53 protein-coding genes and 2 pseudogenes (1 of these 55 running past the window's edge) are annotated in these 57,305 nt (G+C 64.6%); 17 read left to right on the top strand and 38 right to left on the bottom strand.

Annotation, left to right across the window (positions count from 1 at the left end; translation table 11 throughout):
• The 3 genes in view from L8F96_RS16475 to L8F96_RS16465 are tightly spaced (at most 10 nt apart) and all read left to right on the top strand, a layout consistent with a single transcriptional unit that may run on beyond the window.
• Window positions 1–2,095, top strand: partial view of a TonB-dependent receptor domain-containing protein gene (locus L8F96_RS16475; protein ID WP_015449259.1) — the 3' portion only. It extends 608 nt beyond the left edge of the window; 2,095 of the gene's 2,703 nt are visible here — the last part of the coding sequence; the start codon falls outside the window, past its left edge; its stop codon occupies window positions 2,093–2,095.
• A 10-nt stretch (window positions 2,096–2,105) separates the two neighbouring features.
• Window positions 2,106–2,810: a PepSY domain-containing protein gene (locus L8F96_RS16470; protein ID WP_015449260.1), complete on the top strand. Its 705-nt coding sequence runs from the start codon at window positions 2,106–2,108 to the stop codon at window positions 2,808–2,810.
• Complete coding sequence (locus L8F96_RS16465) at window positions 2,807–3,541, top strand: PepSY domain-containing protein (protein WP_004213137.1); 735 nt, start codon at window positions 2,807–2,809, stop codon at window positions 3,539–3,541. The genes L8F96_RS16470 and L8F96_RS16465 overlap by 4 nt, the downstream gene beginning before the upstream one ends.
• Window positions 3,542–3,544: 3 nt before the next feature.
• Here the strand turns inward: L8F96_RS16465 and hutC are convergent, their stop codons facing one another.
• From hutC to L8F96_RS16365, 20 genes are all read right to left on the bottom strand, one after another.
• Entirely contained in the window at window positions 3,545–4,234 is a 690-nt protein-coding gene (gene hutC / locus L8F96_RS16460) for a histidine utilization repressor (RefSeq protein ID WP_230588639.1), read from the bottom strand.
• 191 nt (window positions 4,235–4,425) lie between these two features.
• The gene (locus L8F96_RS16455; RefSeq protein WP_004213035.1) at window positions 4,426–4,863 is read right to left on the bottom strand and encodes a DUF411 domain-containing protein; all 438 of its coding nucleotides are present in this window, start codon (window positions 4,861–4,863) and stop codon (window positions 4,426–4,428) included.
• 68 nt (window positions 4,864–4,931) lie between these two features.
• Window positions 4,932–6,173: an MFS transporter gene (locus L8F96_RS16450; RefSeq protein WP_015449261.1), complete on the bottom strand. Its 1,242-nt coding sequence runs from the start codon at window positions 6,171–6,173 to the stop codon at window positions 4,932–4,934.
• The gene (locus L8F96_RS16445; RefSeq protein ID WP_015449262.1) at window positions 6,167–7,153 is read right to left on the bottom strand and encodes a copper resistance protein B; all 987 of its coding nucleotides are present in this window, start codon (window positions 7,151–7,153) and stop codon (window positions 6,167–6,169) included. The genes L8F96_RS16450 and L8F96_RS16445 overlap by 7 nt, the downstream gene beginning before the upstream one ends.
• Window positions 7,150–8,856, bottom strand: coding sequence for a copper resistance system multicopper oxidase (locus L8F96_RS16440; RefSeq protein WP_015449263.1), 1,707 nt, complete (start codon window positions 8,854–8,856; stop codon window positions 7,150–7,152). Before L8F96_RS16440 ends, L8F96_RS16445 begins: the two co-directional genes overlap by 4 nt.
• A 25-nt stretch (window positions 8,857–8,881) precedes the next feature.
• Complete coding sequence (gene adhP / locus L8F96_RS16435; RefSeq protein ID WP_334656695.1) at window positions 8,882–9,907, bottom strand: alcohol dehydrogenase AdhP; 1,026 nt, start codon at window positions 9,905–9,907, stop codon at window positions 8,882–8,884.
• Between the two features lie 26 nt (window positions 9,908–9,933).
• Window positions 9,934–11,454 (bottom strand): aldehyde dehydrogenase family protein, encoded by a 1,521-nt coding sequence (locus L8F96_RS16430; protein WP_015449264.1) that lies wholly within the window; start codon window positions 11,452–11,454, stop codon window positions 9,934–9,936.
• Between the two features lie 252 nt (window positions 11,455–11,706).
• Window positions 11,707–12,036 (bottom strand): hypothetical protein, encoded by a 330-nt coding sequence (locus tag L8F96_RS16425; RefSeq protein WP_004212674.1) that lies wholly within the window; start codon window positions 12,034–12,036, stop codon window positions 11,707–11,709.
• Window positions 12,037–12,183: 147 nt separating this feature from the next.
• Window positions 12,184–12,585 carry a hypothetical protein gene (locus tag L8F96_RS16420; RefSeq protein WP_015449265.1) on the bottom strand — a complete coding sequence of 134 codons (402 nt, stop codon included), beginning with the start codon at window positions 12,583–12,585 and terminating at the stop codon, window positions 12,184–12,186.
• 318 nt (window positions 12,586–12,903) lie between these two features.
• Entirely contained in the window at window positions 12,904–13,194 is a 291-nt protein-coding gene (locus L8F96_RS16415; protein ID WP_007406388.1) for a hypothetical protein, read from the bottom strand.
• A gap of 228 nt (window positions 13,195–13,422) precedes the next feature.
• A complete protein-coding gene (locus L8F96_RS16410; RefSeq protein ID WP_438830636.1) occupies window positions 13,423–14,724 on the bottom strand; it encodes a glycoside hydrolase family 130 protein in 1,302 nt (433 codons plus the stop codon).
• A 254-nt stretch (window positions 14,725–14,978) separates the two neighbouring features.
• Window positions 14,979–15,419: a four-helix bundle copper-binding protein gene (locus tag L8F96_RS16405; RefSeq protein ID WP_015449267.1), complete on the bottom strand. Its 441-nt coding sequence runs from the start codon at window positions 15,417–15,419 to the stop codon at window positions 14,979–14,981.
• Between the two features lie 14 nt (window positions 15,420–15,433).
• Entirely contained in the window at window positions 15,434–15,877 is a 444-nt protein-coding gene (locus tag L8F96_RS16400) for a DUF1622 domain-containing protein (protein WP_007406411.1), read from the bottom strand.
• Complete coding sequence (locus tag L8F96_RS16395) at window positions 15,864–16,586, bottom strand: hypothetical protein (RefSeq protein WP_007406380.1); 723 nt, start codon at window positions 16,584–16,586, stop codon at window positions 15,864–15,866. Before L8F96_RS16395 ends, L8F96_RS16400 begins: the two co-directional genes overlap by 14 nt.
• On the bottom strand, window positions 16,583–17,311 hold the full coding sequence (locus L8F96_RS16390; RefSeq protein WP_007406424.1) for a hypothetical protein: 729 nt from the start codon (window positions 17,309–17,311) through the stop codon (window positions 16,583–16,585). Before L8F96_RS16390 ends, L8F96_RS16395 begins: the two co-directional genes overlap by 4 nt.
• The gene (locus L8F96_RS16385; RefSeq protein WP_030089529.1) at window positions 17,311–19,221 is read right to left on the bottom strand and encodes a 2Fe-2S iron-sulfur cluster-binding protein; all 1,911 of its coding nucleotides are present in this window, start codon (window positions 19,219–19,221) and stop codon (window positions 17,311–17,313) included. The genes L8F96_RS16390 and L8F96_RS16385 overlap by 1 nt, the downstream gene beginning before the upstream one ends.
• 23 nt (window positions 19,222–19,244) lie before the next feature.
• A complete protein-coding gene (locus L8F96_RS16380) occupies window positions 19,245–19,565 on the bottom strand; it encodes a hypothetical protein (RefSeq protein WP_007406382.1) in 321 nt (106 codons plus the stop codon).
• Between the two features lie 59 nt (window positions 19,566–19,624).
• Window positions 19,625–19,846, bottom strand: a complete 222-nt coding sequence (locus tag L8F96_RS16375; protein ID WP_007406426.1) for a hypothetical protein — start codon at window positions 19,844–19,846, stop codon at window positions 19,625–19,627.
• Complete coding sequence (locus L8F96_RS16370) at window positions 19,843–20,322, bottom strand: heavy metal-responsive transcriptional regulator (RefSeq protein ID WP_007406417.1); 480 nt, start codon at window positions 20,320–20,322, stop codon at window positions 19,843–19,845. The genes L8F96_RS16375 and L8F96_RS16370 overlap by 4 nt, the downstream gene beginning before the upstream one ends.
• 140 nt (window positions 20,323–20,462) lie before the next feature.
• Window positions 20,463–20,801: a hypothetical protein gene (locus tag L8F96_RS16365; RefSeq protein ID WP_007406371.1), complete on the bottom strand. Its 339-nt coding sequence runs from the start codon at window positions 20,799–20,801 to the stop codon at window positions 20,463–20,465.
• A 261-nt stretch (window positions 20,802–21,062) separates the two neighbouring features.
• On the opposite strand from L8F96_RS16365, the gene L8F96_RS16360 reads away from it, so the two are divergent.
• From L8F96_RS16360 to L8F96_RS16330, 7 genes are all read left to right on the top strand, one after another.
• Window positions 21,063–21,425 carry a hypothetical protein gene (locus L8F96_RS16360; RefSeq protein WP_007406428.1) on the top strand — a complete coding sequence of 121 codons (363 nt, stop codon included), beginning with the start codon at window positions 21,063–21,065 and terminating at the stop codon, window positions 21,423–21,425.
• A gap of 77 nt (window positions 21,426–21,502) precedes the next feature.
• Window positions 21,503–21,760, top strand: coding sequence for a hypothetical protein (locus tag L8F96_RS16355; RefSeq protein WP_007683334.1), 258 nt, complete (start codon window positions 21,503–21,505; stop codon window positions 21,758–21,760).
• Between the two features lie 63 nt (window positions 21,761–21,823).
• Window positions 21,824–23,086 (top strand): TolC family protein, encoded by a 1,263-nt coding sequence (locus L8F96_RS16350; RefSeq protein WP_029548875.1) that lies wholly within the window; start codon window positions 21,824–21,826, stop codon window positions 23,084–23,086.
• On the top strand, window positions 23,083–24,573 hold the full coding sequence (locus L8F96_RS16345; RefSeq protein WP_007406384.1) for an efflux RND transporter periplasmic adaptor subunit: 1,491 nt from the start codon (window positions 23,083–23,085) through the stop codon (window positions 24,571–24,573). Before L8F96_RS16350 ends, L8F96_RS16345 begins: the two co-directional genes overlap by 4 nt.
• Window positions 24,570–27,713: an efflux RND transporter permease subunit gene (locus L8F96_RS16340; RefSeq protein WP_016746446.1), complete on the top strand. Its 3,144-nt coding sequence runs from the start codon at window positions 24,570–24,572 to the stop codon at window positions 27,711–27,713. Before L8F96_RS16345 ends, L8F96_RS16340 begins: the two co-directional genes overlap by 4 nt.
• Entirely contained in the window at window positions 27,710–28,114 is a 405-nt protein-coding gene (locus L8F96_RS16335) for a copper-binding protein (protein WP_007406376.1), read from the top strand. The genes L8F96_RS16340 and L8F96_RS16335 overlap by 4 nt, the downstream gene beginning before the upstream one ends.
• Window positions 28,115–28,395: 281 nt before the next feature.
• Window positions 28,396–29,658 carry a hypothetical protein gene (locus tag L8F96_RS16330; RefSeq protein WP_007683327.1) on the top strand — a complete coding sequence of 421 codons (1,263 nt, stop codon included), beginning with the start codon at window positions 28,396–28,398 and terminating at the stop codon, window positions 29,656–29,658.
• Window positions 29,659–29,724: 66 nt separating this feature from the next.
• On the opposite strand, the gene L8F96_RS16325 is transcribed toward L8F96_RS16330, so the two are convergent.
• Window positions 29,725–30,255 carry a GNAT family N-acetyltransferase gene (locus tag L8F96_RS16325; protein WP_007686150.1) on the bottom strand — a complete coding sequence of 177 codons (531 nt, stop codon included), beginning with the start codon at window positions 30,253–30,255 and terminating at the stop codon, window positions 29,725–29,727.
• On the bottom strand, window positions 30,252–30,872 hold the full coding sequence (locus L8F96_RS16320) for a recombinase family protein (RefSeq protein WP_008832583.1): 621 nt from the start codon (window positions 30,870–30,872) through the stop codon (window positions 30,252–30,254). Before L8F96_RS16320 ends, L8F96_RS16325 begins: the two co-directional genes overlap by 4 nt.
• Before the next feature lie 125 nt (window positions 30,873–30,997).
• Here L8F96_RS16320 and L8F96_RS16315 point away from each other — a divergent pair.
• Window positions 30,998–33,499, top strand: a pseudogene (locus L8F96_RS16315) (Tn3 family transposase); the annotation flags it as partial.
• Between the two features lie 62 nt (window positions 33,500–33,561).
• Here L8F96_RS16315 and L8F96_RS16310 read toward each other — a convergent pair.
• Together L8F96_RS16310 and L8F96_RS16305 are read right to left on the bottom strand one after the other, a co-directional pair.
• A complete protein-coding gene (locus L8F96_RS16310; RefSeq protein ID WP_004213255.1) occupies window positions 33,562–34,122 on the bottom strand; it encodes a recombinase family protein in 561 nt (186 codons plus the stop codon).
• Between the two features lie 170 nt (window positions 34,123–34,292).
• A complete protein-coding gene (locus L8F96_RS16305) occupies window positions 34,293–34,715 on the bottom strand; it encodes a MerR family transcriptional regulator (protein WP_014072603.1) in 423 nt (140 codons plus the stop codon).
• A 76-nt stretch (window positions 34,716–34,791) separates the two neighbouring features.
• Between L8F96_RS16305 and L8F96_RS16300 the strand changes: the two genes are divergently transcribed.
• The 5 genes and pseudogenes from L8F96_RS16300 to L8F96_RS16280 all read left to right on the top strand — a co-directional run.
• On the top strand, window positions 34,792–35,187 hold the full coding sequence (locus L8F96_RS16300) for a mercuric transporter MerT family protein (protein WP_014072602.1): 396 nt from the start codon (window positions 34,792–34,794) through the stop codon (window positions 35,185–35,187).
• A gap of 12 nt (window positions 35,188–35,199) precedes the next feature.
• The gene (locus L8F96_RS16295; RefSeq protein WP_004213249.1) at window positions 35,200–35,529 is read left to right on the top strand and encodes a heavy-metal-associated domain-containing protein; all 330 of its coding nucleotides are present in this window, start codon (window positions 35,200–35,202) and stop codon (window positions 35,527–35,529) included.
• Window positions 35,530–35,608: 79 nt separating this feature from the next.
• Entirely contained in the window at window positions 35,609–36,985 is a 1,377-nt protein-coding gene (gene merA, locus L8F96_RS16290; protein ID WP_021222959.1) for a mercury(II) reductase, read from the top strand.
• Between the two features lie 91 nt (window positions 36,986–37,076).
• The gene (locus L8F96_RS16285) at window positions 37,077–40,046 is read left to right on the top strand and encodes a Tn3 family transposase (protein WP_014072601.1); all 2,970 of its coding nucleotides are present in this window, start codon (window positions 37,077–37,079) and stop codon (window positions 40,044–40,046) included.
• A 56-nt stretch (window positions 40,047–40,102) separates the two neighbouring features.
• A pseudogene (locus L8F96_RS16280) lies at window positions 40,103–40,501 on the top strand (Tn3 family transposase); the annotation flags it as partial.
• Between the two features lie 196 nt (window positions 40,502–40,697).
• On the opposite strand, the gene L8F96_RS16275 reads toward L8F96_RS16280, so the two are convergent.
• The 13 genes from L8F96_RS16275 to L8F96_RS16215 form a co-directional block, all read right to left on the bottom strand.
• Window positions 40,698–41,447, bottom strand: a complete 750-nt coding sequence (locus L8F96_RS16275) for an HAD-IIB family hydrolase (protein WP_004212890.1) — start codon at window positions 41,445–41,447, stop codon at window positions 40,698–40,700.
• Window positions 41,444–43,945 carry a heavy metal translocating P-type ATPase gene (locus tag L8F96_RS16270; protein ID WP_004212886.1) on the bottom strand — a complete coding sequence of 834 codons (2,502 nt, stop codon included), beginning with the start codon at window positions 43,943–43,945 and terminating at the stop codon, window positions 41,444–41,446. The genes L8F96_RS16275 and L8F96_RS16270 overlap by 4 nt, the downstream gene beginning before the upstream one ends.
• On the bottom strand, window positions 43,942–44,550 hold the full coding sequence (locus L8F96_RS16265; RefSeq protein ID WP_004212885.1) for a cation efflux transmembrane domain-containing protein: 609 nt from the start codon (window positions 44,548–44,550) through the stop codon (window positions 43,942–43,944). The genes L8F96_RS16270 and L8F96_RS16265 overlap by 4 nt, the downstream gene beginning before the upstream one ends.
• Window positions 44,547–45,233 (bottom strand): ZIP family metal transporter, encoded by a 687-nt coding sequence (locus L8F96_RS16260; RefSeq protein WP_004212882.1) that lies wholly within the window; start codon window positions 45,231–45,233, stop codon window positions 44,547–44,549. The genes L8F96_RS16265 and L8F96_RS16260 overlap by 4 nt, the downstream gene beginning before the upstream one ends.
• A gap of 3 nt (window positions 45,234–45,236) precedes the next feature.
• Window positions 45,237–45,650, bottom strand: a complete 414-nt coding sequence (locus tag L8F96_RS16255; protein WP_334656694.1) for a hypothetical protein — start codon at window positions 45,648–45,650, stop codon at window positions 45,237–45,239.
• A 47-nt stretch (window positions 45,651–45,697) separates the two neighbouring features.
• Window positions 45,698–46,075 carry a hypothetical protein gene (locus tag L8F96_RS16250; protein WP_009824022.1) on the bottom strand — a complete coding sequence of 126 codons (378 nt, stop codon included), beginning with the start codon at window positions 46,073–46,075 and terminating at the stop codon, window positions 45,698–45,700.
• The gene (locus L8F96_RS16245; RefSeq protein ID WP_004212879.1) at window positions 46,072–46,560 is read right to left on the bottom strand and encodes an SRPBCC domain-containing protein; all 489 of its coding nucleotides are present in this window, start codon (window positions 46,558–46,560) and stop codon (window positions 46,072–46,074) included. The genes L8F96_RS16250 and L8F96_RS16245 overlap by 4 nt, the downstream gene beginning before the upstream one ends.
• A 53-nt stretch (window positions 46,561–46,613) precedes the next feature.
• Window positions 46,614–49,859, bottom strand: a complete 3,246-nt coding sequence (locus tag L8F96_RS16240) for an efflux RND transporter permease subunit (RefSeq protein ID WP_334656693.1) — start codon at window positions 49,857–49,859, stop codon at window positions 46,614–46,616.
• Between the two features lie 3 nt (window positions 49,860–49,862).
• A complete protein-coding gene (locus L8F96_RS16235; RefSeq protein ID WP_004212877.1) occupies window positions 49,863–51,041 on the bottom strand; it encodes an efflux RND transporter periplasmic adaptor subunit in 1,179 nt (392 codons plus the stop codon).
• Window positions 51,041–52,318: a TolC family protein gene (locus tag L8F96_RS16230; protein ID WP_334656692.1), complete on the bottom strand. Its 1,278-nt coding sequence runs from the start codon at window positions 52,316–52,318 to the stop codon at window positions 51,041–51,043. Before L8F96_RS16230 ends, L8F96_RS16235 begins: the two co-directional genes overlap by 1 nt.
• 60 nt (window positions 52,319–52,378) lie before the next feature.
• Window positions 52,379–52,675 (bottom strand): hypothetical protein, encoded by a 297-nt coding sequence (locus tag L8F96_RS16225; RefSeq protein ID WP_007406840.1) that lies wholly within the window; start codon window positions 52,673–52,675, stop codon window positions 52,379–52,381.
• A gap of 73 nt (window positions 52,676–52,748) precedes the next feature.
• Complete coding sequence (locus tag L8F96_RS16220; RefSeq protein ID WP_004212871.1) at window positions 52,749–54,716, bottom strand: cytochrome c/FTR1 family iron permease; 1,968 nt, start codon at window positions 54,714–54,716, stop codon at window positions 52,749–52,751.
• Window positions 54,716–55,342 carry a cation efflux transmembrane domain-containing protein gene (locus tag L8F96_RS16215; protein WP_004212870.1) on the bottom strand — a complete coding sequence of 209 codons (627 nt, stop codon included), beginning with the start codon at window positions 55,340–55,342 and terminating at the stop codon, window positions 54,716–54,718. Before L8F96_RS16215 ends, L8F96_RS16220 begins: the two co-directional genes overlap by 1 nt.
• 78 nt (window positions 55,343–55,420) lie before the next feature.
• On the opposite strand from L8F96_RS16215, the gene L8F96_RS16210 reads away from it, so the two are divergent.
• On the top strand, window positions 55,421–55,837 hold the full coding sequence (locus L8F96_RS16210; RefSeq protein WP_004212867.1) for a MerR family transcriptional regulator: 417 nt from the start codon (window positions 55,421–55,423) through the stop codon (window positions 55,835–55,837).
• Here the strand turns inward: L8F96_RS16210 and L8F96_RS16205 are convergent.
• Window positions 55,831–57,033: an aspartyl protease family protein gene (locus L8F96_RS16205; protein WP_013039112.1), complete on the bottom strand. Its 1,203-nt coding sequence runs from the start codon at window positions 57,031–57,033 to the stop codon at window positions 55,831–55,833. The two genes, L8F96_RS16210 and L8F96_RS16205, sit on opposite strands and share 7 nt — an antisense overlap.
• Window positions 57,034–57,305 lie beyond the last annotated feature (272 nt).

Below are 57,305 nucleotides of genomic sequence, written 5' to 3'. Positions count from 1 at the left end.
ACTTTGGGGCATTCGCAACGATCGTGGCGGGTTCATGGCAGCAGTCACCTACCAGAAGACCAGCGCCGTCAACATGGCCTCGCGTGCGCCCTGCTCGCTCGCTGAAACGACGCCGGGCTCGCTGAGCTGCGTCAACAGCGCCTCGACGATCGGCGGACGCGCGGTGCTGCCCAACGGCCAACAGATCAACTTCAACCAGGTACCCGGAGGGAACGGGAACTTCTACGAGCCTTACAGTCCCGCCAAGCACAACTTCAACTCGAACCCGTTTCTCAATGCGGTCAGCCCAGTCGAGCGCGTCAGCACGGCCTTCTTCGCGGACTATGCGCTGACCGACGGTATCCAGGCGTTCGGCGAGTTCCTCTATACGTTCCGCAAGTCGAATCAGATCGCGACACCCGGCACGCTGCGCAATCTCTCGATACCAGCCAGCAATCCGACCAATCCGACCGGCCAGAACCTGGTCCTGGCCCAGCGCCGCCTCGCCGAACCCGGCGCGCGCCACTTCTTCCAGGAGACCGATACCTGGCAAGGCACCTTCGGGCTGCGCGGCAAGCTGGCGAACGACTGGGCCTGGGAAGTCGCGGGCAGCTTCGGGCGTAACACGGCCGTCGACGGCTCGACCAACATCGCCAATCTCGAGCGCGTCGCGAACACGCTCGACAGGAGCAAATGCTCCAGCACGGCGGGCGCGGCCATCCCCTGCGGTGACTATCTTGGGTTCGGAGACCTGACACCTCAGGTTCTGGATTATATTCTGTTCACCTCGCGCGATCGCGGAGGCAACGAACTCGGCACGGTCACGGCTGACCTCAACGGCGATCTCTTCTCCCTTCCAGCCGGCGCGGTGTCCTTCGCCACCGGCGTGGTCTATCGGCGCGAAAAAGGCTGGCGCGATCCCGACCCGTTGACGGTGCTCGGCGTGGCGAACGTCAATCAGCAGGATCCTATTTCGGGCTCGAGCACCGCCAAGGAAGCCTATCTCGAGCTATCGGTGCCGGTGCTTGCCAACACAGCTTTCGCCAAGGCGCTCACGCTCGATGGCGCAGTCCGCTACTCAGACTATAATCTCTTCGGGAGCGACTGGAATTACAAGCTCAGTGCCGACTGGGTAGTCAATGACAGCATCCGTCTGCGCGGCACTTATGGGACGGGCTTTCGCATTCCCAACGTGCCGGAGCTTTTCGGCGGCGTCTCGGAAGGCAATCTGACCACGACCGATCCCTGCTCGCGCTACACCTCCAGCGGCAACGTGACCTTGATCGCCAATTGTCAGGCGTCCGGTGTGCCGGCCAACTATACGCAGCTCGGCACCACGATCCTCACCACAGTGGGCGGTAACCAGAGCCTTCGGCCCGAAAGCTCCACGACCTGGACCGTTGGTACGGTGATATCGCCGCGCGGCATCATCCCAGGGTTGTCGCTGACGGCAGACTGGTTCGACATCAAGATCAAGGACGCGATCCGGGCCATTCCCGGCTCGACCAAGCTCGCAGTCTGCTATGCGAGCCAGAACCTGTCGCACCCGTTCTGCAGCGACTTTACGCGCAGCGCGCTGACCGGCGAGGTCACTTACCTCTCCGCCCAGCCCATCAACACCGGCCGCGAGGAGATGAATGGTCTCGATCTGGGTCTGGTGTACAGTGGTGCGGTGGGCGAGGTGAAGATCTCCTTGGATCTCAACATGACCTATCTCAACAAATATGTCGTAAACCCCTTCCCCGGCGGCGCGCCGATCTATTTCGACGGGTTTATCGGGGGCGGCAATGGCGGCTATCCGAAATGGCGTGGTTATGGCGTGCTGACGGCGGAAAAGGACGGCATCAGCGCGACCTGGTCGACACAATGGATCGGCAAGGCGACCGACTTCAACGCATCGGCCGGCGACATCGGCTACCGCACGCCGAACGTCTTCTACCACAATCTTCAGCTTGCCTTCGCGATCGACGAGAAGACACGTTTCCAGATCGGGGCCGATAATCTGTTCGACCGCAAGGCGCCCTATATCCAGAGCTTCACCGATGCCAACACCGACACGATGACCTATGATCTGCTCGGACGGCGCTTCTACGCCGGCTTCCGAACCGCGTTCTGAAGGGCAGCACATGGCAATTCGCTGGCCTTTGGTCATCCGCCGGACGCACAAGTGGCTGGCCCTGATCGTCGGCGTCCAGGTTCTGCTCTGGACGCTGACCGGCTTCTATATGGTGGCCGTCCATATCGACATCATCCATGGCGACGATCTGGTCCGCCCACCGGTCGTCGCCCCCATCGACCTTGCGAGCTTCGTCCCGCCGGCGCGGATTGTTCAATCGGCTCCCGACGCGTCCGAGATCCGCCTGCAACGGTTCATGGATCAGCCCGTCTGGCGCGCGCAAACCTCGGGTGGTCCAAGACTCTTCGATGCAGGTTCGGGACAGCCCATCCCCGATTTGAGCGAGGCACAAATCCGCGCCGCCGCTCGGCGCATCTACAGCGGCACCGGGGACATCGTCGCAGCCCGGCTGCTGACGACGGCGCCACTGGAAATGCAGGCGCGCAAGCCTCCCTATTGGCAGGTCGAATTCGATGCCTGGAACCGGCCAACCCTGTATCTCTCTCCGCAGACCGGTGAGCTGATCTCGCGCCGCCATGCGCTGTGGCGCGTGTTCGATTTCGCGTGGATGCTGCACATCATGGACTATGACGATCGCTCCGACGTCAACAATCCGCTGCTGCGCGTGGCGACCTGGAGTGCCCTTGCCATGGCGCTGGCCGGGGCTTGGCTGCTGCTTTGGTCGTTCCCGCGGCGCAGGAAGAAGAAGGCATGAAGAAAATCCGGTTCACCCCGCTCTTTTTTCGGCGCATCCACAAATGGGTCGGCCTGATCCTGGGCGTGCAGTTTCTCCTTTGGGCTCTGAGCGGCTCGATGATGGCCTTGCTCGATCAGGAGAAGGTCGGCGGACACAGTGCGCAGGCCAGCCATCAGCACGCCCTACCTGCCGGTGACTATATTGCGCCGGCAAAGCTCGCTCTTGATGGTCCCGTGCTCGGCATCGCCTTGCGGTCCCTTGCCACACGCCCCGTCTACGAGCTTCGATCCACCACGGGCACGCGGCTAATCGACGCGACGAGCGGCGCCCCGGTTCGGGTCGACGAGCAGGTCGCGCGCGACGTCGCGACGATGGTGAATGAAGCACCGATCCGCAAGGCAACGTTGCTCGCCGAACCGAATGTGGAAGCGCGCGAGCACGAAGGCACCATGTGGCGACTGGATTTCGCGGACGCAGAGAACAGCAGCGCCTACATCTCCGCCGACACCGGCCGATTCCTGGTCATGCGCGGCGACACATGGCGCACCTGGGATTTCTTCTGGATGCTCCACAATATGGACTATGTGAACCGCACCAGCTTCAATCACCCGCTGATCGTCTTCGTTGCGTTCGGTACTTTGTGGCTGTCGGGGACGGGCTTCTACCTGCTGTTTAAGAGCTTCAGTCGCGCCGACGTGCGATGGTTGCGGCGCAGGCGCAAATCGGCCGTCAAGTTGGGCGCGGGCTGATCGCTAGGTCCCAACAGAAAAAGCCGCCGATAGCTCGAACCGATTGCCCGGGTGCGTGAGCCAAGCGTGCGATACGAGACGTCCGCGACTCCAGGTTCTGCGCGTCATCATTAGCACTGGTTCTCCTTCAGCGAGGCCCAGCATTGTTCGCATGGCTGTATCCGGCATCGCCGCGCACACCCGGTGCTCTACTCGCTCGAGCGGGGCAACACGTGTCAGATATTCATTCGGCGTCGAGGCGCTGAAATCCCTCTCTCCGTAGCGTGGCGCAGCAGATGCCAGCACAAAGCGCTCCTCGACCTGAATTGGGAATTCGGTCTCGTGATGGACGATAAGCGAATGGAAGAGGCGCGTGCCCAAGCCGACTTCCAGCAGAGCTGCCCTTTCCGCATCAGCCCGTATCTCGATATTATAAATGACGCGCGCGCGATAGGCGTGGCCCCTGCCGCGCACCTCCTCCGCGATGTTGCGGATCTCGATCAGCTGCCCGATCGGCCGGGGCTCGGCGACAAAGCTGCCCCGCCCCGCCCGCCGTACCACGACACCGGCCGATTGCAGTTCCCGCAACGCCCGGTTTGCGGTCATGCGCGAGACTTTGAACGTCTCGACGAGCTCGGCCTCTGACGGCGTCTGGTCGCCGGGCTTCAGGCGACCTTCCCGGATGTCCTCGAAAATGCTGTCTTTGATCGCCACATAGCGAGGTTGCTTCTCCGCACCGGCAGCGTCGACCGCGGGTTCGCCCACAGAAGCAGCTTTCGTCCGGGGAGCGGATGCGCGGCTATGGGGGCGAGCGGGAGCATGCATCAAATGACTATACAGGTGGGGGCGAGCAAGTCCCAGTCATTCAAACAGGAAATCACCAGCGAGAGCCGAGGCGTGCGTGATCAATGCCGCGCGAAGACCTTCTGGCCCGAACTGCCGAACGACACCACCGCATAGGGTTGGCGGGCGGCGCCTGCCACTTCCATGCCCTCCGAGCCGATCGGCATCCCCGCCACCGCAATGCCTCTGACGCCTACGGGACGGGTTGCCAGCAGGCGCTTGATATCGGCGACCGGGACATGGCCCTCGATCAGATAGCCATCAACCATCGCGCTGTGGCAGGATGCCAGCGTGCCCGGCATGCCGGCCCTCCGCTGAAGCGCCCCGCGCGACGCATCGTCGCGCATGACGACCGTGCGGCCCAGCTTCGCGCGAAGCGCCTGGGCCCACTTCTCACAGCATCCACAACCCGGGTCCCGGTGGACGACGACATCATTCGCCGCAAGCGCTGCGCCGGGCAGGGCGAGGAACAGCAAGGCGGCAGAAAGACGGGTCTTCATGAACGGCTCCCGGAAGCATGCGATAGGGTTCCTAATGATCTATACGCATTGATGCCCCCTACCCCTCATCACGCTGAAGATTTCACGATGGCGCGCGGCCTCCAGGCGAGCGGCAAGGACACAAGCAGCGCCAGCGACAGACCACCAATCCCCCACAAGACTAAGTGCTGCGCCCCGGGAGCGACGACGGCGATCGCCAGCGGCGCGAGCGCCTGCCCGATGCTGGCGGCGGAATGCTGGAGACCGAGCTTCAGACCCGAAGGGGCTGCCGCACCGCTGATCCAGAAGCTGGTGACCAATCGAAGGGTTGCCGAGCTCCAGCCGGCAGCAACGATGATCCCACTGAGTTCGGCCATGCTCGCGGCGACAGGGAACAGGAAGAGCGCCGCAGCCAGCAGGCCGAGCGTCAGCCCCGCAAGCCGCCTCGGCATGGTCACCAGCCAATCGAGCCTCGCATGGAAGATCTGTGCTGCCAGCATGCCCAATCCGCAGAGACTGAGCATCCAGGCGATCTCTTCGCGGCTCAGCGAAATGACGCTCCGCGTCACCAGGAGATTGACATGCATCGCCGCCAGCCCGCCGCCCGCGACGATCGTGACGAAAAGCAGGATCAGCGTCGCGCCGAGCGTCGGCGCGGGCAGGTCTCCGCCATCGATGCAAGGTGCACACCAGCGCGGCAGACGCACGGCGCAAAGCGCCGCCCCGACGGCACCGATGCCGAAAGCGAGGATCATGAGGGGAGCGCGGGGCAGGATCGCGGCCGAGACCTCCGCCACCAGCGGACCGGCGAGATCGCCCAGAAACAAGAAGGCGGTCAGCCAGGTGAAGCGCCGCGCCTGGTCCGCGCGCTCGTTTGCGGCAAAGCTCGCGCAGAGCAAGCCCAACGGTATGATGGCGGCCGACGCCATCCCCGCCACCAGGCGCAATGCATAAAGCTCAGGCAGCCCGACGAGGCCGATCGGCGCGGTCACCAGGGCGAGGATGACCAGCGCTGCGCGCAACATCGCCCGATAGTCGACCCGGTCCGCGATCCAGCCCCAGAGCGGCGCCGCCAGCAAGGCTGCCAGGGGATGGACCGCGGTCAGGCTCGCGACATGAAAATCATGAGCGCTTGACGATAGCGCGCCACGAGCCGGGTCGACCAGTGCCGGAAGGAAGGCGAGAATGGCCGTCTGTCCCGCCGACGCCGCAGCCGCCGCGAGCAACAAGACGAAAAAGGAGGCCGGCCAGCGACCGTTGGCTTGCGATCCAGCCTTGTCACGCGGCGCGTTCGCGGTCGACCCCTCGAGTGGCCATCCGCGGATCACCACCAGGCGCGCAAGCCGATCACCAGCCTGTGTTCGGAAGGCCCTTCCCCGCGCAGGCGACGGAAATCGGCCGTGCCGTCAAATGCGCGCTCCCAGACGAAGCCGATATAGGGCGCGAACTTGCGCGACACCTCGTAGCGCAACCGTCCGCTCAGCTCGACATTGCTGAAGCCGCTGCCGAGCTGCCGATCGCTCGACCGCTTCGAATAGATATTGGTCTCCACCTGCGGCGTAAGGATCAACCGATTGGTGAACAAGACCTCATAGGACGCCTTGGCGCGCGCCGCGAGACGCCCATCGGTTCCTACATAGCCGGTGAGCTGGACGTCGAACCAATAGGGCGCCAGTCCCTCGACGCCGGCGGCCAGCCAGGTGGTCGCACCCTTGCCGAGATCCTGCCTGACCCCGAGCAGCGTGCCCCAGAACGGGTTCTTGCTGTGCCACCACAGCGCCTCGACGCTGCTCTCCGGATCGAGACGTTGGTCGCGGGAGTTCTTGAGCCCCTGGCTGCGCAGCCAGAGCTTGTCATTGTCCTGACCCTTGGTGACGAGCACGGTCCAGCCCACGCCCTGACCCTCGTTGCCGCTGGTGAACTCAAGCTCATCGACAAGTATCTTGGGGATTGAGAGCTTGTCGGCCATCTCATAGCCCGGCAGCGTCGAGTTGCGGTAGCCGTCGGCATAATCGTCCGAGTTGCGCGCGTCCGGCGGGGCCTGGCCGCCCTGCATCGAGCCCATGTCCATCGTGGCGCCGTTACCGGACGCCTTCGTGTCGGTCATATCCATGCCCGGCATGTCCATGCCCGCATGGTCCTGAGAGCCTTGCGCGGAAGGGGTGTGCTGAGCGGGAGTGGCCGTTTGGGCAGGGGTGGCGGCGGGCGACGGGGGCGAGGCATCCTGCGCGAGGGCGGGAGCCGTGATCGCCGGCGCCAGGAAGAGGGCAGCGCCAAGAGCGATGCCGCGCGAGGGGAAAATCCGGATCATGCGACCACCACCTCCCGGAACATGCCGGCCGCCATGTGATAGAGCAGATGGCAGTGGAAGGCCCATCGGCCCATGGCGTCGGCGGTGACGCGGAAGCTCACCCGCTGGGCGGGCTGGACCACGACCGTATGCTTGCGGACCTGGAAGGCGCCGTCCGGGCCTTCGACATCGCTCCACATGCCGTGCAGATGCATCGGATGCGCCATCATCGTGTCGTTGACGAAGGTGACGCGCAGCCGCTCGTTTGGCTTGAAATGAAGCGGCCTGGAATCGTTGAGCTTGATGCCGTCGAGCGACCAGATGAACCGTTCCATATTGCCCGTCAGATGCAGCTCGATGTCGCGCTCGGGCTCGCGCGGGTCGGGATCGCCGCCCGGCGTGCGCAGATCGGCCAGCGTCAGCACGCGCCAGCCGCGCCCGCGCAGCCCGGCGCCGGGATCGTCGAGATTGGTGCGCGGATAGTCGACGCGCATGTCGGTATTGGCGCCATATTCGGTGCGGGCGTGCCGTGCCCTGGCCGGCATCTCGGTCATGCCGTGCCCGGCATGCGCGTCGCCTCCCATTGCGCCCATCGTCGCCATCGCGCCCATCATGTCGACCGGCTCGAGCCAGGTCCGGGCATCGAGCGGCGGCACGGCTGCCGCCATGCCCGGGGCCGGTGCGATCGTGCCACGCGCATAGCCGCTCCGATCGATCGCCTGCGCGAAGATGGTGCGGGCGCCGCCCTCGGGCATGGTGAACTCGACGTCGTAGGTCTCGCCCGGGCCGATCCGGAATTCCTCGACCGTGACCGGCTCGACCGGCTGCCCGTCGGTCGATACGACCGTCAGCTCGACCCCGGGGATCCGCACGTCGAAGAACGTCGCCGTCCCCGCGCCGACGAAGCGCAGGCGCACGCGCTCGCCGGGCGCGGCGATACCGGTCCAGTTGCCGGCGGGCGGCGCGCCGTTCATCAGATAGGTGTAGGTCGCGGCAGAGACATCGCTGTAGTCGGTCGGGTTCATCCGCGAGCTGTTCCACATCCGCCGCCGCTCGAGCGCCTTGCCCAAGCCCATGGTGCCGACATCCTTGAGGAAATCGCCGGCGGTCGGCTGCGCAAAATTATAGTAGCTGCTCTGCTTCTTGAGATTGAGGAAGATCTGCAGCGGCGGCTCGTCCGACCAGTCGCTGAGCACGATGCAATAGTCGCGATCGGGCGCCCGCGCCGTCGGCACCTGTTTTGGCTCCACGATGATCGCTCCATAGAGTCCCGTCTGCTCGGCGAGCGTGTGAGCGTGATACCAGTAGGTTCCGCTCTGGCGGACCTCGAAGCGATAGGTGAAGGTCTCGCCCGGCGCGATGCCGGCAAAGCTGATGCCGGGCACGCCGTCCATCTCCGCCGGCACGATGATGCCGTGCCAATGGATGCTCGACATCTCCTTGAGGCCGTTGCGTACGCGCAGCGTGACCGTGTCGCCTTCGCGCAGGCGCAGGACCGGCGCGGGCACGCTGCCGTTCACGGCGGTCGCGATACGGCGTTTGCCGGTGAAGTTGACCGGCAGCTCGGCGATCTCGAGGTCGAACTCGGTCCCGCTCAGCTCAGCGGGCAAGGTTGGTGCGGATCGCGCGAGAAGCGCCGGGGCGAAACCGGCGACCGCGCCGCCGATCGCCAGCCCCTGGACGAAACGGCGCCGCGCGATCGGCCGGATATGTAAGGGAGACATGAACTGTACTTTCGCGAAGTCGGCTTCAGGCGAGGTCGAGGACGATCCGGCCCTCGATGTCGCCATGATGCATGCGGGAGAAGACGTCGTTGATGTTCTCCAGCTTGTCTGCATGGACCGTGGCCTTGACCTTGCCCTCGCCGGCGAACGCCAGTGCCTCGAGCAGATCGAGCCGCGTGCCGACGATCGAGCCGCGCACGGTAATGCCGTTCAGCACGGTGTCGAAGATCGACAACGGGAAGTCGCCCGGCGGCAGGCCGTTGAGCGCGACCGTGCCGCCGCGCCGGACCATGCCGAGCGCCTGCTGGAACGCCTTGGGCGAAACGGCGGTCACCAGCGCCCCGTGCGCGCCGCCAATGGCTTTCTTGAGCGCTGCCGAAGGGTCCTCGTTGCGCGCGTTGACCGTCAGTGTGGCGCCAAGGCGTGTAGCGAGGTCGAGCTTGCTATCGTCGATGTCGACCGCGGCCACATTGAGACCCATGGCTCGGGCATATTGCACCGCCATGTGGCCGAGCCCGCCAATGCCGGAGACGACCACCCACTCGCCGGGTCGGGCCTCGGTGGCCTTCAATCCCTTGTAGACGGTGACGCCCGCGCAGAGGATCGGCGCAATGTCGAGGAAGTCGACATTGTCGGGAAGGTGACCAACATAGTTGGGATCGGCGAGGACATATTCGGCAAAGCTGCCATTGACCGAATAGCCGGTGTTCTGCTGTTCGTGGCAAAGCGTCTCCCAGCCACCCAGGCAATGCACGCAGTGCCCGCAGGCGGTGTAGAGCCAGGGCACACCGACCCGGTCGCCTTCCTTCACATGGGTGACGCCGGCACCAACGGCGGCGACATGCCCGACGCCCTCATGGCCAGGAATGAAGGGCGGGTTGGGCTTGACCGGCCAGTCCCCTTCTGCCGCGTGCAGGTCGGTATGGCACACGCCGGTTGCCGCAATCTTGACCAGGACCTGCCCGGAGCCGACCGTCGGGATCGGCGCGTCCTCGATGACCAGGGGCTTGCCAAATTCGCGGACGACCGCCGCCTTCATGGTTTTCGCCATGTCCGTTTCTCCTTTTAAGCGGGGGGTCAGAATAGGCCGAGCGCGTGCTCGTCATAGGAGACGAGCAGATTCTTGGTCTGCTGATAATGATCGAGCATCATCCGGTGGTTTTCACGCCCGAAGCCCGATGCCTTGTATCCGCCGAAGGCGGCATGGGCGGGGTACTGATGATAGCAGTTGGTCCAGACCCGCCCGGCCTCGATCGCGCGGCCGAGCCGGTAGGCGGTGTTGCCGCTCCGGGTCCAGACGCCCGCGCCAAGACCGTAGGCGGTGTCATTGGCAAGTGCGATCGCCTCCTCGACCGTCTTGAACGTGGTGACCGACAGGACGGGACCGAAGATCTCCTCCTGGAAGATGCGCATGTGGTTCTGACCCACGAACACGGTCGGCTGCACGAAATAGCCCTGGTCGAGCGCACCGCCCGGCAGCGCCCTGGCGCCACCGACCAGACACTGCGCGCCCTCGGCCTTGCCGATATCGATATAGCCCAGGATCTTGTGGAGCTGGTCCTCCGACGCCTGCGCGCCGACCTGGACCGACGGGTCGAGCGGATCGCCCTGGCGGATCGCGGCGACGCGCGCCACGGCGCGCTCGATGAAGCGGTCGAAGATCGACTCATGGATCAGGGCGCGCGACGGGCAGGTACAGACCTCGCCCTTGTTGAAGGCGAACAAAGTAAAGCCTTCGAGCGCCTTGTCGAAGAAGGCATCGTCCTCGTCGAGCACGTCCGCCATGAAGATGTTGGGCGACTTGCCGCCAAGCTCCATCGTCTGGGGGATCAGATGGTCCGCCGCGGCGTGCATGATCTGCTTGCCGGTGACGGTCTCGCCGGTGAACGAGACCTTGGCGATGCGCGGATTGGCGGCGATCGCCTGGCCAACGGTCCGTCCCGGGCCGGTAACGACATTGAGCACGCCGGGCGGCAGGATGTCGGCGGTGAGCTCGGCGAACATCAGCAAGGTGAGCGGCGTCTGGGATGCGGGTTTGATGACGGTGCAGTTGCCCGCCGCCAGCGCCGGGGCGATCTTCCACGCCGCCATCAGCAGCGGGAAGTTCCACGGGATGATCTGGCCGACGACGCCGAGCGGCTCGCGGAAATGATAGGCGATGGTGTCCGCATCGATCGTCGAGATGCCGCCTTCCTCCGCCCGGATGCAGCCGGCGAAGTAGCGGAAATGGTCGATCGCGAGCGGCACGTCGGCAGCGCGCGTCTCGCGGATCGGCTTGCCATTGTCGATCGTCTCGGCAAGTGCCAGCAACTCCAGATTGTCTTCGAGCCGGTCGGCGACGCGATTGAGAATCCTGGCGCGTTCGGCGGGCGCGATCCTTGCCCATTGATCCTTGGCGGCGTGCGCCGCATCGAGCGCGCGCTCGACATCTTCCGGCGTCGACAGCGCGAACTCTGCGATCTGGGCGCCATTGATCGGGCTCGTGTCGGCGAAATACTCGCCGCCCGCAGGAGCGCTCCAGCGGCCTCCGATGAAATTATCATAGCGGTGTCGGAAGGAGGCCGCCGCGTTAATGGTCCCGATCGCCTTCTCGAACATAACCTGACTCCATCTCTATCGATGGCCTGACGGAGTAATCTCTTTGCCCGGGTGGCCTATAAGTAAGTTCCGCAGAAGGTAGTCTGGTATCGGGGTCGCGGGCTTGAGGGTCAGACACGCCAACAGAGCCGATGACTATTCATCGACTCCTGAACGTATTCGCGCACGCCTGATCGGAATTATGCCGAGACAGGCGTTACTCGGCCGAGTCTTCTTTTGGCGAGGGCGGCGCTTGGCATTCCAATTCTGGCGTTACGCCCGGACGCGCTTTAGGCTCACCCAATCGCCTTTCTGAAGCGTCCCGTCCCTCACGCGGAAATGAGCATAATGGTCGTCGAAAATCTGGTCGACTTCGACATGACCGACAAGACGGCGGTGGCGCGGCGTTGCGTGATAGACTTCGAGTATCTGCCCGATGTGCGCGCCATCGGCCTTACCCAGGCAGGCCACTGTGCCGCCCGCATCCATACGGACGATCTTGCCGCGCATGAACAAGCTATGGCCGATACCCTGTGCGAGGAGCGGCGTGCTGCCAAAGAGCAGAAAGCCAACAGCAGCACCGACGCCAAGATGTTTTCGCATCGCTGTTTCCTCTGTCAAGTCAGACGCTCGGACCCGGTTTTGAAAGCTGGGAGCACGGGGCGACGCTGGGCATCGTCAAAGAACTGGCCCGCCGCGGGGGAACGGCGGGCCCTCAGCCCCTGGGGTCTGTTCTCGGGGCTGGAAACCTCACATGTCGCTCATCGGCTTGTCGGCCATGGGCTTGGCGGTCTTCTTCTTCGCCGCCGGCTTGGCCTTCTTCATCGGCATCTTGCAGCAGCCACTCTTCGCCTTACCGGCCATGCCCGAGCCGTTCGATGCAGGCGAGCCGCCGGACATGCCGGCCATCCCCGACATGCCCTGTTGATCCTGCTGGGCCGGTTGCCCCTGCTGCTTCTGCGCGCCGGCCTGATGATCCTTCATCATCTGATCGTGCATCTGCTGCCCGCCATGATCCATGCCCTGCTGGTGGGCATGGGCCGGCGCAGCCTGCGCGGGCGCGGGCGTCGACTGGGCGAGAGCGGTGCCGGCGGCGAAGGTTAGCGTCGCGAAGAGGCTGACGGGCGCCGCGAGAAATGTCGTCTGTCGCATTGAGGGTCTCCGAGTGTTCTTCCTGTTGCCCGATCGACGTTCCGATCCCGGCAATTCCGAAGCTTCAATGCTGCTAGCGAGACGCTGTCTGTATACGTAAGTTACGAATCGAAATCCGATCGGCCGTGTGCCTGCTGGAGCAGGCGCGTAAAATGATGATCCGGGATCGATCAAAAATGTGACCCGGCCTGGTTTTCTCGTCCTGAGACCGGCCAGAAAAGCGATTGGCCCGCCGTGGGAACGGCGGACCAAGGCTTCGGTTGAAAGCGGCCATGATCTTGTCCGTCAACCTTGTCGTCTGATGGAATGATGGCAGGGTCAGCAACCACCGTCCGACCTGTGTGACATGCCGGAGGCGCCGTCCTGGTCCTGCGAATCCCGCATCGCCATTCGATGGCCCTGCATCATCTGGCCGTGCATCTGCTCCTTACCGTGAGCCATGCCCTGCATGTGGGCAGGATCGGGCTGGGCAGGCGCCGGCCTGGCCTTGAGGGTCTCCTCAAGATCGGGCATGCCCGGCGGCATCCCGTCCGCCAGCACCGGTCCGGCACTGACGGCGAGGAAGCCGAGAGCTGCGAGCGAAGCGATCATTGCCGTCTTCTTGCGCAAGTATCCATTCCTTCAAGTCTGGGTTTCCCGTTCGATCGAGCATATGCCCGGTCGATTGTCGCCCCTTCCGGAGCTTGCCCGTGAAATGGTGTCACCTTCCGCCTTGCTGTATACGTAATGTGCGAAGTCCGTCTCTGAGATGGCCATAAATTATCGCACTGGCATCGTTGTTGTGCCGATGTGTAACTATGGTTCGGACTCGAGAGCAGGACAGGTCGGCAACAGTGACTAATCCATGGCGGCCAGCAGACGCTCGAGAGGAATAGTGGCAAAAGTGGTGAAGCTGTCAGCAATGGCATAAGGCAGTACCAGCACCCGATTATGTACCATCGCGCCGCAGCTGTAGGCTACGTTTGGCACATAACCTTCGCGCTCATCCATGTCCGACCGCAAAAGCGGTAGCTTCGTCCGCGCCAGCAGCTTCGAGGGATCGTCACGGTCCAGCAGGCACGCCCCGATGCAATAGTTCCGAACGGCGCCGACTCCATGAGTTACGACCAGCCAGCCTTCGTCGATCTCGATCGGCGATCCGCAATTACCGATCTGGACAAACTCCCAAGGCCAGCGAGGTTCGATGGCTTTCGCTCCGCCACTCCAGTCGTGAATGTCCGCGGACGTCAGGAACCAGATATTTTCGTTATCCTCGCGCCCAAGCATGGCAAAGTGCCCGGCAATGCGTCGGGGGAAAAGCGCCATGCCCTTGCTACCGGTGGCATCCCCACGCAGCGGTCTGAGTTCGAATGTCCGGAAGTCCGGCGTGGACAACAACTCCTGCCGGACGGACTGGCCGCTAAATGCCGTATATGTACCGAAATAGGTGGCTCGGCCATCGTCGTCCAGGAAGCGGACCAAGCGAAGGTCTTCGATGCCACCACGCTGGCTGGGGGTTGTCGGAAAGATCACGATCTCCGAGAGATCGTGGCTGCCATCGCACTTGATCCGAATGCCCGCGTCCGGCCCGTCCTCGCCGGAGATGTTTTCAGTCTCCAGCACGAGCGGCATGGGGCTCGGAGGATTGATTGCTATGGTTCCGTCCGCGGCGCAAAACCCGGTGCGAAAGGTGACGGAGGAGATATGCCCCTCGCCCACGCCTCGCAGGGAAAGAATGAATCGGAGAGAGTTTTCAGGTACAGCAGACTGATCAGGATGCAGGACGATGCTCGGATTGAAAAGCGCTGCTGCCTCATAGGAATATTCGTTGCAAAAATGGGCACCGATCAAGAGCGCCTGTTCATGGGTGACCTCGCAATCACAGACGATGATGCCATCAACCTCGTGGAACCGCCGCAAAAACAGGGACGGAACCTCACGATGCCTTCCCGAGAAATCATCAAGAATGCGTTGCAACTCATCGTGGAGCGATGCTGGGTCGAGCGCCAGGACGCGGTCGGCGATGCGCTGCGCACGTGGCTGATCCGGTACCGCATATTTATAGGTTTCCGTCGACGGCATATAGGGTCTGATCACTACCCTTGCTGGATTGGGGCGGAGCAATTCGGGTAGCCGGTTGACAAATTCGGCGGTTGACACTGACTTCTCCAATACAGATCGACCGTGGAGCGTTCACGCAATCGTAAAGATGGTGCTCGGCATTACCCGACTATCGGGTGGCGGCACGGAAGGCTCCGGCGATGGCGGGTGCGATGATTTCCGCCGTTGCCGGATACTCGGACTTTGTGCCACGTGCCATGATCGCTGTCCTGGCGTAGTTGTCGGACACACAAGCTGTGACCGGGGGCTCTGGCCTGAACGTGACTATGTGGGGCACGTGCGAAGCGCGCCGCTCAGCTCGACATGTCCGCCATCGTTCGGCAGCTCGCCGCGCATTTCTTGCAGGTGGCCGAGCAACGCGCGATCCGCTGGTCCGCGCTATGGCGTCCGCATTCCTCGGCGCAGCGCTCGCAAGCGTCGGCGCAGGCGCGGCAGACGATGCGGTGCAGGGCAGATTCCCGCAGCATCGAGTTGGCGGTCGCCTGGCACAGTTCCGCACAGTCGTTCAGCATGGCGATCAGCGACGCCGTAGCTGACGCGCCGCCTTGCTTCGTCAGCCAAGCGGCGGTTTCCAGGCACATGCGGTGCGAAGCCACGCAATCGTCGATGCAGTCCGTCATCGACATCGCCATCCCTTCCATTCGATGCTGCTGCGCCGCCGCCGGCACAGCCAGCGTTCCGGCGGCGGCAAGGCCGGCGCCGGCCATCAGCAATTCGCGTCTCTCGATCATCATGCACCTCCCATCTGCTATCCCTTGAGCGCTGTGCCGCATCCGGCGGCCTCAGCCGTCGCAGGCGACCCATCCGACGCCGCACGCGCCTTCTCCCGCGCCATCCGGGTTTCCTCCCAGGGCCAGTGGCCGTTGATCTCGACCCCGAGCGAGATGCTCAGGAAGGTCCGCACCAGCACCAGCCCGGCCAGAACGATGAGATCGTCGAGCGTTGGGTTGATCACCAGCGACTTGACGATGTCGCCGGCGACCAGAAATTCCAGGCCGAGCAGGATGCTGCGGCCGAGCGCCGAGCGGAACGCGCTATAGGCCTCGGTTCGGTCGCCCGCCCTCGCCCGCCGCGCAAACAGAAAGGTTGCGAGCCCCGCGCCGACCAGGATGGTCAGCGTGCCCGCCAGTTCCAGGCCGATCACCGCGAGCCGGAAGAAGGCGCTCAGCCAGTCGGCCTCAATGGTGATCATACCAGCCTCGCTTGCGGATATTGTTGAAGCTGTCGGTGGCGTGACAGGCATAGCATTGGTCGACGCGCGCCTTCGATCCGGCTGCGCGCTGCGAGACCATGCTGAAATGCTCCATGAAGTGACTCGGCGGCGCCTTGTGGCACTCGGCGCACTGCGTCGAATTGACCGATGGATGGCGGTAATTGGCGATCTTCCAGCTGTCGGTCTTGTGGCAGCTCGCGCAGTCGGTGCCGAACAGGCCCTGGTGCGGATCGCGGAACGCATGGCAGCTCGCGCAATTGAGCGCGGTCTCGGGGGTCAGGCTTCGAGTGTTTGTCGACATGCCCGCCAAAGGCTGCCGCCACTTCGCCATGTCGAGCAACGCGGCGTGATCCATGCGGATGATGCCGCGCTCTCCCTCATGTTCGACGTGGCAGGAGGTGCACTGCGTCGCTTTCGCGTGGAACTGCGTCGACTGCTTCGTCCCGAAATCGGTGCCCGCATGGCAGGTGAGACAGGTCCGGGTTTCGACGCCCTTGCCCGGCGTGTGGCAGGCCGTGCATTGGCCGGCAAAGGACTGGTGCGCGCTCGAGAGCGGGCCGGGCGAGACGAGCTGCGCCACCAGGCCGGCATCCCTCGGCGCGTCCGATCGCATCCGGATCGCGACCGCGGCGACCATCACCAGCAGGGCTGCGATGAAGACGGCGTAGGAAAGACGCTGCCAGCTCATAGCCAGCGCAGCCCGTAATAGATCGCCGCGCCGACGTGGAGCGCGAGCAGCGCGAAGATGAGACAGCCCAGCAGGATGTGCAGGAACCGCCACCGCGCGAACAGGGTGTTGGTTGCCTCTTCGGCACGGATCGCGAATTCGGTATCGGCCAGCGCTGCGGCGATCCCCGCCTTGTCCTGGGGGCGCTGGCCCGCGGACGCATCCCCGGCGACGAACAGATAGCGCTTCCAGCCCGACAGCGGCGGGGCTGCGGTATCGGCCTGCGTCGGCGCCGCCGGCTCCTCGAGGAAGGCGGCGCGAAGCGAGGCCAGTTCTGACCTGCGTCCGCGCAGCGCCCGACCAAGCTGGGCAAGCAGGTAGCGGCCGATGAAGCCGGTGATGACCGTCATCAGCAGGAGGACGGTCAGAAGCAGGCCGACCGGGCTTTCGAGCTTGTGCGCGGCGTGGACCAGACCCAGGATCGGCGCCAGCACGCCGGCATAGATGTGGATGGCGAGCAGGGTTGGCTTGCTGACGACCCGGGAGAGCGCCTTGTCGACCCAGGCGATGTGCTTGGCCGCGACATAAGGAAGCGTCAGCAGCATCAGCACGAGCGCTGCGATCCCGATGATCCCGCCGGCCAGGCTACCCGGAAAGCGGGGCGACACATGCACGAGATAGCCGAACGGGAACAGCAGCAGGAACGCGACCAGCAGGCCCACGGCAATGTCGCTGCGTTCGCGCATCAGGCTTCGACCACGAGCGGCGTGCCCGTCCCCTTCGCCTGGCACGCGAGCACATAGCCTTGCGCCTTGTCGGCGGGCGCAAGGCCGGATTCGACCTCCATCGTCACTTCGCCCTGCAGCAGCTTGACCACGCAGGCGCCGCATGTGCCCGCACGGCATGCATAGGGGATCTCGACGCCCGCGCCCTCGGCCGCCTCCAGCACGGTCTCGTCCGCGGGCAAGGCCGCCGACACCCCCGACACGGAGAAGGTCACCGTGCTCGGCGCCACCTCGGCGCTCGGGGCCGGCTTATCCGCTGGCGGGGGCGCGGGCTTGACCTCGAGATCCTCGTGGTCGGCCGGCAGCGAGGCCGGACCGAACGCCTCGGTGTGCAGCTGCGCTTCGGGGACGCCGAGTTCCGCCAGCACGCCGCGCATCGCGCCCATCATCGCCGGCGGGCCGCACATATGGATGCGCCGGCTCGCGATCTCCGGCACCGCGGCCAGGATCATCTCGCGCGTGATCGGCCCTTCGGGGCCCATCCAGACGGTGCCGGGCGCGCGCTGCATCGCGGCGACGACATGGAGGTTGGGAAAACGGCGTTCGAGCCGCTCGAGCTCGTCGCGGAACACGAATTCCTCGGTCGACCGTGCGCCGTAGAAGAAGAAGATATCACCCTTCCACGCGGTGTCGGTGAGATAGCGCAGCACCGACATCATCGGGGTGATGCCGACCCCGCCCGCGATCAGCACGATGCTCTGGGCATCCGTTCCCGTGAAGGTGAAGGCGCCGAACGGTCCGCTGACCTTCAGCAGATCGTCGGCGACGACCTTGTCGTGCAGGTATCGCGAGACCACGCCCTGCTCCTCGCGCTTGACCGTCAGTTCGACATAGGCCCGCTGGGTCGGCGAAGAGGCGATCGTGTAGGAACGGCGCGCGGTCTTGCCCGCTTCGGGCTCTACCTCGACCTGCAGGAACTGGCCCGGCAGGAAGTCGAACGGCAGCCGGTCGGCGGTCGGGTCCGCGAGCCGGAAGGTCAGCACGCTCGGCGTCTCTCGCACGATCTGGACCACGCGCAGCTGCCCCGCCCAGCTTTTGGGCTTGCGCAGCGACGCCCCAGCGGGTGCGGCCGCATTGCTCGGCGCGAGCCCGGCGCTGTCGGCAACGGGTGCAGGCGCGGGCGCAACCCTGGTAGCGGGAGGGGCAGCCTTCGGCTCCGGCTTTGCTGGAACCTTGGCGGTGGCGACACCGCCGGCGATCGCCCCGATCCGCCGCAGGCGGAAGATCTGCAGCGCGATAAGCGTGGCGCTCACCAGCCCCAGGAACAGCATGAGAAGGAGGTGCGAGGGCGAGATGCCGAACCAGTGATCGGCATGGCCGGGCGCGGCCTGGTCGATGTCGAGCTGATCGCGCAGCCAGGCAAGCCCGACCTCCCGGGGCGGCTGCAAGCCCCCGATCGCGCCCTGCGCGGCGGTGCCGGAGCGGAACAGGTCGGTTCCCTCGCGCAGGCGCCGCGCCGCATCGAGCCGGGCCGAGACCGTGGTCGCACGCGCGCCGTCGGCCGAGGCGGCGTTGATCATCGCCAGACCCGTGCTTACCCGTTCGCCGGCCTGCGCAGCGACCCGCTGCCTTGCCGCTTCGTCAAGCGCGGGAAAGGCGAGCAGCTGCGAGATGAAGCCGGTCCGGCGCGATTCGTGGCCGTGCTCATTCTCCCCTTCCCCATTGATCATGCGATCCATCATGGGGTTCATCATCTTCGCCATGTCCGACGACCCCGGCTCTGCCGGTGCGGACATGCCCCCGCCGGCCGGCATGCCTGCGCCATGATGCGCGGCATGATCCTCGCCCTCCTGCGCGCCCGCGCTCGCGGACAGGCTGAGAGCGATTGCGCAGCCGAGGCTCAAGCGTCGAAGGCTGATCCGCCTGGACATCCTCATCCCCTTAGTGTGCGAGCCTACATATCCTTCATCGGCATCGCCGCATTGCCCGGCGCGGGATCGGGTGCCGGCGCGGTCTGGTTGCCGGCCCCGGCGCGCATCGCGTCATGGTCCATCGCCTGACGGTGATGCCGCTCCATCTCGGCCTGGTTGCTCATCGCGTCCATCGGCGCCGCGTCTGCAGCGTTGCCGCTGTCGGTCAGGACCGGGGTGGCGGCGACGCTGTTCGCCGCGGGCGGCACCGTCTGGTCGGCTTGGCGGTCGCAGCCCGAAAGCGCGAGCGCCAGCAACAGGCTTCCGCCGACAAGTGGAAGGGCTTTCTTCGCATGGTCGATCATGGCTTTGCTCCTTGGCTTGAAAACTGTGTCCGGGCGCCATCCCTGGCGTCCGGACCGGCTCATTGCGCGCTGCGCAGAATCCGGAGACACCGGTCGTGCGAGAGGTTCATCGGGTTGCGCCCCTGCCCCTTCATCTCGCCATGATCATGCGGCGTCTGGAGACCCATATTGCCCTCCATCGCCCGGCAACTCTCGACCTGCGCCGAGGTCGGCCGCGTGGTCACACAGGCGCCTAGAAGCAGCGCCGGCGTGAGGACGGCGATCAAACGCATTTTCTTCATGACAAAACCCCTTTCGCTCGTGGTGATCGTTCGTCCTGCGCTGCCTGATGTTTCTTGTTATGCTGCTGGTCTTTCCGCCGCGCCGTCAGGAAGGCGAGGATCGGGCAATCGGAGACCGGCACTTCGCCCGGGCATTCGTCGGCGAGCATCCGCAGCATGTCGCGGATATCCGACAGGCGCTCGAGCCGGGCTTCGGCGTCCGCGATCTTGGCAAGCGTGATATCGAGCACGGCCTGGGCATGCGCGGTGTCCGACGCCCTGAGCGCCAGCAGCTGCCGGGCCTGTTCGAGTGTGAAACCAAGCTCCTGCGCCGAGCGGATGAAATTGACGCGCTCGAGGTCGGTCGCGTCGTAGAGCCTGTAGCCCGCTGCCGTGCGCGCGGGCTCGCGCAGCAGGCCCATCCGCTCATAATAGCGGATCGTATCCCGCCCCACGCCTGCGGCCGCGGCCAGTTCGCCGATCTTGAAATTGCCCATGTCATCCGCTCGATCATGCCGGTTGGACCATGGTCCAGGGTCAAGCGGTTTCGCTTTGACCCCGAACGGTCTCCTCGTCGCCGGCGGCCCGCTGCCCCGACGCGTCGCAGGGCAGCCCGTGCCGCCGGGCCACCGGCTTGTCAGTTCTTGCGAAGCTCGACGATGTCGTGCCTGGCAGGCGTGCCGTCGGCGACGGACACGTGCGCGAAGTGATCGTCAAAGATATGGTCGATCGTCACATGGCCGACGAGCTGGCGGTGATAGGTCGGCGCCACGCCCTTGGACGGACCCGGATGGGTCACGACGCGATAGACCTCGAGCTTCTGGCCGACCTCGGCGCCATCGGCCTTGCCGATGCAGACGACCGTGCCGTTGCTGCCCGTGTCGACGATCGAGCCGCGCATGAACAGGCTGTGCCCGATGCCCTGGGCCATAGCGGGGACGGCAGCAAGCATCGAAATGCCGGCAAGCGCGACCATGAGAGTTTTTCTGACCATATTCACCTCCTTGGATGGTAAGCCACCGCCCGGACTTTGCCGAGGGGAAGAGCGTCTCTTCAGGCTTGGGACTACGGTCCCGGGTCCAGCCTCGATATACGTAGAGGCCGCAGCCGATCTTCTTCCCCGGGCCGGATCTTTATTGACGCGGAGTTGACGGAATCAGCCGTCAGCACTTCAAAATCCGCGCGGCGCGAGACTTTGGTTGGCTGCGCCCGCGAAACCCGCTAGGTATCGAGGCCCGTGAAACGCCTGCTCGCCCTCCTGCTCGTCATCGGAGCGCTGTCCGGTCTCTTCGGAGCCCAGATGGCGGCCGCGCACAGCGTGCCGCAGGCGGCAGGCGCGCCGCTGGCCAAGGGCATGGATGCGGACTGCATGGCGATGATGGCCAAGCAGCAGCCTGCGCCCAGCGAAAAGCCCTGCAAGGGCCTGACGCTCGATTGCATCGCCGCGATGGGGTGCGTGATCCCGCTGGTCGCAGCGGACCTGGCAGGCGGCGTTGCGCCTGCGCGTCTCTACGACGCGCCCAGCTTCTGGACGACCGACACGATATTGACCGGCAAGGCGGTTGCGCCCGAGCCGGATCCTCCCACCAGCCTTGCCTGATTGAACGAGCACGGGCTGCGCGCATCGATCGATGCGTGCGCGCCCGGTTTCCTTCTTTTCAGTCAAAGGTTTTCGTGATGATCAAACTGCTTCCGGCCGCCCTTGTGGCGGCCCTCAGTCTCGCCGCGCCTGCGCTTGCAACCGACGCGAGCCGCACGCCGCAAGGCCATTGGGAATGGCGGTCGGCGCCGCAATATGGTCCGCGGGCGACTGGCCCTGCGCGTGTCCGCATATGGGTGCCCGACAGCCGGGACATGGCCAGCTGCGATTGCGCGATGATGCAGGCAAGCGCCGCCGACTGCATGCGCGGCGCAGTCAGGTCGGACAAGGGCTAAACCCGCTCCGGAGCGGCGCGTCACATCTTGGCGCGCCGCCTCTGTCATGAGGGGATGATATCCATGATCATGATGCCGAGGCGCGCTGTGCGACGCCTGTTGCTCTCTATCGGTGCGACGCTTGCGAGCGCCTGGGCCGTGCCGGTGTCGGCCGGCCCGCTCACCTACGAGCAGGCAGTGAGGCTCGCTGCCGCCAACGCGCCAAGCCTCAAGGCGCGCGCGGCGGCGACAGCCGGCGCCCGCTCTTCGGCGGTCGCGGCCGATCGCCTGCCCGATCCGACGCTCGACCTGGGCCTGCAGAACTTCCCGGTGAGCGGCCCCAATGCCGGCAGCTTCACGCGCGACGATTTCACTATGGCGACGATCGGGTTCAGCCAGACCTTCCCCAATCTCGCCAAGCGCCATGCACGCGCCGCGCGCGCCGCGGCCGATATCGGTATCGCCGAGGCGGGCGAGCTGGTCGAAGGCCGCAACGTGCGGCTCGAGACCGCCCTCGCCTGGGTCGATCTCTATTATGGAGAACGCCGGCTCCGGCAGCTCGACCTGCTCGATGCCAGCCTCGACGACCTGCAGAAGACCGTGACCGCACGCCTGGCGTCGGGCAGCGCGCGCCCGAGCCAGGCGCTCGAGCCCGACCAGCTCCGCGCCGCCATCGCCGATCGCCGCGCCGAGATGGCTGCGGTGGTGGCGCAGGCGCGGGCCCGGCTCGCGCGCTATACCGGCGACCCCGACCCGCAGGCGACGGGCGACCCGCCGATGCTCGATGTCGATCCGATCCGGCTGCGGGCCGAAATCGATGCGCTTCCCGCCCTGCGCGCGCAGGACGCGCGGATCGCAGTCGCCGAAGCGGACGTGCGTCTCGCGCGCGCCGACAAGCGCCCCGACTGGAAGGTCGGCGTCACCTATGGCCGGCGCGATCCCATGTACGGCGACATGGCCTCGGTCGGCGTGTCGATCGACCTGCCGCTGTTCGCCGGCAAGCGCCAGAACCCCAGGATCGCTGCAAGCGAGAGCCTTGCGCAAGGGGGTCGGTTCGACCGCGAGGCGATCCGCCGCGAGCTGGTGGCGCAGCTCGACGCCGATCTCGCAGACCATGCCATGCATCTCTCCCGGTTGCGCAATGCCCGCGAGACGCTGGTGCCACTCGCCAGGCACCGCGCCGAGCTCGACCGCGACAGCTATGGCGCCGGCAAGCTCGACCTTGGCGCCGCGCTGCTCACGACGCTCGGGCTCGCGGAGGCCGAGGTCGAGGCGCTCAACCGCGAAGCCGACGTCGCGCGCGACGCGGTCCGCATCACTATCACCTATGGGGAGGAGCGGCCATGACGCTCGATAAATCCGCGCTGCGCTGGGGCGCATCGATCCTGGCTGTCGCGCTGCTGGCCGGCGGCACAGGCTATTGGGCTGGCCATCGCCAGGCACCGCAATCGGAGGCGACCACGCCCGCCGGGGCAGGCAAAGTCCTTTACTGGTACGATCCGATGTTCCCCAACCAGAAGTTCGACAAGCCCGGCAAGTCGCCCTTCATGGATATGCAGCTCGTGCCGCGATACGCGGACGGAGGAAGCGCCGGCGCGGCCCCCACGGTCGCCGTCGATCCCGCCGCGCGGCAGAGCCTGGGATTGCGGGTCGTCGCGGCGAAGATGGGCAGCCTTGCCTCGGCCCTCGAGGTCACCGGCACGATCGACTTCAACCAGCGCGACGTCGCCGTCATCCAGGCGCGTTCGGGCGGGTTCGTGAGCCGCGTCTATGCGCGAGCGCCCGGGGACGTGGTCCGCGCCGGCGCGCCGATCGCGGACCTGCTCCTGCCCGAATGGGGCGGCGCGCAGACCGAATATCTGAGCGTCAGGCGGCTCGGCAAGCCCGACCTCACCGCGGCCGCGCGCCAGCGACTGCGGCTGATGGGCATGTCCGACGGCCTCATCGCCAGCGTCGAGCGGAGCGGACGCCCGAACGGCGTGGTGACGATCACGACGCCGATCTCGGGCACGATCCAGACGCTCGACGCCCGTGCCGGCGTGACGCTCGCCATGGGCCAGACGCTCGCCCAGGTAAGCGGGCTCGGCACCGTCTGGCTCAATGCCGCGGTGCCCGAAGCGCGCGCGGGCGATGTCCGGGTCGGCCAGAATGCCAGCACCACGCTGGCGGGCTTCCCCGGCGAGCGCTTCGCCGGCCGGGTGATCGCGATCCTGCCGACCACGCAGGCCGACAGCCGCACGCTCACCGTGCGGATCGAGCTGCCCAACCGGGACGGCCGGTTGCGGCCGGGCATGTTCGCCAGCGTCGCGCTTGGCGGCGATGCCAAGCCGGCGCTGCTGGTGCCGAGCGAAGCGGTGATCCGCACGGGCAGGCGCACGCTCGTCATGCTGGCCGCAGGCGACGGGCGCTATCATCCCGCCGAGGTCCGCATCGGCCGCGAGGCAGGCGGCGAGACCGAGATCCTTGCCGGCCTGTCGCCCGGCGAGAACGTCGTCGTCTCGGGGCAGTTCCTGATCGATTCCGAGGCGAGCCTGTCGGGAATCGAGGCGCGGCCGATCGGCGGCGGTGCGGCATCGGCGACCATCGCCGCGCCGGCGTCGAAAGCCACGCTGTACGAGACGACGGGCAAGATCGAGCGGATCACGGCCAATTCGGTGACGCTCAGCCACGAGCCCGTTCCCGCGCTCGACTGGCCGGCGATGACGATGACCTTCGCGCTCGCCAATCCGGGCATCGCGCGCGGCTTCAAGGCGGGTGACCGGGTCCGGTTCGGGTTCGACCGGCCCCCGGCGGGACCGACGCTGCGGCATATGGCGAAGGTGGCGGGCCAGTGATCGCCCATCTCATCCGCTGGTCGGTGAGGAACCGCTTCTTCGTCGTGCTCGGCATGCTCGCGCTGGTCGGCGCGGGCCTGTGGGCGGTGCGCTCGACCCCGATCGACGCGCTGCCCGATCTTTCCGACGTGCAGGTCGTGATCCGCACTTCCTATCCGGGTCAGGCGCCGCAGATCGTCGAGAACCAGATCACCTATCCGCTCACCACCACCATGCTGTCGGTGCCCGGCGCCAAGACGGTGCGCGGCTATAGCTTCTTCGGCGACAGCTTCGTCTATGTGATCTTCGAGGACGGCACCGATCTCTACTGGGCGCGCAGCCGCGTGCTCGAATATCTCAACCAGGTCCAGGGTCGGTTGCCGGCCAGCGCCCGCAGCGCGCTCGGGCCGGACGCGACCGGGGTCGGCTGGGTCTATGAATATGCGCTGGTCGACCGCACCGGCCGGCACGATCTCTCGCAGCTTCGCGGGTTGCAGGACTGGTTCCTGCGCTACGAGCTGAAGACCGTGACCGGCGTGGCCGAAGTCGCCAGCATCGGCGGCATGGTCAAGCAGTACCAGGTGCTGCTCGATCCGGTGAAGCTCGCGGCCTACGGCGTAACCCACGCCCAGGCAGTGCAGGCGATCAGCCAAGCCAATCAGGAAGCCGGCGGCTCGGTGCTGGAAATGGCCGAGGCCGAATATATGGTCCGCGCCTCGGGCTATCTGAAAACGCTCGACGATTTCCGGGCAATCCCGCTCAAGACTGCGGCGGGCGGCGTGCCCGTCCGGCTCGGCGATGTCGCCACGATCCAGGTCGGCCCCGAGATGCGGCGCGGCATCGCCGAACTGAACGGCGAAGGCGAGGTCGCCGGCGGCGTCGTTATTCTTCGGTCAGGCAAGAACGCCCGTGAGACCATCGCGGCGGTCAAGGACAAGCTCGCCGATCTCAGGAAAAGTCTGCCGCCGGGCGTCGAGGTGGTCACGGTCTATGACCGCTCGCAGCTGATCGATCGCGCGGTCGAGAACCTCACCCGCAAGCTGGTCGAGGAGTTCATCGTCGTCGCATTGGTCTGCGCCCTGTTCCTCTGGCACGTCCGCTCGGCGCTGGTCGCGATCCTGACCTTGCCGCTCGGTGTGCTGGCCGCGTTCGTCGTAATGCGGTTCCAGGGGGTGAACGCCAACATCATGTCGCTGGGCGGCATCGCCATCGCCATCGGCGCGATGGTGGATGCGGCGGTCGTCATGATCGAGAACGCCCACAAGAGGATCGAACGCTGGGAGCAGGATCACCCGGACAGACATCTCGATGGCGAGATGCGCTGGATCGTCGTCACCGAGGCGGCGGCCGAGGTCGGGCCGGCGCTGTTCTTCAGCCTGCTGATCATCACGCTGTCGTTCATTCCGGTCTTCACCCTGGAGGCGCAGGAAGGCCGGCTGTTCGCGCCGCTCGCCTTCACCAAGACCTATGCGATGGGCGCGGCCGCGATCCTGTCGGTGACCCTGGTGCCGATCCTGATGGGCTGGCTGATCCGGGGCCGCATTCCGGCCGAGCAGGCCAATCCGGTCAATCGCTGGCTCACCAATATCTACCGGCCCGCGATCGACTGGACGATGAAGCGGCCCAAGGCAGTGCTGCTGATCGCGGCTCTGGTGTTCGCCACCACGGCCTGGCCGCTCAGCCGGCTCGGCGGCGAGTTCATGCCCAATCTCGACGAGGGCGACCTGCTCTACATGCCCTCGGCGCTGCCGGGCCTCTCGGCCGCCAAGGCGAGTGAGCTGCTCCAGCAGACCGACCGCCTGATCAAGACCGTGCCCGAAGTCGAAAGCGTGTTCGGCAAGGCCGGCCGCGCCGAGACCGCGACCGATCCCGCGCCGCTCGAAATGTTCGAGACGACGATCCAATTCAAGCCCCGCGACCAGTGGCGGTCGGGCATGACGCCCGAACGCCTTGTCGACGAGCTCGATCGCCGGGTGAAGCTTCCGGGTCTCGCCAATATCTGGGTGCCGCCGATCCGCAACCGCATCGACATGCTCGCGACGGGCATCAAGAGCCCGATCGGGGTCAAGGTGTCGGGCAGTGACCTCGCCGAGCTCGACCGCATCGCGCATGATGTCGAGACCGTGGCCAGGAGCGTGCCCGGCGTCAGCTCGGCGCTCGCCGAGCGGCTGACCGGCGGACGCTATGTCGATGTCGACATAGACCGCGCCGCCGCCGCGCGGTTCGGGCTCAACATCGCCGACGTCCAGGCCATCGTCTCCGGCGCGATCGGCGGCGAGACGATCGGCGAGACGGTCGAGGGCCTCGCCCGCTACCCGATCAGCGTGCGCTATCCGCGCGAATTGCGCGACAGCCTCGACGGGCTGCGGGGGCTACCGATCCTGACGCCCGCGGGCCAGCAGATCACCCTCGGCACGGTCGCCAATGTCACGATCGCCGAAGGGCCGCCGATGCTCAAGACCGAGAATGCCCGGCCCTCGACCTGGGTCTATGTCGATGTGCGCGGGCGCGATCTCGCCTCGGTGGTTGGCGATCTGCAACGCGCGGTGGCGAGACAGGTTCGGCTCTCGCCGGGGGTCAGCATCGCCTATTCGGGCCAGTTCGAATATCTCGAGCGCGCAGTCGACCGGTTGAAGCTGGTCGTGCCCGCGACGCTGCTGATCATCTTCGTGCTGCTCTACCTGATCTTCGGCCGCTTCGACGAGGCTGCGCTGATCATGGGCACGCTGCCGTTCGCGCTGACCGGCGGCATCTGGACGCTCTATCTGCTGGGGTTCAACCAGTCGGTTGCCACCGGGGTCGGGTTCATCGCGCTCGCCGGCATCTCCGCCGAGTTCGGGGTGGTGATGCTGATCTATCTCAAGAACGCGCTGGCGGAGCACACCGCAAATCCGGACGCCGCCGAAGTCGAGGCCGCCGTGCGCGAAGGCGCGCTGCTGCGCGTCCGTCCCAAGGCGATGACGGTGGCGGTGATCCTGGCCGGCCTGCTGCCGATCCTGCTGGGATCAGGCGCGGGTTCGGAGGTCATGAGCCGGATTGCCGCGCCGATGATCGGCGGCATGCTGACCGCGCCCTTGCTCTCAATGTTCGTCCTGCCCGCCGCCTACCTGCTGTTGCGCCGGCCCAAGACCGATCCCATCCCTCAACCCGTTTCATCATGAAGGAGAAGACGATGAACCATGCACGACTGACCATTGCCCTCGGCCTCGCCGCCCTGACTGCCGCGTGCGGCAAGAAGGCGGAGGCCCCCGTTGCGACTGAGACCAACGAGGCGGCGCCCGCCGCGACCATGAGCGGCGACATGGGCAACATGTCGATGGCGCCTGACGCGAACGCCGCGATCAAGGCCAAGGGCCATGGCACCGTCACCGCGATCGACAAGGCGGCAGGCACGATCACGCTCGATCATGGTCCGATCCCGGAGGCCAAGTGGCCCGCGATGACGATGGCGTTCAAGGCCGCGCCGTCGATCACCGATGCGGTCAAGGTCGGCGACAAGGTCGATTTCGACCTCTCGCTCAAGGGCAGCGATGGCGAGGTCACCGCGATCGCAAAGCAGTGATCCGCTAAGTTCGACCGGAAAAAGCTGGTTGCGTCGCCGCTCCCGGGCGGCGACGCCCGTGCCGGCCGTCTGCCTGGCTGTGCGCCCGGTCGACGGTTGCGACCGGCAACGCCCAATGCCAGCGGCGTTTCCCTGCGCGATCACCGACAATTTGAGCACGCTTCGCGGATCGCACATTGAACGTGCAAGCCGCCCTTGCTCGCGATAGCCTGAACGGCAAGGAGCCCAGTTTAGATGACCCAGCCAGTATGACCTTGTTACCCGCGACACATCATGATCTCGTGAGCGAGCTTGTCCGTCGTTGGCGAGACGATCCCGGCGCCACCTATCGCTCCTGGTTTCTGTGGGACGAACGGCTGAAAAACTTCCGCTCCATCCGTCGCGGGCTGCAGCAGGTGGTCGCAGAAATCGAAAGTGGGCGGTTCGGCGTCGCCTATCGCGGCTCGTCACTGGAAACGGTTGTCCACTCGATCGCCGAACAGCGGCAGATCTTCAAGGGCGCCGACCATGCCTGGCTGTGGAAGCCCAAGCTGCGCATTCCAGACATCTACGAAAGCCCGGACAACCAGCGGGCGTTCGGTCGCCTGCTCGACAATTGCTCGTGCTGCGATACCGCCGAGGAGATCATCAGCCACATCCGCAGCATAGACGCGCTCAAGATCAAGGGGCTGGGGCCGGCGGCGGCCAACCTGCTCTATTTCCTTCACCCGACGCTGGTGCCGCCCTTCAATACCGCGATCGTCAAGGGCTACAATGCCGTCACCGGCGCCAAGGTGAAGCTCGGGTCATGGGATCATTTTCTCGCCATGCGCGCCGGCATCCTCGACCTCAACGACCGTTACCGCGAGTTGCTCTCCAACGATCTCGGCGCGATCGGCGGACTGTTGTTCGACATTGGCTCGGGCCGCTATCCCGCGCCACCGCTGGAGGATGACGCAACGGCGGCCGACGACTGGCTCGGCAGATTGGAACATGCCAGAGCGGAGGCAAGCCGGCTCGACAAGACAGCCGCCGCGCAGGGCGAAACCGATCGCACGCACGCCGAAATCCAGGCCTGGCTGCGCGACCTCGGCCATGCCCTCGGTTACGATGTGTGGATCGCCGCCAATGACCGCGGTCGACTTCACGCTGGCTGCCCGCTTGGACAGGGATGCCTCGAGCGCCTTCCAGACGCCATTGCGACCTCTCCCGGAGCGGACTCGATCCGCCTCATCGACGTGTTGTGGCTGGCGAAGGGTGGCGACGGCGTCGCCGCCGCGTTCGAGGTTGAACATTCGACCTCGATCTACTCGGGGATCGTGCGCATGCTCGATCTGGCGCTGTCGGGGAGCGATCTGCACGCTGCCGCCGGGCTATTCCTGGTCGCACCGAATGCGCGCGAGCAGGACGTTCGCGCGCAACTCCGTCGCCCGGCTTTCAGCCGTATTGCCGATCTCGACTTCGCCTATCTGCCCTATGGCGAGCTGGAGAGAAACAGGGACGCGATCGCTCGTTTTGGAACGGGATTGAAGGCCATCAAGGCGATCTCAAGCCCCCTTCCCTGAAAGGGGGCGTTTGCGGGAGGGGGCGGAATCCTACGCCAAGCTCGCCCAGATAGCCGGCGCGAGATCTTACTTGTTGCTGCCTTCTACGGTCGCGCCAGAAAGGCGACGGCTCAGTTCTATCCGGCGATGGCTACGCATTTTGAAGGTGTCTGGCCCAACGCGCCGATACTCAATGAAGCCGAGAGAACGCCAAAATCGCTCTGCCGCTTCATTCGCTTCCAGCACGGCCAACCGAATCTCTGTGGCACCTCTCGCAGCGGCCCAGCTTTCGACCGTCGAGTAAATTGAGCGTCCGACGCCACGACCACGCTGTGCGGCATCTACGATCATGAAGCCGAGATACCATGTGCCATCACGCGGATAATCGCGGAGGATGGCCGCGATTGCATATAGGCCGCCAGGCCCCTTCCATCCCAGGACAGCTTGATTGTGGGCGCTCTTTTCGGGCGGCACATCGGAGAAAAGCTCGCGAGCATCGTCCAGCGTGGGCGCGGCCCCGTCCTGCAACAGGAAATAGTCGCTGCAACGGTTGTACAGGTCTGCAACGTCTGCGGCGTCCGCTTGGGTAAGTTTGATCGGGGCTCCCGTCATCATCATCGCGTTTTGGCAGCAAGCACGCGCTGACCGTAATCCCGGAGTTCCCCGTTGGGACCGACATAGCGGTAGAGAGTGACGCGCTCGATCCCGAGTTCCTTGCAGAGGTCGGAAACGGACGTGTCGCGTTGGGCCATAGCAGCCTGAGCGAGCCGCACCTGGGCCTTGGAGAGGGCGAACTTGCGGCCACCCTTGCGTCCCCGCGCGCGGGCAGCGGCCAGGCCAGCCATGGTGCGCTCGCGGATCATATCCCGCTCAAACTCCGCCAGTGTGGCAAAAATGCCGAACACCATCCGGCCCGATGGCGTCGTGGTGTCGATCTGCGCGCCCTTGCCGGTGAGCACCCGCAGACCGATACCGCGATCCGACAGATTCTGCACCGTGCTGACCAGGTGGGTGAGCGTTCGGCCGAGCCGGTCGAGCTTCCAAACGATGAGGACATCGCCGTCGCGCAACGATTTCAGGCAGGCGGCAAGACCGGGGCGATCATCACGGCTACCGGATGCACGATCATCATAGATATTGCCTGGCTCGACACCGGCAGCGCGAAGGGCATCGTGCTGCAGGTCGAGCGACTGCGAGCCGTCGGCTTTGGACACGCGGGCGTAGCCGATCAGCATGGATCACAAACGAAGGTTTGAGGCGGTGACGAACATGAGCACATAAGATTGGGCTATTGTGTATCTTAACCAGCATCTCAATCAAGCTATCTCAAACCGTAGCTCGGAAAGAATAAGGAGCATGTATGCCGCGTCGCGTGACCCTGACCGATCGACAGCGCGAGGCGCTGCTTCACTTGCCGGTCGATCAAGGTGAGCTGCTGCGGCACTATACCCTCAGCGATGAGGATCTCGGGCATATCCGCCAGCGCCGGCGCGCCCACAATCGTTTTGGCTTCGCGCTGCAACTGTGCGTCCTGCGCTACCCGGGCCGGGTGCTCGCTCCTGGCGAGTTGATCCCGGCGCAGGTATCGGATTTCATCGCGGCCCAGCTCGGCCTGACCAGCGACGATCTACTCCTCTATGCCGCGCGCGAGGAGACCCGGCACGAGCATCTGGCGGACCTTCGCCGAATCTACGGCTATCGCTCCTTTTCGGGGCGGGGCGCACGGGATTTGCGCGAATGGATCGCTCGGGAAGCCGAGGCGGCGACATCGAATGAGGATCTTGCCCGTCGCTTCGTTGCGGAGTGTCGCCGCACCCGCACGATCCTTCCCGGCTCCTCGACGATCGAGCGCCTTTGCGCCGATGCGCTGGTTGAGGCCGAGCGCCGGATCGAGGATCTTATCGCCCATCGCATCACGCCAACCCTGAGCGAGAATTTGGCTCACCTGTTGGAGGATACGGTGGATGGTCGCGTCACGCGCTTCGTATGGCTGCGACAGTTCGAGGTTGGCGCAAATTCAGCAGCCGCTAACCGGCTGATGGATCGACTGGAATATCTTCAAAGGTTCGATCTTCCGGCGGATTTGCTGGACGGCGTGCCGGCGCATCGTGTGACCCGGCTTCGCCGGCAGGGCGAGCGCTATTACGCCGACGGCATGCGTGATCTGCCCGAAGACAGGCGGCTTGCGATCCTCGCTGTCTGCACCCTGGAATGGCGGTCATCGCTGGCCGATGTCATCGTGGAGACCCACGATCGCATCGTAGGCCGTCTCTATCGGGCCTCCGAACGCCTTTGCAACACCAGGATCGCCGACGCAAAGGCGGCCGTTCGGGACACGCTGAAGTCCTTTGCCGAAATCGGTGGTGCTTTGCTTGGAGCGCAGGACGATGGCACGGCCCTGGACGGGATAATCGCCACCGGGCCTGGCTGGGAACGGTTCAGAACCCTTGTCGCCACGGCCTCCGCACTGACCAACGTGCTCGCGGCCGACCCGCTCAGCCGTGTGCTGGACGGCTATCACCGTTTCCGCCTCTACGCGCCCAGGATGCTGCGCCTGCTCGACATGCAGGCGGCGCCGATCGCCACGCCTCTTCTGGCGGCCGTTGCGATGCTGCGTAACGGGATCAAGGTCGATCCGCCGGTGGATTTTCTACGTCCCAACTTGAAATGGCATCGTCATCTTCGCGCTGAGCCCAGCGGCGACCACCGGCTTTGGGAAATCGCGGTGCTGTTCCACATCCGCGACGCCTTCCGGTCCGGTGACATATGGTTGGCGGGATCGCGCCGCTATGGCGACCTCAAGCAGCTTCTGGTCCCGCCACAGGCGATAGAGCAGACCGCGCGGCTCGCCGTGCCGCTGCGACCCGGCGAATGGCTGGCCGAGCGCAGGGCTCGACTGGATACACGGCTGAAGGAGTTTGGCCGCGCGGCGCGAACCGGCACGATCCCAGGCGGCATCATCGAGAACGGCAAGCTGCACATCGACAAGCTGAGGGCCGACACGCCCGAAGGGGCCGAGGATCTCGTGCTCGATCTCTATCAACAGCTCCCGCCCGCGAGGATCACCGATCTGTTGCTGGAAGTCGATGAGCGAACCGGATTTTCCGAGGCGTTCACGCATCTGCGCACCGGCGCGCCCTGCAGCGACCGGATCGGCCTGATGAACGTGTTGCTGGCGGAAGGCGTCAATCTCGGTTTGCGCAAGATGGCGGCGGCGACCAACACGCACAGCTTCTGGGAATTGCTGCGGATCGCGCGCTGGCATGTCGAAGGCAGCGCCTATGATCGGGCGCTCGCCATGATCGTGGAGGCCCACGCCGCCCTGCCCATGGCCGCCTTCTGGGGACAAGGGCAATCGGCATCCAGCGACGGGCAGTTCTTCCTTGCTACCGAGCAGGGCGAGGCGATGAATCTGATCAACGCGAAATATGGCAACGTCCCGGGCCTCAAGGGATACAGCCATGTGTCCGATCAATATGCGCCGTTCGCAACCCAGGTGATCCCGGCAACGGTCAGCGAGGCTCCCTATATCCTGGACGGGCTGCTCATGAATGACGCGGGCCGCCGCGTTCGCCAGCATTTTGCCGACACGGGCGGCTTCACCGATCATGTGTTCGCCGCCTGCGCCTTGCTCGGCTACAGGTTCGCCCCCCGTATCCGCGATCTCCCTCAGAAAAGACTCTATGCCTTCACGCCCAACGCGACGCCGGCCAATGTGCGAGCGCTGGTCGGAGGTAAGATCAATGAACCGCTCATCGAGCGCAACTGGCCCGACATCCTGCGCATCATGGCGACGATCGCAGCGGGGATCGTCGCCCCCAGCCAGATTCTTCGCAAGCTCGCCTCTTACCCGCGCCAGAATGGCGTCACCTCAAGCTTTGTACGCTGAACAACGATTTTCCGGACATAATGTGAACATTGGTGTCAGGCAGCGGCGCGAAGGTACTGGTAGAGGGTTTCGCGGCTGATGCCCATGTCGCGCGCTATGGTCGCCTTGCGTTCACCGGCGGCAACGCGGCGGTGCAGATCGGCAATCATCTCATCCGAGAGCGACCGTTTCCGCCCCCGATAGGCGCCGCGCTGCCGAGCGATCGCAATGCCTTCGCGTTGCCGTTCGCGGATCAGAGCGCGCTCGAACTCAGCAAACGCACCCATGACCGAGAGCATCAGATTGGCCATCGGGGAGTCCTCCCCCGAGAAGGACAGGCTTTCCTTCTCAAACTCGATCCGGATACCTCGCTTGGTGAGGCCCTGGACCAGCTTGCGCAGGTCATCCAGATTGCGGGCCAACCGATCCATGCTGTGGACGACGACGGTATCGCCTTCGCGGGCGAAAGTGAGCAGAGCCTCAAGCTGGGGGCGGTTGACGTCCTTGCCCGATGCCTTGTCGGTGAAGGTCCGATCGAGCGACTGACCTTCCAATTGGCGATCCACATTCTGATCGAACGTGCTGACCCGGACATAGCCGATCCGTTGCCCCTTCACTGCGCACTCTCTCCATCAAAATGTCAGGTTGAAATCTATGATACGTAACGAAATTCGTCAACAAATTCCGTTTATCACCCTAATCTGACAGAAACCGCAGTACCGCCCTGACGTCCAGTTAGGCTATACTCCAAGCTGACATCACAAAATCAAATCCCTCAAAGATGGCGTCAATTGCCTTGATGGGGTAAAAACTGGAGTGCTTCCAGGATGGGACATTCGGCAACGTCATCTCCAGTGCATCTGGCTAACGTGGTCGCCAGCGTCACCTCTATCTTCTGCAAATCTGCAATGCGGCGGCGGACATCTTCAAGGTGGAGTTCGGTTCTCGCCATAACCTCCGCGCAGGTTTGTGCACCGGTATCGGTGAGCGACAACAATGACCGTATCTCATCCATTGCATAGCCAAGGTCGCGCGCGCGCAGGATGAACTGCAACCTTTGCACCAGTTCCGGCGAATAGACGCGGTAGCCGTTGGAACTGCGAGGCGGCCCCGGCAGCAATCCCACCTTCTCGTAATAGCGGATGGTTTCGAGATTGCAGCCTGTTTTCCGGGCAAGCTGGGCACGCAAGATGCCGACCTGTTGCTCCATGAAAATACCTCTTGAGTCTGTAGTGGCTACAGAGCCTACACTGCGAATCACTCAGTTGGAACAAGGGATTCAAGCCATGGTCTCAACGCCGGAAGCGGGACAGCCAGCCCTCACCGAAAACCACGAGCCGAAGCAGGCAAACTGGGTTGCGGCGGGCGCATTGATCGGCGCGGGGCTCGCCTCGGCTTGCTGCGTCGTCCCGCTACTGTTGGTTATGCTCGGAATTTCCGGCGCGTGGATCGCCAACCTGACGGCGCTCGAACCTTACAAGCCCTATGTCGCAGGCGTAACGCTCGCGCTGCTCGGCTACGGCTTCTGGCATGTCTATTTCAAGCCGAAACCGCCCTGTGAAGACGGTTCCTACTGCGCTCGTCCACAATCGGCTTGGACCACCAAGGCGGTGCTGTGGCTGGGCCTTGCCGTCGCCATCCTGGCGCTCACCATCGACTGGTGGGCACCCTGGTTCTATTGAAAGGAAATACCCATGAAAAAGACAGTATGTATCGCTATGGCCGTGCTGGCTATGGCTGGCGGCGGGGTCGCCTATGCAGTTAGTGGCACGGCGCAAGATCGCCCCGCGGCTACCGCAACCGCTCAGAAGCAAACCACCTTTGCCATAGAGAACATGACCTGCGCCACCTGCCCGATCACCGTGAAGAAGGCGATGGAAGGCGTCGCCGGGGTAACGGCGGTCACGGTCGATTTCGCAGCCAAGACCGCGCGCGCAACCTATAACCCGCGCCGCACCAATGCTGCTGCGATTGCCGCTGCATCAACCAACGCGGGTTATCCGGCGCGCGCTATTCAAAACTGAGCGGGGCGCCGCCAGCGCCTCAAGAAAGCGATAAGCAATGAACGACTGTTGCAACCGCCCCGGGCAGGAAGGATTTGACGTGGCCGTCATCGGCGCGGGTTCTGCCGGGTTCTCCGCCGCGATCGCCGCTGCCGATCTGGGCGCGAAAGTGGCGCTCGTCGGTCACGGCACGATTGGCGGCACCTGTGTCAATGTTGGCTGCGTTCCTTCCAAGACGCTGATCCGCGCCGCCGAAGCGGTGCATGGTGGGCTTGCCGCCGCGCGCTTTCCCGGCCTTGGGGGCGCTGTCCAGATGGATGACTGGTCCGTATTGGCGGCGTCGAAGGACGATCTTGTCACGACGCTGCGCCAAAAAAAATATGTCGATCTGCTGCCCGCCTATGACGGTGTGAGCTATATCGAGGGCAAGGCACGCTTTGCCGATGGTGCGCTGATTGTCGGCGATGCGCCCATGAAGGTCGGCAAGGTCATATTGGCGATGGGTGCGCACGCCGCCGTGCCGCCGATTCCGGGGATGGACAGCGTGCCCTACCTAACCAGCACATCGGCGCTGGCGCTGGATCGCTTGCCCAAATCGCTGCTGGTGATCGGTGGCGGGGTGATCGGGGTAGAACTGGGACAGATGTTTTCGCGTCTGGGCGTTGATGTCACCATCTGCTGCCGAAGCCGCCTGCTCCCCGAAATGGACCCGGAAGTGAGTGCCGCGCTGAAAAACTATTTGGAAGCCGAGGGCGTGCGGGTTTGCGCAGGTGTCGGCTATCAGCGTATCGCCCAAACACAGAGCGGGGTCGAATTGACCTGCGAGGGGCATTGTGACACCGTCGCGGCGGAACAGGTGCTCATCGCCACCGGACGCCGACCCAATAGCGACGGGCTTGGGCTGGAGGAGCGCGGCATAGTGCTTGCCCGTAATGGTGGAATCGTCGTCGATGACCACCTCGAAACGTCGGTTCCAGGCATTTACGCGGCGGGCGATGTAACGGGACGGGACCAGTTCGTCTACATGGCCGCCTATGGCGCAAAACTGGCCGCGCGCAACGCGGTGACGGGCAACCAATACCGCTACGACAATTCCTCCATGCCATCCGTCGTCTTCACCGACCCGCAAGTCGCCAGCGCCGGCCTCACTGAAACGACAGCACGGGCGCAAGGCCTGGACATCAAGGTTTCGCTGCTCCCGCTCGATGCTGTGCCAAGGGCACTGGCAGCACGCGATACGCGGGGTCTCATCAAACTGATTGCCGACAAGGCGAACGACCGTTTGCTGGGCGGCCAGATCATGGCACCCGAAGGCGCGGATTCGATCCAGACACTGGTGCTGGCGATCAAACACGGCATGACCACCCTGGAATTGGGTGCAACGATATTTCCTTACCTGACCACTGTGGAAGGCCTCAAACTGGCGGCCCAAACGTTTGATAAGGATGTCGCCAAACTGTCTTGCTGCGCCGGGTGATTGCTCGGGGATCAACCGGCAACGAATGGCCTCCCTCCAGTGCAAGCCGCTTTGGTGTCAATTTTGTTATTCGCCTCAGCGGGAGAGCAAAATGGCACGACGCCGACTTCTGACCGGAGACGAGCGCCGGCGCCTGTTCGATCCTCCTGTCCAAGAAACCGCGATCATTGGGCATTATACCCTTTCTGCGGAAGATGTTGAATTGGTTGGGCGCCGCTATGGTCCAGCAAATCGCCTCGGTCTGGCTGCACAAATCGCTTTGATGCGACATCCCGGCTTTGGTCTGCAACCCGAGATCGGGCTTCCCGACGTCATTCTTCAGTACCTCGCGGCACAGTTATTCGTCGATCCTTCCTCCTTCTCTGCATATGGTCAGCGCGCGCAAACCCGTACCGATCATGCCGATCTCGTGGCGCGTTATCTTGGCATACGCCCGTTTCGACGCGGCGACCTGGCACTTGCCCTGAATCTTGCCGCGCAAGCCGCCGAGTATACAGACAGAGGTGAACCGATTGTTCGCGCCCTCATGGTTGGCCTGAAGGGTGAGCGGTTCATTCTTCCGTCAGGCGACACACTGGAACGCGCCGGTCTTGCTGGCCGGGCACGCGCACGCAAAGCTGCCGCAGCCGCAATCGTCGAAGGCCTCAGCTCTGCTGAACTGACACGGCTAGACGAACTCGTAATCAACAACCCGGATTTCGGCATGACACCGCTGGCGTGGTTGCGTAATTTCGAAGAAGCCCCGACTGCGGCCAATATCAATGGCTTGCTTGAGCGCCTGCGCTATGTTCGCGGCATAGGTATCCACCCGGTAGTTGGGGGCGCCATTCCGGAATTCCGCTTTGCCCAATTTGTCCGCGAGGGCGGCGTGGCACCGGCATTCCTGCTTTCGGATTACAGCGTCAATCGCAGGCGGGCGACGTTGACGGCCGCAGTGATCGACCTTGAGGCCAGACTTGCCGATGCCGCGATCCAAATGTTTGACCGACTTATCGGCGGCATGTTCACGCGCGCGCGGCGTGGGCGCGAGCGTCGCTACCAAGATAGTATTCAGTCGGTGGGGCAACTCATGCGGCTGTTTGGCGCCACGATTACAGCACTTGATGAGGCTGTCCAGAATGGCGGCGATCCGCTCGAATTGATTGACGAAGCGGTGGGCTGGCACCGGCTTGTTGCGGCAAAGGCCCAAGTAGATGCCCTTGCTGATCTTGCCGGCGAGGACGCACTGGTAACGGCAACCGAGCGTTACGCCACGCTACGGCGTTTCAGCCCGGCATTTCTGGACGCCTTCACCTTCAAGGCGTCTGGAACAGGGACGGCACTGATCAAAGCCATCGATGTCATTCGCGATGCGAACACACGAAAGTCGCGCGACCTTCCCGATGGCGTTCCACTGCCATTCCCCAATCGGCAGTGGAAGCGTCTCATCACCGAAAGCGGCCGTATCGACCGCCGACGTTATGAAATTGCGATCATGGCAACCTTGCGTGATCGTTTGCGCGCCGGTGATGTATGGATCGAGGGAACCCGCAACTATCAGCGCTTCGATGCCTATTTGCTGGGTCGGCGCGACGCCGCCAAAGTGGCGGATGTGCTTCCGTTCGATTCAAATGCTGCATCCTACCTCGCTGACCGGGCACGAAATCTTGACTGGCGGCTGCGCCGATTTGCCAAGCAGTTGAAAACAAACAAGCTTGAGGGAGTGTCGCTCGAACGAGACCGGCTCAAGCTTCAGCAAATGCCGCCTGTCACCCCACCGGAAGCTGAAGCCCTCGATCGCAAGCTCGATACCCTGCTTCCCCGCGTGCGCATCACCGAGCTGCTGCTTGAAGTCGCCGAACGCACTGGTTTTTTGAACGCATTCCGTGACCTGCGCTCAGGCAAGGAGCACGACAACCCCAGCACGGTACTCGCCGCAATTCTGGCTGATGGCACCAACCTCGGGCTGGAGCGGATGGCCAATGCCAGCGAAGGCGTCAGCTATGCCCAACTCGCATGGACCCACAACTGGTATCTTTCACCCGAGAACTATCAGGCCGCGCTGGCCATGATCATCTCAGCCCATCACGAATTACCCTTCGCGCGGCATTGGGGCGCTGGCACCAGTTCGTCGTCCGATGGCCAGTTCTTCCGGTCGGGGCGGAGCCGTTCAGGGGCGGCGGACGTCAATGCCAAATATGGCGCCGAACCTGGCGTGAAAATCTATTCTCACCTTTCCGATCACTTCGCATCATTCGGATCACGGATCATGTCCGCGACGGCAGGTGAAGCGCCTTACGTGCTCGACGGGCTTGTCCTGGGCGCCGGCAACCTTCCGTTGCATGAGCACTATACCGATACCGGCGGCGCCACCGATCATGTTTTCGCACTCTGCCACCTACTCGGGTTCCGCTTCGCGCCCCGGCTGCGCGATATTGGCGACCGCAAGCTGGGTTCGATCGCTGCGCCATCGACATACAAGGGCATCGAAAATCTGATGGGCCGCACCATCAAAACGGCAGCGATCGAGGCCGATTGGGATGACATCGTCAGGATTGTCGCCTCAATCAAGGATGGCACGGTGGCGCCGTCAGTAATCTTGCGAAAACTTGCCGCCTACAAACGCCAGAACAGGCTGGATTTTGCATTGGCTGAACTGGGCCGTATCGAGCGCACTTTGTTCACGCTCGATTGGCTTGAACAACCGGAACTGCGACGTGCCTGTCAGGCCGGTCTCAACAAAGGCGAGGCGAGGCACACGCTTGCCGCCGCCATCTATACCAACCGGCAGGGTCGGTTCACCGATCGCTCGCTGGAAAATCAGGAATTTCGCGCATCTGGGCTGAACCTGCTGATTGCGGCGATTTCCTACTGGAACACGGTCTATCTCGACCGGGCCGCCCAGCACCTCAACGCTGTCGGCACGACGTTCGATGCGGCACTGCTTGCGCACCTTTCTCCGATGGGCTGGGCGCACATCAGTCTGACCGGCGATTACCTCTGGGAGCAGGCCAGGCGACTTCCAGCAGGTGAATTCCACCCACTCAACGAGCCAATGGCGCGGTTGAAGCGTGTAGCGTAGCCCATGTTCCGCTTATGTCCGAGAAATCGTTGTCTGGCGAACAAACCTTGAGGTGACGCCAGAATGAGCTGGCCCTCGCATTGCGAGAGGTGGGCCGCATCGAGCGAACCCTGTTCATGATCGACTGGATTCTTGATGCCGGCCTCCAGCGCCAGGCTCAGATCGGCCTCAACAAGGGTGAGGCCCACCACGCCCTAAAGCGCGCCATCAGCTTCCACCGCCGAGGTGAAATCCGGGATCGATCCGGCGAAGGCCAGCACTATCGCATCGCCGGAATGAACCTGCTCGCCGCCATCATCATATTCTGGAACACCATGAAGCTCGGCGAGGTCGTCAATACCCGGGCCGCCAGCGGTACCCATATCGCGCCTGATCTACTCGCCCACGTCTCGCCGTTGGGATGGGAACACATCAATCTAACCGGGGAATATCGCTGGCCCAAATCCTTAGCGTAGGATTCCGCCCCCTCCCGCAAACGCCCCCTACGATTGAGAAGCGCGGCGGAATCTCTTAGATTGATCGCTGGAGGCTTTGTTCGCGGAGACGCGCACATTGCCTTCTTTTCGTTTTAGGAAGCGCTGCCCTAAGCGACAGAAGCCAGAGCTTTGACAATGCGGCATTCCGCGATGGAGCCGACCATGTATCTTGATCCTATCGGTGCAGACACGCGATGATGGCGGTCACGACGGCGGTGGTTTCCGCGACGTCGCGCACCCTCACTGTGTCGAGGCCGATTTCAGCAGCGGGATAGTCATTCCCACCGGGGAATATCGCATCCCCAATGAACAGCATCCCGTCGAGCGGGACACCGCTCTCGGCACTCAGGCGCTTCAGGCCATAGCCCTTGTCGATCCCTGCTCTGGTCACGTCGATCGATGTCGTGCCACCGAGATTGATCGAGAGCTCCGGCAGCTTCGCGCGCAACGTGGCCTGCAACGCGGTCCTCTTCTTTCGGTCAGGATCCCACGCTTCCTTTTCCTTCAGCGGCGCTGCCTGCCCCAGGCCCGAAAAGGTGATCTGGCTGCCCCGGTCCTCGATCCGTTCGCCCCAGATACGTTCGTCGGCGAGACCGGCATCGGTCAGCGCCTGATCGAAGGCCGTGCGGATCTTCGCCTTCTCCGCGTCGTCGAACAGTTCGGCATAGACCGCGCGCCAAGCGCCATTGATGAACCGATAGAGTTTCGTGCCTGTGGTCGGCATCAACCAGAGACGGTCGAGCGCGACGCCGGCAGGAAGGCGCGAGGCGATCTGCTTTTCGAACTGCGGCCAGTCCCCGCCCGAGATCACCGCCACATCCGTGATGGCGAGCAATCGGGCGAGGATTGCGGCCATATCCTCCGATAACGGCCGCTTGCTCTCGGCAAGCGTGCCGTCGAGGTCGAAGGCGATCAGCCACTTCATGCCGCCTTCCCTGCCGGATCGCGGTAGGCGAGCAGCCTGAGCGCATTGATGACGACGAGCAGCGTCGATCCCTCATGAACCGCCACCGCTGGCCCAATGCCGAGGCCGAGGATGGTAGCAGGCACCAGGAAGGCGACGACACCCAGGCTGACGAAGACGTTCTGCCGGATGATTCCACGGGTATGGCGGCTAAGACCGACTGCGAATGGCAGGTGCGCCAGATCGTCGGCCATCAGCGCCACGTCGGCTGTCTCCAGCGCAACGTCCGACCCCGCCGCGCCCATCGCGATGCCGACCGTGGCGCTTGCCATCGCCGGCGCATCGTTCACGCCGTCGCCCACCATCGCGACCTTGTCTTCGCCGGCGAGCTTCTTGATCGCGGCAACCTTGTCTTCGGGCATGAGGTCGCCCCACGCTTCGTCGATCCCGACTTCGTCGGCGATCGCTTCGGCGACTTTCTGGTGATCGCCGGAGATCATTATCATCCGCGACACGCCCATCTCGTGCAGCCGACGCAACGCGGTCTTGGCAGCTTCGCGAGGCGTGTCCATCAGGCCGATCGCGCCCAGGTCGCGGTCCCCCTTGCGGACCACCATTGTCGTGCGGCCGTTCTCGCGCAGCTTCGCGATTGCGTCCTGCGCGCCCTGCCCCAGCGCCGGAATGCCCTCACTTCCGAACATCTCGGCCTTGCCGATCCACACCGTCTCGCCATCCACGCTCGCGGTGACGCCCCGACCGGTCAGGCTCTTGAGGTCGCCGGCAGTCGGCACGGCACGATCGTTCAGACGTTCGCGGCCGTCCTTGACGATCGCTTGGGCCAGGGGATGGTCGCTCAACGCTTCGACGGCGACAGCCAGCGCCAGCAACTCGCCTTCATCGGCGCCATCGACGGGCACGACATCAGTGATGCGCGGACGACCTTCGGTCAGCGTGCCCGTCTTGTCGAAAGCGATCGCTTTGAGCGACCCGAGGTTTTCGAGCGGTGCACCGCCCTTCACGAGCACGCCGCCCCGCGCTGCACGGGCAACGCCCGACAGGACCGCGCTCGGCGTTGCGATCGCGAGCGCGCACGGGCTTGCCGCCACCAGCACCGCCATCGCGCGATAGAAGCTGTCGCGGAACGGCTCGTCGACGACCACCCATGCGAACAGCAGGAGCACTGACAGGACCAGGACGGCGGGCACGAAGATCCGTTCGAACCGGTCGGTGAAGCGCTGCGTCGGCGACTTCTGCGTCTCCGCTTCGCTCACCATCTTCACGACCTTGGCAAGCGCGCTTTCATTGGAACGGCGTGTCACCTCGATCTCGATCGCGCCGCCGCCGTTGATCGTACCAGCAAAAACCCGGCTTTCCGCGTCGACTGCATCGGGCTTGGCGCGTGCCGCTGCGGCATCTGCGACCGGCACCTTGTCGACCGGGATGCTTTCACCCGTGACCGGGGCCTGGTTGATCGCGCTGGTGCCCTTGATGACGAAGCCGTCGGCAGGCAGGCGCTCGTTCGGGCGGACGATGGCAATGTCCCCGACGACCATCTGCTCGACCGGGATTTCGCTGGTCTGCCCGCCGCGTCGCACGGTCGCGGTTTCGGGCGCGAGCTTCGCCAGCGCCTCGATCGCCTTCTTGGCGCGGCCCATTGCATAATGCTCAAGCGCATGGCCGAGGCTGAACAGGAACAGCAGCAGCGCACCTTCGGCCCATGCGCCCAGCGCAGCGGCGCCGGCCGCAGCGACCAACATCAGCGTGTCGATCTCGAACTTCTTCATCCGGAGGTTGTCGATCGCCTCGCGCAGCGTGAAGAATCCGCCGAAGAAATAGGCTGCGATATAGCAGGCGGTCGGCAGCCATTCGGGCGCGCCAGCGACCAGCCTCTCGATCGCGTAGCCGATCCCCAGCAGCGCGCCACAGGCGAGCGCGAAGATCAGCTCGGTATTGGGGCCGAGAAATTCGGCGTGGCTATGGTCGTGGCCATCGCCGGGGCCGTGCTTCTCTTCGCCCGCGCCGTGGCCCCCGGGGCCGTGGTCGTGGCCGGCATGTTCATCGGCAGCGACCCGCTTGCCCACCCTCACCTTCAGCTTGCGAAGCGCAGCGCGCACCTCCTCTTCGGTGGTTTCGCGGCGATCATATTCGACCCGGACAGACCCGCTGGTGCTGGCGCTTGCCTGGACCACGCCGGGCAAGGCGCACAGCGCATCGCTGACCGTGCGCGCCCGACGTTCGTGGTTGATCCCCGTCACCTGCCAGATCGCATGGCCGTAGCGCTCGGTGATTTCGGCACCTGCGGCGCGCACCATTTCGCGCAACCGTGGCAGCGGCAGCTTGGCGGCATCGAAATGGATGCACAGCGCCGCTGGCGTGTTGCCGTCGAGACAGATCACATGCGCCCGCTCGACACCTTCGCGCTTTGACAGGGTTGATACGAGACGGTCCAGGCAGGCATCGGCCGCGTCAGGAAGGTCCGGCAACAACACTGGAATGTCGAGTTCGAGCTTGTCGTTCATGACGACCTCCTTTCGCTTTTCTTGGTTTCGGCGCGCGCGTCGCGCAGGATTTCGACACCGCCCTTGATGGCGATGATGGCGGTGGCGAAGCCGACCAGCAGGTCCGGCCAATTGGTACCCAACCACAGCACCAGCACGCCGGCGATCAGGATGCCGCCGTTGGAAATGAAGTCGTTGAAGCTGAAGGTGGTTGCGGCCCGGAGATTGACGTCCGGATCCTTGAGGCGCTGGAGCAGCCGCAGGCAGAGGTAATTCACGACGCCGGCGATCGCGGACATGACCATCATGGTAGGTCCGATGGGCTCGCTGCCCTGCACGTAGCGCCGTCCGACATCGATCAAGATGCCGCCCGCGAAGATCAGCAGCATGACGCCCGAAGCGACCGCGGCGCGTGTCTTCCATGTCTGGCCCCGGGTGAGCGCCACAAGGCTCAGCGCATACACAGCCGTATCGGACAGGTTGTCGACGCCGTTGGCGATCAGCGCGCTCGAGTCCGCGAAGAAGCCGGAAACGAAGAAGCCCGCAGCGATCGCCGCGTTCAGCAGCAGGACGATCCACAGTGTGCGGCGCTCCTGCCCGCCATTGTTGTCGTTGCCCGGGATCATCCCATCATCTCCTCAAGTGTCAGCAGGGCCAGGAAGCCGACGAAAAACATCGAGCTGATGAGCGGGGTGTCGGGTTTCTCGTGCGCCTCGACCAGCAACTCCTCCGTGACGAGGTAGAGCAGCGCCATCAGCCCGAAGCTGAGGAAGCCGGCGATCATCACCGGCGACAGCGCGGCGACCGGCACGGCAGCGAGCGCGCCGATCGGCAGCAGCAGGGCCAATGCCGAGACGATCACGATGATGCGCAAGCGCGAGCGATAGGTTTCCGCCAGCTCGTCGGTCAGCGTCAGTCCCAGAAATAACACTTCCAGAGTGAGCGCGATCGTCAGCAGGAGACCTGCCTTCTCGCCCGCCACGAAAGCGAGGCCGAGCACCAGGCCGTCGACCAGAATGTCGATGCCGATCGCGGCGAGTAGCGCCATCGGCCCCTTGAAGCGGGCCTCAAGAGCCTTGAGCCCCAGCATGGTCGCGACGCCCGCCGCCCCGCCGATCAACGTCGCGCTGGGCGATGCCTCATGCTTGACCTGCGGCAGGATTTCGGTCGCTGCCGCCGCGAACACGACGCCGGCAGCGAGATGCTGTAGGCCCGCCACGAGGCCAGGTTTCAACTTGGTGCGGCTCGCGACAATCGCGCCGAGCACGACCGCCAGCACAGGCGCAAGCGTATAGAGCAGTGCCTGCATTTCCTAGGACTCCTCCGGGGTTCGGTGGCAGACGCGGATCTTCCCGCGTCGCGTGAACGCGATCGATCCGCCCGCCACGACAGCCCGCGAATGGTCGCCGCGAAACTCGTCACCGGTTCGCTGCGCGCGCAGGATCTCGGTCCTGCCCTTCGGCAGCCAGGTGACGGCCATTTTCAAGCCGTCATCGATGAAGTCGACATCGGCGCGTGTGCCGTCGTCGCAGTACATGATGCGCTGCGCGATTAGTTTCGACGTCAGATGCTTTTCATGCGCCGGCTCGGTAGGCTGGGTCGGCGCTGGATTACACGCCACTATAACCGCCCCGGAGACGAGAACGACGCCGAGGCGCGCGATCGCCAGACCGGCCCGATTCAGGCCGCACAAGGTTGTCACATTTGAAATCGACGTGTCAGACATCGGTCTCTTCCGACGAAGCGCCCTGTGGCGTTCGAAGGCAGGGCAGTTCATCGCGTGCCTTCCTGCTCGCAGATCCGGGTACGGCCATCGCCTTCCACGATGGTGAGCTGCGACCCCTTGAAGGTCGCGGTGGCTGTTTCGCCGACATATTGCAGGCCCTGCGCTGGCGCGGTCAGCATCATCGGCGGTCCCCCGTTGGAGCGCCGCAAATCGATCTGCAGGCCGTTGTCCTTGTAATCGACGAACAGCGGTTCCCCGTCGGAACAGCGATATCTATGCCGCCCCATTTCCCCGGTCGCCACGGCGCTGTCGGACGAATGGATCTGCTGCTCCGTTGGCGGGGCTGGCGGCTTTCTTTCCGAGCACGCCGCGAGCCCGACAACGAGGATGACGGCGGGCAGCACCCGCTTACAGTGCATCATCATCGCGCCTTCCTCCTGTAGCGGAAGGGGACGCGCTGACGATTGATAGCCCGGGCAGGCTGACCTACCCGCCAGCGGAGATAGGTTGCGAGGCGATCGTCAGATTCGACCATCAGGGATCGCAGGCGGCGCAACATCATCGCCGCGAACGGCAGGGAGAGCGCCCCGCGCAGCGTGCAGCTATGCGTTAGCCTGGTGCCGCCATCGTCCCCCGCCAGCTCGTACCGCTCTTCGAGCGTGAACAGATAGGGGATGCCGCAGGACCAAGCGAAGGCGTGCGGTTTATCGAATCGATCAATCCGTGCTGGCGTCCGAATTGGCCGGGTGATGCCCTGGATCGCAAAGGTGCATTCTGTGTCGCCGAGCCGGGACGGATCATCGAGAAATACGAGCGGACTCCACGCCCGGCGATGATCCGGATCGGTGAGTGCCGACCAGATGCGCAGTGGCCCGCCGTGAAGCATCGAGCTGGTTATGGTGCGAGGCATATCCCCATCTCCCAGAGATGGGCGGGGCGATCGCGGATCGCCCTGCCCATCCATCAGGCCAAGTTGTTCACGAAGGTCTGACCGTGGTCGTCCCCTTCATGCTCCTCATTGTAGTGCTCGGGTTTCTCGATCACTTTCTGCCCGAACCGGGCATAGAGTGTCGGCAGCACGAACAGCGTAAGAAGCGTCGCCGAGATCAGACCGCCGATGACGACCGTCGCCAAAGGCTTTTGAACCTCTGCGCCGGCGCCTTCGCCCAGCGCCATCGGCACGAAGCCGAGGCTGGCGACTAGCGCGGTCATGATGACGGGTCGCAGACGCTGCATCGCGCCAACATGCGCGGCTTCCTCGCGGCTCATCCCTGATCGGATCAGATCTTGGATCGAGCTGACCATGACGAGGCCGTTGAGGACCGCGATGCCCGAGAGGGCGATGAAGCCCACTGCCGCCGAGATCGAGAAGTCCATGCCCCGCAGGAACAGCAACAGGACGCCGCCCACCAGCGCGAAAGGCACGCCGGTGAACACGATCGCGGCGTCGCGGACCGATCCCAACGCCCCGTAGAGGAGCAGCAGGATCAAGATGAAGCAAGCCGGAATGACCAGCTTCAGCCGTTCGCTTGCCGATTGGAGGTTCTCGAACTGGCCGCCCCATTCGAGATAGGTGCCGGCAGGCAGCCGGAGTTGGCTGCCGATCGCCGCCTGCGCATCCGCCACGACGGATCCGACGTCGCGGCCACGCACGTTGGCTTGCACCACCACGCGCCGCTTGCCGTTCTCGCGGCTGATCTGGTTCGGACCATCGACCACCTTGATCTCGGCGACGCTGGACAGCGGTACATAGCCGCCGCCTGCCACCGGCACCTGCACCTGTTGGAGCAGGCCGATGTCGGCACGCTGCGCCTCCGACAGGCGGATCACCACGGGGAAGCGACGGTCGCCCTCGAAGATCTGGCCCGATGTTCGCCCGCCGATCGTCGCAGTCACGGTGTCCTGCACATCCTGAGCCGTAACGCCCAACCGCGCCATCGCGTCGCGGTTGACGCGAATGTCGAGCATGGGAAGACCGGTCGTCTGCTCCACCTTCACGTCCGCTGCGCCTTGCGTTCTGCGCAGCACCGCCGCGATTTGCTCGGCCGTCCGGTTCATCTGGTTGAAGTCGTCCCCGAACACCTTCACCGCGATGTCGCCGCGCACGCCGGCGATCAGCTCGTTGACGCGCATCTGGATGGGCTGGGTGATCTCGTAGGCATTTCCCGGAATCTTCGCGAGATTACCCTCGATCCGGCTGACCAGCTCCTCCTTGGGAAGCTCAGGATCCGGCCAATCCTTGCGCGGCTTCAGGATGACGAACATGTCGGTCGCGTTCGGCGGCATCGGGTCGGCCGCCAGCTCGGCGGTGCCCGTCTTGGAATAGACGAATTGCACCTCCGGCTGCTTCGACATCATCCGCTCGATCGGCACCTGCATCGCCTGGCTCTGCTGGACCGACGTTGCCGGAATGCGGAGCGACTGGATCAGCAAATCGCCTTCGTCGAGCTGCGGCAGGAACACCGAGCCGAGCGTAGTGAAAGCAAGCGCCGCCACCACAAGGCTTCCCACACCCGCACCGATCGTCAGCGTCGGGCGCTTCATGGCCCGGTCGAGACCGGGTTCGTAGCGCTTCTTCAGCCACGTGATGATGCGGCCGTCCTTCTCCTCGACCTTCTTCGACAGCCAGATCGCAATCATCGCCGGCACGAAGGTGAGAGAGAGGATGAAGGCGAAGGCGAGCGCGATGATGACGGTCAGCGCCATCGGTCCGAACGTTTTACCCTCCACGCCGGTCAGCGTGAGCAGCGGTACGTAGACGAGGATGATGATTGCCTGCCCGTACACAGAGGGACGGATCATCTCACGCGCAGCGGCTGCCACGGTCGCGAGCCGTTCCTTGACGCTGAGCAATCGGCCTTCATGATGCTGTTGCTCGGCAAGCCGGCGCAGCGCGTTTTCGACAATGATGACGGCGCCGTCGACGATCAGACCGAAGTCCAAAGCCCCAAGGCTCATCAGATTGGCCGAGACCCCAGCGCGCAGCATACCAAAGCCTGTCAGCATCATGGTGATCGGGATGACCAACGCCGCGATCAGGGCCGCACGGAAGTTGCCGAGCAGCAGGAAGAGCACGACGATGACCAGCACCGCGCCTTCGGACAGGTTTTTCGCGACCGTCTTGATCGTCGAATTGACCAGCTCGGTGCGGTTCAGCACCGGCTGAATTACGACGTCAGGAGGCAGCGAAGCGTTGATCGTCTTCAGTTTCTCAGCGACCGCGGTCGACACGATGCGGCTGTTCTCGCCGATCCGCATGATCGCCGTGCCGACGACGACTTCGGTACCGTTCTCCGATGCCGAACCCATGCGGATCGCCTGACCCGTCTTCACAGTCGCAACTTGTTCGACCGTGATCGGCACGCCGTTACGTGTCGCGATCACGGTCCTGGCCAACTCGCTGGCATTGCGAACGAGCGCATCCGAGCGAACAGCCAGACCTTCGCCATTGCGATTGACGAAGCCACCGCCGACGCTGGTGTTATTGCGCTCCAGCGCATTTCCCAGGTCCGTCAGCGTGATGCCGAGCGAGGCCAGCTTCTGCACGTCGGGCACGACGAGGAACTGCTTGGCGTAACCGCCAATCGAGTCGACACCGGCGAGGCCCGGTGTGGTCTTCAGAAGCGGCGTCACGATCCAGTCCTGCGCGGTGCGCAGGTAGGTCGCCTTGTCCTCTTCGGTCGTCAGTCGCTCGCCCTCTGGCGTGATGTAGCTGCCATCGGGCTGTTGGCCCGGTTCACCGGGCTTGTGCTTGTCGTCCTCGCGATGATCGAGACGAACGGTGTACATGTACACCTCGCCCAGGCCTGTCGCGATCGGACCCATTTCAGGGTTCACGCCGTCGGGCAGATTCTCTTGCACGCCCCGCAGACGCTCGCCCACCTGCTGGCGGGCGAAATAGATGTCCGTCGCGTCCGAAAAGACCGCCGTGATCTGCGCGAAGCCGTTGCGGCTCAACGAGCGCGTATATTCCAGGCCGGGGGTGCCGGCGAGCGCGGTTTCGATTGGAAACGACACCTGCTTCTCGACCAGCTCGGGCGAGAGGGCAGGCGCGCGGACGTTGATCTGGACCTGATTGTTGGTGATGTCCGGCACCGCGTCGATCGGTAGCCGGTAGAGGGAAAAGGCGCCGATGGCGGCGACGATGACGGTGAGGAGCAGGACTAGCCAGCGCTTCTCGACCGCCCAGGTTACGATACGGGCGATCATGGCTTAATCCTCGTGGCTCGCTTCGCCCTTGCCGATCTCGGCCTTGAGCGTGAAACTTCCGGTGGTGGCGATCTGTTCGTTGCCGGTCAGGCCCGACCGGACGATCACCGTGTCGCCCGACGCATCGCCGAGCTGGACCGGGGTCGCCTTGAAGCCGGTGGGCGTGCGCACGAACACGACCGACTTGCCCTCGAAACTCTGGACCGCCGTCGTCGGCACGCGGACCGCCCCGCTCCCGCCGCTGCCCGTGAGCTGCACGGCTGCCGTCACAGGCTCGCCGACCCGCCATTCGCCACCGCGATTGTCGAGGGTGGCGAGCGCAGGCACGAGCCGCGTCTGCGGATCAAGCGCCGGCGACACGAAGGTCACGCGGGCGGTCGCCTGACGGCCTGCCGCCTTCACCAGCACCGTATTGCCGGGACGCACCCGGCCCGCATCCTCGGGCTTGAGATTAAGCGCGATCGACACCTGGCTCAGGTTGGCGATGCGATAGAGTTCGGCATCCGCCGCGACCGTTTGTCCCAGCGTCACGGGGCGCGCAATGATCTGGCCCGAGATCGGCGCGGCAATGCCGAGCCGGTTGAGCCCGCCGCCGCCGACACCCGCCGCCGAAACCATGCTCTGCGCCTGCGTCAGGGCGATCCGCGCCTCCGTCGCCGCTGTGCGGGCGGCGATCAGATCCTGTTCAGGGGAGACTCTCTGCGCGAACAGCCGCTGTTCGCGCGCGAGGTTCGAATTAGCGAGCTGAAGCCGCGCCCGCGCCGCCTCGACCTCGCCCTTGATCTGCGCCGCCTCGCGGCTTTCGATGACCGCAATGGTCTGGCCGCGTCCGACCGATTGGCCGAGGTTACGGGTGAGCGCGACCACGCGTCCCGCAATTGCGGCCGAGACGACCTGCGTTCCCTGTGGGTCGCCCTCGATGATCGCGGGCAGCTCGATCGTCCCGGCCCCGCCGATGATCGGCCGTCCGACCTGGACGCCCGCTGTGGCGATCTGGTCGGCACCCAATGTGACGACGCCTTCACCGGCATGACCGCCTTCAGCACCGCCCTTTTCCGTGCCCGCTGCCGTCTCATTGGCAGCTGCGCCTTCGGCAGTTGCCTCGTTTCCGCCATCCTTGCCGCCGCAGGCAGCCAAGAGCAGGGCGAGCGACGCCGCGCCCGCGAGATAAAAGCTCTTCATCACTGATTCCCCCCATTGGGCGCACGAGCGGTCAGTCGCTCCACTTGCGCGCGGGCATTCTGGTAATTGGCAAGCGCGTCGATCGCGGCGACCCGCGTTTCGGCGAGCGTGCGTTCAGCATAGAGCAATTCGAGCTGGCCGAACTTGCCCTCGCGATAGCCGATCCGCGCGATGCGGGCGGCCTCCTGTGCAGCCGCCAGCGCCGGCCCCGACGCCGCACGAGCCGTCGTTGCGGCATTGGCCGCCTGCGCCTGCGCGTCCGTGATCGCCTGTTCGATGTCGAGCGCGGTCACGCGGCGCTGCGCATCCGCCTGGGTCCGCTGCGCGGTCGCCTGCGCAATCGCGGCGCGACCATTGTTGAACACCGGGATCGGGATCGACACGCTGAACACCGCCGCCATGTCGTTGGTCGCTTCCAGGCGGCGGATCGACGGCCCGACGTTCAGGTCAGGCACGCGATTGGCGCGCGCGAGCCGCACGCCGGCTTCGGCAATGGAGAAATCCGCGTTGGCTGCCGCCAGCGCGAGTGTGCCGGTCGTGTTGACCGGTGCCAACGGCCCATAGACGTTCACATCGGGAAGGCGATCGAGCAGCGTGTCATCGAGCAGGCCGTCGATCGGCCGTCCGATCCGACGCGCCAGATTGGCGCGGGCCGCCTCGGCCAAGCGAAGCTGCCGCTCCACATTGGCGTCGGCATTGATACGCGCGACATCCGCGCGCTGTTGCTCGAGTGGCGATGCCCGCCCTGCCTGCACGCGAACGCTCGCGGCCCGCAGCGCATCGCTGGCGATCCGGGCCTGATCGCGGGCTGTCATTACCCGGCGATCGGCCGCGACCGCTTCGACATAGAGCTGCGTTACCTGAAGCCGGACATCCGCCGCGATGATCGCGGCCTGGATCTCGGCCCGGGACAATTGCGCATTGGCGACCGCGACGCGGGCGCCGCGCTTGCCGCCTAGCTCGATCGGGATCGCAAAGCCGACCGTGGTTTCCGCGCTGCGGCCCCCCCGATACGGCCCGGAGCCGATGACATTCTCGACTTGGCCTTGAACCACCGGATTGGGCCGCAAGCCGGCGACTGTGCGACCTGCACGGGCCGCGTCGATTCCAGCTGTCGCCGCTTCCGCAGCAGGGGCCGAACCGCCCGCTGCACTGACCGCTTGGTCAAGCGTGTAGACCGGCGCATCCTGCGCAACAGGCGCGGACGGTCCGACCTGCGCCTGCGCCATCGTGGCGCAAGACGCTGCGGCCAGCATGGCCGCGAGGATACGATTCATGAAAATAGGACTCCTGACGATGATCGACAGGGGCGCGCCAACGCACGCCCAAATCGGACGTCAGGCTTGGGGGGGCCTCAAATGGACCATGCCGGTGCGGCCGTCGAGCGACGCAGAGGCGGAGATTGTCGGCTTGGGCACTGTGAGGACGGGGGTATATTCCATCGTCGTGCGCGCAGGCGCGCCGACGTCGTGTCCGTGACAATAATTGTGATGATGCGGGACATTCTTGTCCGAGTCCGATGGCACCTGATCGATGTCACCGGCGGTATGGACCGTGAACTCAACGCCCGCGATGCTTCCCCCCGCCAGATCGGCGGCATGGGCCATGCCGGAGAAGCTGGTCAGGACCAGCATCAGGCATGTCAGGAAAGGCAAAAAGGCTCGCACTAGCTTGCCTCTATCACGGAAGGGTTTTCATGTCATTGCACTAATTCGAACCAAGGGTCACTGAGCCGGAACCCGAGCGGGATCGGTCGCGCCCGTTCCAGGCGAACCCGACCGCAATGGCGACCGCCATCAGGAGTTGCGCCAGCACCGATTGCCAAGTGGGAAACACGCCGAGCATCGACAGCCGTGGCACGTCCGCGAGCGGTGCGATGTTGATAAGGCCGGCTTCCTGGAGCGCGGCGACGCCTTTACCCGCCAGCACGACGGTCAGGACCGCCATGAGCCAGGAGCTATAGCGGAAGAACTGCGCGATCGGCAGCTTGCGACTGTAGCGAAGCATGGCCCAAGCGATCAGGCTGAGCAGTCCAATCGCCGACCCGGCCCCCGCGAGAAGCATCCCGTTGTCACCTTGCGCCGAAAGCGCGGCATAGAACAGGATCGTCTCGAAGACCTCGCGATAAACTACGACGAACGCCAGCCCGAACAGGAACCAGCCCGACCCGCCCGAGAGCGCCCGCGACATCTTCTCGCGAATATAGCGCTGCCACTGATCGGCCTGCGCCTTGCCGTGCATCCAAATCCCGACCGAGAGCAGCACGACCGCGGCGAACAGCGAGCCAAACCCTTCCGTCAGCTCCCGGCTCGCACCGCTGATCCCGATCGCATAGGTGGCGACCGCCCAGGTGATCCCGCCCGCGATGATCGCGCTGACCCAGCCGCCATGCACGTACCGCAGCGCCTCGCCGCGCTCGGCTTTACGCAGGAACGCGATCATGGCGACAACGATGAGCAGGGCTTCGAGCCCTTCACGCAGCAGGATCGTGAACGCGCCCAGGAACGTGGACGCTTCGGTGGCGGCATCAGGCGCGAGCGCCGCTTCCGCATCGTCGAAAAGGCCGCCCAGTACTGCGACCTTCTCCGCGAGATCATCGGGCGACGCGCCCCGGTCGATCGAGGCGCGGAACTCCCCCATCGCGCCCTCGATTCGACCCATCAGCGTCGCGTCGCGCGCGGTGAGTGTTGGCTCGATCGGCTCGAACCCATCGAGATAGGCCGACAGCGCCAGCTCTTTCGCCATGCGCGCATCGCCGCGCCGCGCAGCCGCCACGCTTTCGGCGAGTTTGGCGCGGGCGACCGCGAGCGAGCCGGGAGCCTGTTGTATCACCTGTTCGGGATGACGACGCAGGAACGCGAGCACTGGGTCAGCCTTGGCGTCGCCGATCGCCGCGCCGAGCGCGGCCGGGGTGAGCGCGACCAGGGTTTTCAGGTCCGGAATGCGCCGGCGAAGGGTCGGGTCGGATTTCCAAAGCCGCTCGCCTTCGCGCGCCTGCGCATCCGTGAAGGCGAAGCTCCCGGCTCGGAATGCTAACGCCCAGCGCTGATCGTTGGGCAGATCGGCGAAGCTCTGCATCGCGGTCCCGTCGATGCCTTGCGTCACCACCTGATAGAGCGCGAACACGCTGCGCTGGCGCGCGCGCTCGGCATCGGTGAAAGCAATCGGGGGCGTAGCGAGCTTGGCGGCGTCAGGGCCACGGCCGTTGCCCGTCATCCCGTGGCAGGACGCGCAGGATTGTCGGAACAGTGCATCGCTGGAGACGAGGTTCGGAGCCTTATCGGGCGCGAGCGGCACCGGGTAGGCGCGCAACAGATCGGCCGCGAGCCCGTGCGCCAATGTTGCCACCTGTTCAGTCGGTCCCTTTTCCGCGATCACCGCCTGGAGGTTGGCAGCCCGCTGGATGAGGGCTTGACGCTCCGGCTTCGCCGGCAGGCCCTGAAGCCGTGTCGAGACCGACGCGGCGAACTCCGTCATCTCGGCATATTCCGACGTGCTCTTGATCCGACCGTTGGCGACCGCGCCGCCATAATCGACGGCCATATAGTCGAGCAGCCGCCATGCGGTTTGCACGTCGCCGGGTTCGGCGATTGCCGCAGCAGGGATCAGCAGCGCCGCGAGCGCGGAGAGCAGCCGCAACGAGAGCATTGCCCGGATCAACGCGAGCAGACGCACTACCGCTCTCCCAATTCGCGCCGAGCGCCAGTGACGATTTCATAAGCGGAGTGGAGGAACAGGAGGGCGATGAGGCCGGCGACGGCGAGGTCCGGCCAGGCGCTTCCTGTCCACGCCACCAGACCGGCCGCGGCGATCACCGCCACGTTGGCGAGCGCGTCGTTGCGGCTGAACAGCCAGATCGCGCGAACATTGGCGTCCCCTTCCCGGAAACGCGCAAGCACCAAGGCGGACACGACATTGATCGCGAGCGCGACAACGCCGATTGTGCCCATCAGTTCGGCATCGGGCGCGGTTGCGTTCAGGGCGCGCCAAATCGCGAAACCGATTACGCCCACGCCAAGCGCACCGAGAAACAACCCCTGCGTCAGCGCGACCTTTGCCCTCGCCCGTGCGGACCAGGCAAGCGCGAGAAGACCGATAAGGCTGATCGACCCGTCCCCGAGAAAATCGAGGGAATCCGCTTTCAGCGCTTGGCTATCGGCGATGAACCCGCCGAACAGCTCGGCGACTCCGAAGCCGAGGTTGAGCACCACGACGGTCAGCAGCGCACGGCGATAGGCCGGATCGGTTTGCGCGCGCGCGGGCTCCCCGTGGCACCCGCAGCTTTCGGTAGAAGCATTCATGCGGCCTTCCTTACCACCTCCAGTCGCTGTAGAAGCAAGCGAAATGTGCGACACGTTCGCATAAGCAAGGATGGCATGATGAAGCCGGTGATGATTGGGCAGCTCGCCAGCGAGACCTCGACGAAGGTGACGACGATCCGCTTTTATGAGTCGATCGGGTTGCTCCGATCCGCCCCTCGCACGGCGTCGGGTCGCAGAACCTACGATGCCAGTGACATTGAGCGTTTGCACTTCATCCGCAACGGTCGCCGGCTTGGCTTCTCCGTCGACGAGATCCGTTCGTTGATGGGGCTGGCGCAGAACCCGGACCAGGATTGTGGTGCCGCCTCAGCTATCGCTGCTCAGCACCTCAAGGATGTGGAGGAGAGACTGGCGCAACTCGCGGTGTTGCGGGATGAGTTGGCAATGCTCAGCCAGAGCTGCACCAAGGCGCGCATGGCCGATTGTCGGATCATGAAGGCGATCGGCAAAGGCCACCCTCAAGCCGATCAATAATAATCGGCCAGCCTGAGCTCGCGCACATCACCCGAGGCCATCGTCAGCTTTACGAGGGTGCCAGCAGGCCGGGAGCGCACTTGCCAGAGCTCCCCACGCGTATAGTTCGCATCGATCGAATGGCCGTTCACCGCCACGATCCGGTCGCCGACCGCCCAGCCAGCCTTTTCCGCGGGACTGTTCGCCGCCACATGAACAACGGTGAGCGCCGTTGGTGAGGCTGCGAGGCCAAGGCCGCTACGGTCCTTCAGCATCGGCAGGCGACGACGAGGACCGAGTGGCCGGAGCCACACGAATCCGGCGGTCACGTCGAACACCACGTCGAATTGAGCGATCAGCGGTAGGCCGACATTGCCAACCGTGCTGGTGGAGAGCCAAGCTCTCATCCCGAGTGTGGGGACGTTCGAGACGCCAAGCCCTTCGATGTTGATGTTCTGGATCGTGAAAGCATCGTTGATACGCACACCATCGACGCCGCCGATCGCCGCGGTCGAGACGAGCTTCCCGTTCAACAGCCCTTGATCGCGGGCATAGGCCGACGAGAGCATCAGCGCGGCCGAGCTGCCAAGATCGATCATCAAGGGCACGGGAGGCAAACCCGAGACGGAAGCTCGAATGAACAGCTCCTGCTTGGCACCGCGCCCGAGCGCGACAGCGCGCCAGTCGGGACCGGCGAGAAACGTGCCTGACTTGACGACCGCCATACGCCTTTTCGCGAAATCGAGCGCGATGCAGCTACCCGTGAACATATCGGCACCGAGGAGGATATCGATCGGTCGTCCGAAGGCCGCCGACACTGAACTCAGATCACCAACGACGGCAAAGGGTAAGCGACGGGTTTCGCGGGCGAGCTGTACGTCGATGTCGCGGACCAGCAGCACCGGGGCCTTGGCGCTCAGCCCGCTAATCATGCGCCGCTCACCATCGTTCAAGCCGAGCTTCGCCGCGAGCGCCGTGCTCATGATCGACGCGCCGCTGCCACTGTCGAGCACCGCCCGCACCGGCACTCCGCGCACTTGTGCCGAAACAAGGAGGGTATCACCCGTGCCGACTTCCAGCGGCTCCCATTCGAGGTGAGCCGCACCGAAGTTCCACGAGCCCGCAGACCGGGAAGTCTGTCGCGCGAGCGTTGGAGAACCGAGCACCAAGCCGGTTCCACAGGCCACCAGCCGCGCCACTAATGAGCGTCGAGACATACCGATTGCTTCAACACGGGCCGTCAAAAAGCCACCTCCAGCCCCCCGTCCGCAGGAGAGCAAATTGCGGTTACATGCTCCAGCCACTGGAGGAGCAAGTGCTTTTGGTGCGCCCGAAAATCCTCAGAAGCGCTTGGAGAACTTTAGATGAAGGATGGTGCAGACCGCTTAGATGCCTTCCCGATAACGAACGGTTCCGGGGGACGCTGGGCCGATCGGGACCGCGAACGGTGTAAACGCTCGCGCTAAGTGGCGGCATTCTGATCGCGCTA

It is taken from the genome of Sphingomonas panaciterrae, from assembly GCF_036890205.1.
Lineage (GTDB): Bacteria > Pseudomonadota > Alphaproteobacteria > Sphingomonadales > Sphingomonadaceae > Sphingomonas > Sphingomonas panaciterrae.
This window is presented reverse-complemented; position numbering and strand designations above follow the sequence as displayed.

Coding starts and splice junctions, on each gene's coding strand:
- L8F96_RS16265 (WP_004212885.1), bottom strand. CDS start 44,550: ATGATCCCGGGCAACGACAACAATGGCGGGCAGGAGCGCCGCACACTG.
- L8F96_RS16245 (WP_004212879.1), bottom strand. CDS start 46,560: ATGCCTCGCACCATAACCAGCTCGATGCTTCACGGCGGGCCACTGCGC.
- L8F96_RS16335 (WP_007406376.1), top strand. CDS start 27,710: ATGAAGGAGAAGACGATGAACCATGCACGACTGACCATTGCCCTCGGC.
- L8F96_RS16210 (WP_004212867.1), top strand. CDS start 55,421: ATGAAGCCGGTGATGATTGGGCAGCTCGCCAGCGAGACCTCGACGAAG.
- L8F96_RS16355 (WP_007683334.1), top strand. CDS start 21,503: ATGATCAAACTGCTTCCGGCCGCCCTTGTGGCGGCCCTCAGTCTCGCC.
- L8F96_RS16380 (WP_007406382.1), bottom strand. CDS start 19,565: ATGATCGACCATGCGAAGAAAGCCCTTCCACTTGTCGGCGGAAGCCTG.
- L8F96_RS16405 (WP_015449267.1), bottom strand. CDS start 15,419: ATGATGATCGAGAGACGCGAATTGCTGATGGCCGGCGCCGGCCTTGCC.
- L8F96_RS16260 (WP_004212882.1), bottom strand. CDS start 45,233: ATGCAGGCACTGCTCTATACGCTTGCGCCTGTGCTGGCGGTCGTGCTC.
- L8F96_RS16400 (WP_007406411.1), bottom strand. CDS start 15,877: ATGATCACCATTGAGGCCGACTGGCTGAGCGCCTTCTTCCGGCTCGCG.
- L8F96_RS16295 (WP_004213249.1), top strand. CDS start 35,200: ATGAAAAAGACAGTATGTATCGCTATGGCCGTGCTGGCTATGGCTGGC.
- L8F96_RS16430 (WP_015449264.1), bottom strand. CDS start 11,454: ATGTTCGAGAAGGCGATCGGGACCATTAACGCGGCGGCCTCCTTCCGA.
- L8F96_RS16365 (WP_007406371.1), bottom strand. CDS start 20,801: ATGGTCGCGCTTGCCGGCATTTCGATGCTTGCTGCCGTCCCCGCTATG.
- L8F96_RS16440 (WP_015449263.1), bottom strand. CDS start 8,856: ATGTCTCCCTTACATATCCGGCCGATCGCGCGGCGCCGTTTCGTCCAG.
- L8F96_RS16250 (WP_009824022.1), bottom strand. CDS start 46,075: ATGATGATGCACTGTAAGCGGGTGCTGCCCGCCGTCATCCTCGTTGTC.
- L8F96_RS16455 (WP_004213035.1), bottom strand. CDS start 4,863: ATGAAGACCCGTCTTTCTGCCGCCTTGCTGTTCCTCGCCCTGCCCGGC.
- L8F96_RS16230 (WP_334656692.1), bottom strand. CDS start 52,318: ATGAATCGTATCCTCGCGGCCATGCTGGCCGCAGCGTCTTGCGCCACG.
- L8F96_RS16470 (WP_015449260.1), top strand. CDS start 2,106: ATGGCAATTCGCTGGCCTTTGGTCATCCGCCGGACGCACAAGTGGCTG.
- L8F96_RS16345 (WP_007406384.1), top strand. CDS start 23,083: ATGACGCTCGATAAATCCGCGCTGCGCTGGGGCGCATCGATCCTGGCT.
- L8F96_RS16390 (WP_007406424.1), bottom strand. CDS start 17,311: ATGCGCGAACGCAGCGACATTGCCGTGGGCCTGCTGGTCGCGTTCCTG.
- L8F96_RS16285 (WP_014072601.1), top strand. CDS start 37,077: ATGGCACGACGCCGACTTCTGACCGGAGACGAGCGCCGGCGCCTGTTC.
- L8F96_RS16205 (WP_013039112.1), bottom strand. CDS start 57,033: ATGTCTCGACGCTCATTAGTGGCGCGGCTGGTGGCCTGTGGAACCGGC.
- L8F96_RS16270 (WP_004212886.1), bottom strand. CDS start 43,945: ATGAACGACAAGCTCGAACTCGACATTCCAGTGTTGTTGCCGGACCTT.
- L8F96_RS16240 (WP_334656693.1), bottom strand. CDS start 49,859: ATGATCGCCCGTATCGTAACCTGGGCGGTCGAGAAGCGCTGGCTAGTC.
- L8F96_RS16395 (WP_007406380.1), bottom strand. CDS start 16,586: ATGAGCTGGCAGCGTCTTTCCTACGCCGTCTTCATCGCAGCCCTGCTG.
- L8F96_RS16420 (WP_015449265.1), bottom strand. CDS start 12,585: ATGCGACAGACGACATTTCTCGCGGCGCCCGTCAGCCTCTTCGCGACG.
- L8F96_RS16225 (WP_007406840.1), bottom strand. CDS start 52,675: ATGCTGGTCCTGACCAGCTTCTCCGGCATGGCCCATGCCGCCGATCTG.
- adhP (WP_334656695.1), bottom strand. CDS start 9,907: ATGGCGAAAACCATGAAGGCGGCGGTCGTCCGCGAATTTGGCAAGCCC.
- L8F96_RS16320 (WP_008832583.1), bottom strand. CDS start 30,872: ATGCTGATCGGCTACGCCCGCGTGTCCAAAGCCGACGGCTCGCAGTCG.
- L8F96_RS16305 (WP_014072603.1), bottom strand. CDS start 34,715: ATGGAGCAACAGGTCGGCATCTTGCGTGCCCAGCTTGCCCGGAAAACA.
- L8F96_RS16300 (WP_014072602.1), top strand. CDS start 34,792: ATGGTCTCAACGCCGGAAGCGGGACAGCCAGCCCTCACCGAAAACCAC.
- L8F96_RS16325 (WP_007686150.1), bottom strand. CDS start 30,255: ATGATGATGACGGGAGCCCCGATCAAACTTACCCAAGCGGACGCCGCA.
- L8F96_RS16385 (WP_030089529.1), bottom strand. CDS start 19,221: ATGTCCAGGCGGATCAGCCTTCGACGCTTGAGCCTCGGCTGCGCAATC.
- L8F96_RS16255 (WP_334656694.1), bottom strand. CDS start 45,650: ATGTCTGACACGTCGATTTCAAATGTGACAACCTTGTGCGGCCTGAAT.
- L8F96_RS16215 (WP_004212870.1), bottom strand. CDS start 55,342: ATGAATGCTTCTACCGAAAGCTGCGGGTGCCACGGGGAGCCCGCGCGC.
- L8F96_RS16350 (WP_029548875.1), top strand. CDS start 21,824: ATGATCATGATGCCGAGGCGCGCTGTGCGACGCCTGTTGCTCTCTATC.
- L8F96_RS16370 (WP_007406417.1), bottom strand. CDS start 20,322: ATGGGCAATTTCAAGATCGGCGAACTGGCCGCGGCCGCAGGCGTGGGG.
- L8F96_RS16465 (WP_004213137.1), top strand. CDS start 2,807: ATGAAGAAAATCCGGTTCACCCCGCTCTTTTTTCGGCGCATCCACAAA.
- L8F96_RS16375 (WP_007406426.1), bottom strand. CDS start 19,846: ATGAAGAAAATGCGTTTGATCGCCGTCCTCACGCCGGCGCTGCTTCTA.
- L8F96_RS16425 (WP_004212674.1), bottom strand. CDS start 12,036: ATGCGAAAACATCTTGGCGTCGGTGCTGCTGTTGGCTTTCTGCTCTTT.
- L8F96_RS16275 (WP_004212890.1), bottom strand. CDS start 41,447: ATGAAGTGGCTGATCGCCTTCGACCTCGACGGCACGCTTGCCGAGAGC.
- L8F96_RS16235 (WP_004212877.1), bottom strand. CDS start 51,041: ATGAAGAGCTTTTATCTCGCGGGCGCGGCGTCGCTCGCCCTGCTCTTG.
- L8F96_RS16445 (WP_015449262.1), bottom strand. CDS start 7,153: ATGATCCGGATTTTCCCCTCGCGCGGCATCGCTCTTGGCGCTGCCCTC.